The following is a 57671-nucleotide window of genomic DNA, read 5'->3' as shown; positions in this document are numbered from 1 at the left end:
CGCCTCCTCGCTGATGCGCTTGCGGTCGCTGATATCCCGGAACACCACCACACTGCCCACCGTCTTGAGCTGCCCGTCCCTGATCGGGGTACTGGAATACTCCACCGGAAAACTGCTGCCATCCTTTTTCCAAAACACGTCGTCCTCGACAAAGCGGGGGACCTGGTCACTGTTGGTGGCGTAGACCGGACACTGGTCGGCCGGGTGCTGCGACCCGTCGGCGCGGGTATGGTGCAGGATCTGATGCTGATTGCGGCCGATCAGGTCACTGTCCGCCCAGCCGGTGATCTGGGTCATGGCCCGGTTGGCAAAGGTGGTATTGCCGTTCAGGTCGACCCCGATAATGCCGTCGGCCACCGAGTTCAGGATCAGCTCGTACTGCCGTTCCAGGTGCTGCTTGGCCTTCTTCAACTCGCGGTTGAGGCGCACCACCCAGGTGGTCATCAGCAACATGAAGAGCAGGAACGCCAAGGCCACCAGTAGCCAGTACCAGTACTTTTTGATCGCATCGGACAGGGTGAAGCGCCCTGTGTACTCATAGGGGGGCAGCTGCAGCTCCCTGAACAGCTCATGCACCGGCTGGTAATCCAGCGGGATCGTCCAGCTCTCGTAATTACCGGCACGGGCGGCCGGATGGGATCTCGGCATGTTCAGCAGCGCCACGGCGACCTGCTGCGCCAGCTCGTTGGAGGTGTGCAGCACCTTGCTGAACGGCCACTCGGGATAGAGCCGGGTACTGCGGCTCAACAGGAAACCGGGATTGACCTTGCGGTTGATAATCTTGAAGTCGGCCATATCGATCTGACCCGCCTTGGCCATGCGCTCCAGAATGTCGGTACGTACCGTGCCGACATCGACCCGGCCATCCCTGACCGACCTGACCACCCGGTCATGAATACCGCCAAAAGTGATGGAATGCATATCCCGATACGGGTTCAAACCCCGGGTGTTCATCTCCCGCCAGGCCATCTGAAAGCCGCCCAGGGAATAGACGTCCACCGCCATCAGGCTTTTTCCCTTGAGATCATCCAGGGTATTGATATCGTCCCGATCACGCCGGGTGAAGATCACGCCGCCAAATACGTTTTTTGCCGTCCCGCCCGCCAGGTTGTTGAGCGTGGCAATACGCGAGATACGATGACGCACCTCCAGATTCACGTACATCCCCGGGTTGGTCAGGATGAAATCCACCTGACCGAACTTGACCGCCGGATCCACATCGGAAAAATCGAGCGGGACAATTTCAAAGGTATAGTCGGGAATCACCCGACTCAGGTAGATCGCGGTGGGCGACCAGGCGTCATACGTAGCCTGGTTGCCGCGATGGCTCAGCACCCCGACCCGGATCAACTGATCCTCGGCCGGAAGCGACGCGGAAACCAGCGGCAGCAACAGAAATAACAACAGCGCCCGACGCCACATGCAACATTCCTTCAAGGGTATTGAGCCGAGACTACGGAATATTCCCGGTACAGGCAAGCCCGGGCCGGGCTACGGTGCCGACCACCCGCATGGGTAACTACTCACCCGAGGGATCCGCCTGAGGCACACCCATGCACCACGGAGGCACAGAGGACACAGAGGTGAAACCGGGCGATGTAACTGAACGGATCGTTGGAGCAACCATTACACTTAAGGTAACTACTCACCCAGTCTGTAAGTGACTGGCCTGCCTTGCCGGCCTCACACGATGGCTGGACCAAGATCGGCCAACAAGGCACGCCAATCACCCCGTGAGTAGTTACCACCTAAGGACCCAAGGACGGAACCCACGGGAGAATCATATGAATTCTCCGTTCTCTCTGTGTCTCTGTGTCTCTGTGTCTCTGTGTCTCTGTGGTTCAGATAGAAGCAAGCAGTTACCCCCAGGGGAGCATATGTCTGGAAAAAAAAGCCTGCGCGCACCATAATGGGTACAGCAGAGCGCAGGAGAAAAGCGAATGGCCAATTATCAACACATCCTGGTGGCGGTGGATTTTTCCAAAGAGTCTGAAGCGGTCATGGCCAAGGCCATGGAACTGCAGAAGCTGTACAACGCGCGCCTCACCCTGGTCCATGTAGTGGAGTACACGGGCGCCATGTATACCGGGGAGATCCCGCTCCCGGAAGACCTCGATCTGGACCAGCGACTGGCCAAGCAGGCGGAGACCAAACTGCAGGCACTGATTGATCAGCACAGCCTGGCGAATGCCGGATTCCAGGTGGAGATAGGCACACCGAAGCGCGAAATCGTCCGCGTGGCCGCCGAGCAGAAGGCCGAACTGATCGTGCTCGGCAGTCACGGTCGTCACGGCCTGCAGCTGTTGCTGGGCTCAACCGCCAACGGTGTGCTCCACCAGGCCGCCTGCGATGTCCTGGCGGTGCGAGTGGAGAACGCCTGAATTCCATCCCGGGTTGAACAGGTTTCGTAGCGTGGGTTAGCGGCGCACAGGTACGACACTTTCATTCTAAAACAACGCCCGGCATTCTATAACAATGCCCGGGCAGACCACGACTCTATCCAGGCGCCGCGTAACCTACCGAGTCCTCGATCACCAAACGGTGGGTTACGACGCGCGTACGCTGCAATACCAACGGCCACCTCCTGAGCGGGGCGCGTCTAACCCACCCTACAAACTGCCCCTTGTTCTTCCTTGATCCAGGACCGCGCGGTGGGGGGTAATGGCGGCTCCAACCTGGGCGCTAGCCGAACCAGCCCGACTGGATCGCCCCCATATAGAACAAGGTACCGGAGAAGATGCTGAGCAGGGCATTGCCGCGCCACAGGTGCAGTGCTGTGGTCAACAGCAGGGCCAGCAGTTCATTGACCCCGTAGGGCGCCTGGGTCAGGTCCAGCGATTTCAGGCTGTACAACACCAGCAGGGTCATGATGGCCGGCGGCATGTAGCGGCCCAGATAGAGCAGCAGCGGGTGATCCCCCTTCTCGCGAAACGCCACGAACGGGATCAGCCGGGTGATGAAGGTGGCCACGGTCATCACCAGGCACACCAGCAGCAGATAACCGGTTGCACTCACGAGGCCACCTGCCGGGTACGGGTACGCAATAACAGCAGGGCGATCGACAGGCCGATGGAGACCAGCAACATCTGCTCGCGGAACAGCCACAGCGCCGTCAGGCCGCACAGCAGGGCCACGGCAAACGGATAGGGTTCGCGCAGTTTCTTCCACTGCTCCAGCATCAGCACCATGAACAGGGCGGTCAGGACAAAATCCATCCCGCGGGTATCAAACTCCACACCGGCCCCGAACAGGGCGCCCAGGGCACACCCGGCCACCCAGTACCCCTGATTCAGCGCGGTCAGCGCCAGGTAATAATTCTGCTCATCGTGGCCGTCCGGCGGATGGGTACTGGTGATCAGGGAGTAGGTCTCGTCGGTCAGGCCGAAGATGAGATAGAGCTTCCTCAGCCCGCGGGCACGGTAGCGGGCGAGCAGCGACACACCGAAGAACATGTGCCGGGAGTTGAGGATGAAGGTGGAGATCGCCACCTCGACCAGGGACGCCTGGGCCGCCAGCAACCCCACCGCCATGAACTGGGCAGCGCCGGCGTACACGGTCAGTCCCATCAACGGGGCGAAGTACCAGGCATAGCCGAGATCCTGGAACAGGATGCCGAACGCCATGCCCAGGGGAATATAGCCGAACATCACCGGCACCGAGGCACGAAACGCCGCCGCCAGGGTGGACATCAGGCGCTCCGCGACAATCGGTCCGCTCTATCCCAGCCAGACACGCGCATTGCGGAACAGCCGCAGCCAGGGCCCCGCCTCAACCCAGCCGTCGGGATGCCAGGAGTTCTGCACCGTGCGCACCACCCGCTCAGGATGGGGCATCATGATGGTGACCCGGCCATCCCGGCTGGTGAGGCCGGTTATGCCCTCGGGCGAACCGTTGGGATTGGCCGGATAACGGCCGGCCACCTCCCCGCTGTTCTCCACGTACTGCATGACCACCTGCGCTTGGGCGGCGGCCAGGTGGGCCGCGTCACGGAATTCGGCCCGCCCCTCACCGTGGGCCACCGCGATCGGCAGCACCGATCCGGCCATGCCCTGCAGCAGGATGGAGGCGGACGCCTTCACCTCCACCGAGACGAAGCGTGCCTCGAACTGCTCCGAGCGGTTGCGCACGAAGTGCGGCCAGTGCTCCGCGCCGGGGATCAGCTCGTGCAGGTTGGAGAGCATCTGGCAGCCGTTGCAGACCCCCAGGGAAAAGTTGTCGTCGCGTTCGAAGTAGGCCTGGAACTGGTCCCGTGCCCGGGGGTTGAACAGCACCGACTTGGCCCAGCCCTCGCCGGCCCCGAGCACGTCGCCGTAGGAGAAACCGCCACAGGCCACCAGCCCCTGGAAGCGCTCCAGCGAGACCCGGCCGGAGAGGATATCCGACATGTGCACATCGATACTGTCGAAGCCGGCCTTGTGGAAGGCGTTGGCCATCTCCAGTTGGCCGTTGACCCCCTGCTCACGCAGCACGGCGATCTCCGGGCGCACGCCGGTATTGATCATCGGCGCCGCCACGTCCTCGGCCGGGTCGAAGCCCAGCTTTACCTGAATGCCGGGATCGTTGGCATCGGCGATGCGTTCGAACTCCTCGCGGGCGCAGTCCGGATTGTCGCGCAACTGCTGCATCGCCAGGGTGGTCTCCGACCAGGCCTGCTGCAGCGCCACCCGCGGCATCGCCAGCAGGGTCTGTTTGCCGCGCACAATCTCCACCCGGTCGCCGCCGTTGAGGGTGCCGATCAGGTGGCTATAGTGGCTGAGCCCGGCATCATGCAGCTGCTTGAGCACCGCATCGGTGTCGCTGTGGCGTACCTGGATCACCGCCCCCAGCTCCTCGTTGAACAGCACCGCCAGGTCATCCTCCGCCAGGTCATCCAGCGTTACCGTCACGCCGGTGTGGCCGGCGAAGGCCATCTCGCACAGGGTGGCGAAGAGACCGCCGTCGGAGCGATCATGGTAGGCCAGCAGCAGGCCGTCGCGGTTGAGATCCTGGATGGTGGCGAAGAACTGCATCAGGACGTGGGCGTCATTGAGGTCCGCCCCCTGGTGTCCCACCTGGCGATACACCTGGGCCAGGGCGGAAGCCCCCAGACGGTTGGCCCCCTTGCCCAGGTCGATCAGGATCAGGTCGCTGTCCCCCTGGTCGTGGCGCAGTTGCGGCGTCAGGGTGCGGCGCACATCGCTGACCGGCGCGAAGCCGCTGATGATCAGCGACAGCGGCGCGGTCATGGCGCGCGCCTCGCCCGCCTCCTGCCACACCGTCTTCATGGACATGGAGTCCTTGCCCACCGGGATGGCGATACCCAGGGCCGGGCACAGCTCCATGCCCACCGCCTTCACCGTGGCGTAGAGGCTGGCATCCTCGCCGGTGTGCCCGGCGGCCGCCATCCAGTTGGCGGAGAGTTTGATATCGCTGATGCTGTCTATAGCGGTGGCCGCCAGGTTGGTGATCGCCTCGCCAATGGCCATGCGTCCGGAGGCCGGGGCATCGATCAGCGCCAGCGGCGTACGCTCGCCGATCGCCATCGCCTCGCCGCTATAGCCCACGTAATCGGACAGGGTCACCGCCAGATCCGCCACCGGCACCTGCCAGGGGCCCACCATCTGGTCGCGCGCCACCTGGCCGGTGATGGAACGGTCGCCGATACTGATCAGGAAGGTCTTGTTGGCCACGCTCGGCAGGCGCAGCACACGCAGCGCTGCCTCTTCCAGCCCGACACCGGCAAAATCCAGCTCCGGCTTGCGGAACGGCCGATGTTTCACATCCCGCAGCATGCGCGGCGGCTTGCCGAACAGCAGCGGCATGGAGATATCGATGGGATTGTTCTCGAAGTGGGCATCCCCCAGCAGCAGATGCTCCTCGTCGGTGGCCTCGCCGACGATGGCGTAGGGGCAGCGCTCGCGCTCGCAGATCGCCTTGAACTCCTCCAGGCGCTCGCTGTCGATCGCCATCACGTAACGCTCCTGGGCCTCATTGCACCAGATTTCCATGGGCGACATGCCGGGCTCGTCGTTGGGAACGGTGCGCAGCTCGAAGCGGCCGCCGCGGCCGGCGTCGTGCACCAGCTCGGGCAGGGCGTTGGAGATGCCGCCGGCGCCCACATCGTGAATGAACAGGATCGGGTTCTCCGCGCCGCGCCCCCAGCAGCGGTCGATCACCTCCTGGCAGCGCCGCTCCATCTCGGGATTGGAACGCTGCACCGAGGCGAAATCGAGATCCTCCGCCGAGGTGCCGCTGGCCATGGAGGAGGCGGCGCCGCCGCCCAGGCCGATCAGCATCGCCGGCCCGCCCAATACCACCAGCGGTGAACCGGCCGGAAAATCGTGCTTCTCGATATGCTCCTCGCGGATATTACCCAGACCGCCGGCGAGCATGATCGGCTTGTGATAACCGCGCAGCTCCGGCCCCTCCGGCCCCATCACCCGCTCCTCGAAGGTACGGAAGTAGCCGCACAGGTTGGGGCGGCCGAATTCGTTATTGAAGGAGGCGCCGCCGATCGGTCCCTCGAGCATGATATCCAGGGCGGAGACGATGCGCTCGGGCTTGCCGAAGTCCTGTTCCCACGGCTGTTCGGCCCCGGGGATGCGCAGGTTGGAGACGGAGAAGCCGGTGAGCCCGGCCTTCGGCTTGGAGCCCTTGCCGGTGGCCCCCTCGTCGCGGATCTCACCACCCGAGCCGGTGGCCGCGCCGGGATCGGGGGAGATCGCCGTCGGGTGGTTATGGGTCTCGACCTTCATCAGGATATGGATCGGCTCGGCGCTGTAGACATAGCGGTGGCTGCCAGCCTCGGTCAGGAAGCGCTGTCCCGGGTGGCCGCTCATCACCGCGGCGTTGTCCTTGTAGGCCGAGAGCACATGCTCCGGGGAGTGCTCCGTGGTGTTGCGGATCATCTTGAACAGAGAGCGCTCCTGGCGCTCGCCATCGATAATCCAGTCGGCATTGAAAATCTTGTGCCGGCAATGCTCCGAGTTCGCCTGGGCGAACATCATCAATTCCACATCGGTGGGATTGCGTCCCAGACCCTGGAAACTCTCCACCAGGTAGTCGATCTCGTCCGCCGACAGGGCCAGCCCCAGCTCGCCGTTGGCCACTTCCAGCGCCGGTATGCCGCCGCCCATCACGTCGACCGTGGTGCAGGGGCGGGGTTCGGCCCTGGCAAACAGGCAGACCGCCTCCTCCAAGTCGTCGAACACCACCTCGGTCATGCGGTCATGCAGTACCGAACGGGCCGCCTGCAGCTCATGTTCGCTGATGGCCGCGCCCGCGCCGCCGGTTCCCCCACTTTCGACCAAGTAGTAGGCGGTGCCCCGCTCCAGCCGCTCGACCTTCTCCAGACCGCAGTTGTGGGCGATATCGGTCGCCTTGGTCGACCAGGGCGAAATGGTGCCGGGCCGCGGCACCACCAGCAACAGTTGTCCCGCCGGTTCATGCTCCGCCAGATGGGGGCCGTAGCGCAGCAGCCGATCCAGGATCGCCCGCTCATCGCCGTCCAGGGTCTGACTCAATTCGGCAAAGTGGATGAACTCGGCATATAGCCCCAACGGACGGCCGACGGCCTCGCCAAGGCGCCGTTCAAGTTTGTTCTGACGGAAATCGGAGAGTGCTGGAGCACCGCGAAGAGTGAGCATGGGGTACCTTGTTGCTGGGCGGAAAACCAAATCGGTAATGATACTCCAAGCCGCCGGAAAATGCCGCATCGGGCCCGCGCTTGTCAGGGCAAATCTGTTCTCACGCCAATCGAAATGCATTCCCACGTGGAGCGCGGGAACGAGCGGTAGGGGACGAGGGCGCAGAGTGTGGGAATGCGGGGTGAGGTGGTATGCATTCCCACGCGGAGAGACTGTGAAAGTATTCAGGCTGATCAACGCGGCAAAAAAATTGACCGCCTGAGAAGCCCGTAGAGAGGCGATCGCCATCTCGGGAAGGGTTTGGGTACCTCCCTTTTCGCGTCATTTGGCAATTCTTTCACAGTCTCGGAGCGTGGGAACGAGGACGCGGAGCGTGGGAATGAGGAAAAGTGATTGGCCTGCCTTGTTGGCCGATCTTGATGGCGCCTCGAATCCGGCCCCTTTTTCAGATTCAAGCCTGCCCTTGTTTGAGCGAAGCGAGTTTTGTCCAGGGAAGGACTTATGCCGCGAAGGCCAGGGATGGCCGGGAGCGGCTTGGGCAGGCGCTGAAAAAGGGGCCGGATTCGAGGAAACAAGCCATCACGTGAGGCCGGCAAGGTAGGCCAATCACCCCGTGAGTAGTTACCTTTAACAATTATTTGCACGTTTAGATGACGTGGTCCTGATCGCGTACAACGGACGGCCTTTTCAAACTTCACCCTTCAAACTTTATCAATTTGACTCCGACCCCTGTCGATGCAGATCCCCCGACTCGATCCGGCGCCGGTGATAGAGGGAGTAGTAGCGCACCTGGGCGGTGGCGTGGGCAATCCAGCCGGACAGGAGGATGATGAGGATAAACAGCTCCGCCCGCAGTTGCGGGAAGGGGATCATCAGGGCCAGCAGCACCAGCTTGAGAAACACCACCTGACCGCGTAGCTGGATCAGCCAGATGCCGTTGGAGTAGATGGAGATCAGGGAGAGGCCGATACCCGAGACCAGGGTGATCTGCAGATAGAGTTGCCAGCTGTCGTCCGCGGCCGGATAGAGAAACCCGGCCCCCAGACCACCCAGCCCCACCAGGTGCAGGGTGCGGAACAGCACGTTGAGCCAGCGCTGGCCGGGCAGATACCGGGATTCCGCTGGAAACAGTTGCGCTTTCAGACTCATGACTCACACCTCAAACCAGGGACTCACCCGTGACTGACAGGTCAGGGTAAGGCGTGGTGCCAGTTGTGGCAACCGGGTAAGGATCACATCCCGCACCCGTTCCGGGTGATTGTTCTGTTCGCTGACGTGGGCCACCACCAGGTGTCGCAGCCCGGCATGCTCCAGCTCCGCCAGCAGCGCCACCGCCTGTTCGTTATTCAAGTGTCCCAGCCGGCCGCCGACGCGACGTTGCAGGGCCGGCGGATAGGGGCCGTCGGCCAGCATCCGCCGGTCGTGATTGAACTCCAGCAGCAGGGCGTGACAGCCGCTCAGCACCTGCTGGATATGCGGCGTGATGCTGCCGCTGTCGGTCAATACCCCCAGGCGGGACTCCTCGCTGCTGAAGATGTATTGCGCCGGTTCCCGCGCATCATGGGGTACCGGATAGGGTTGCACCGTGATGTCACCGATCCGGAACGGCGCCTGGTGGCTGTGGATCAGTTGCACCGCGGGGAGCTCGCCGCAGCGGTTCTGCCGGTAGGTGCCGTGGGTGATCCACACCGGCAACCGGTAGCGCCGCGCCAACGGCCCGACCCCCTTGATGTGATCCTGATGCTCGTGGGTCACCAGGATGGCGGCCAGGCTCTGCGGCGCCACCCCGAGCAGGTCGAGACGGCGTTCGGTCTCCCGGGCGGCGAAGCCGCAGTCCAGCAGCAGCCGGGTCGTTCCACTCTCGATCAGGGTGGCGTTGCCGCGACTGCCGCTACCCAGGGAGGCAAAGCGCACCGGAGGTACCCGCGCCCGGCCGGGGCGTTACTGGATCTGCTCATGCAACAGGGTGAGAATGCGCAACGCGGTTTCGGAGTTGTCCTGAACCCCCTCCTTGTTCCGAACCACCACCCGGGTGCCGCGGGTGTCGGCATCCAGCCCCACCTGGTACTGACTCTCCTTGTCGATGTTGCGGTCATTGTCACGCCAGAATGCGAGCTTGCTGAGCAGGCCCGGCTCATCGACCTCCTTGAGCGGATCGTTATAGCGGACGTAGTAGACTCGATTGGTGCGGTCCCGGTCTTCCACCGCGAATCCGACCCGGTCCAGCGCCACACCGGTGAGACGCCAGGCACGGTTGACCTCCTCATCCATCAGCAACAGCACCTCGTCGCCATTGCGCACCAGCCGCGAACGCGCCTGGGCCGCCCCGCCCTGCGCCAGGGAGCGACGGGATTGCTGATCGGCCACGCCCATGTAGTTCATCAGTCGGCGCAGCATCTCGGCCTCCAGGCCGTGATCGGTGGGCCGCGGATTCCATACCGTACGCTCCGGATCGCCGCCGCCATCCAGGATATACTTCTCCTCCATGCCGCGATGGGTCAGATAGAGTTCGGTGAACCCCGGATTGGCGCCCTGTTCAATACGCAACCGGTACTGGTCGCGGGTCGCCGCCGCGTAGGCGCCTTCAAACACCGAACGGATCTTGTCGGTAATGAAATCCCGCTTGATATCCGCCCGGTTCTCCAGCCAATCGGTCACCATCACGCCCACGGTGGGATCCTGCTGCGCCAGCAGGATGCCGTTCTCCTGCCAGAAGGCGACCGTCTTGTACCAGACATCCTCCGGGGTGCCCTGGATACGCAGCCAGCGCTGATTGCCGTCGCGCATCACCTCGATCTGCTCGATCGTCGGCAGCACGCTGGTACGGGTGGCGACCCGCCCCTGAATGCGCTCCCGCTCCAGCTGACCCGACAGGGTGGTCGCCTCGGCCCCGGAAGAGCCGGGGATCACCAGTTGATCATTGATGGTGCTCTTGGTCAGATCCGGCGGGATCTCCAGATTGGTACCGGCATCCTTGGCCTTCTTGTATTCGACCTTGCGGTCGGGCAGCACCTTATCCATGCTCGGCAGGGCGCCGCACCCGCTCAGCAGGGCGGCAACCAGGAGAGAGATCAGGGTATTGGGATTCGTAAAAGCCATAGTTGTAAAGAACCTTGTTGCCGGCAATCCGGCGTATTTAGGGCCTGGAAAGAAATAACTGTAACATATTGCGCCGGATTTTCGTTTGCCTTCAAGGCACGGCAAGGCGCGCATAGTCGTTCTATGTAAGTCTTGCCGTAACGCCGAAGGCGGACGAAAAGACCAGCAAGATGTAACAGTTATTTATTGACAGGTCCTTAGACGAGACCCGCGTTGACCATCGACTGGCGCAACTGCTCCCGGTAGGGCGCGGCGAACCAGGTCAGCGGCAGGCGGATCCCCTTGGGAATGCGGCCCATCTCGGCCAGCGCCCATTTTACCGGGATCGGATTGGACTCCAGGAACAGATCCCGGTGCAGATCGGCCAGCGGTGCGTCGATGCGTGCCGCCTCGGCCGCATCGCCTCGGCGCGCTGCCGCGATCATCCGCTGCATGGCGGCCGGGGCTATATTGGCGGTCACGGAGATGGTTCCGACACCGCCGGCCAGAATAAATTCACGCGAACTGGCGTCATCGCCGGTGATCAGGGCGAACTCCTCGCCACAAAGCTCGCGCAGCAGCGCCACCCGGCTCAGATCACCGGTCGCCTCCTTGATGCCGACGATATTGGCGATGGCGGCGAGCCGACCCACCGTCTCCGGCAACATGTCGCAGGCCGTCCGGCCCGGCACATTGTACAGCAGCTGGGGGATATCCACCGCTTCCGCCACCGCCTTGAAATGCCGATAAAGCCCTTCCTGGGTCGGCTTGTTGTAATAAGGGGTGACCAGCAGGCAGCCGTCGGCCCCCGCCTGTTTGGCGCAGCGGGTGAGCTGGATCGCCTCGGTGGTGGAGTTGGCCCCGGTGCCGGCGATCACCGGCAGCCGTTTGGCGGCAAATTCAACCACCTGCCGGATCACTTCACAATGTTCCCGCTCATCCAGGGTGGCGGACTCACCCGTGGTGCCCACGGCGACAATGGCATCGGTACCCTGATCCACGTGCCAATCCACCAGGTTGCGCAGGCTGTTTTCATCGACGCTGCCGTCTTCCCGCATCGGGGTGACCAGCGCTACCATACTGCCTTGAAACATGTGAAAAAACTCCCAATTACCGGCTCAATCACGCATTCTAAAACGGCGGCTTGGACGCTGACAAGGAAGATGGCCGATAATACGGTAATTCCGATTCGTTTCCGTCTGAATACCACCCCTTTTCCCCCGGCTTGACCGGCCCCGATTCCATAGAGCGCAAGACAAGCGGGCCTTCAGGAAGCTACACTCAGGGGAAAAGTCACAGGAGCAAAATTTATCTATGTCCGCACAGAACTATTTGGTGATCTCCGCACTGGGCAAGGACCGTCCCGGCATTGTCGACGAACTCTCCAAGGCAATCCTGGATATCGGCTGCAATATCGCCGACAGCCGCATGACCGTCCTCGGGGGCGAGTTTGCCATCCTGCTGATGGTGGAGGGCAACTGGAGCAGCCTCGCCAGGATGGAGGAGGCGATGCCCGCACTGGAGCGCCAGCTCGACCTGACCATCATCGTCAAACGCACCGAAGGCCGTGACCGGTCCACCCCCTCCCTGCCCTATGTGGTGGATGTGGTATCCCTGGACCACCCGGGCATCGTGCACCAACTGGCCAACTTCTTCTCCACCCGGCGGATCAATATCGAGGACATGGCCACCACCAGCTATGCCGCCGCGCACACCGGAACCATCATGTTTTCGGTGCACATGACCGTGGGCATTCCCGCCGACATCCACATCGCCTCGCTGCGGGAAGATTTCATGGAATTCTGCGATGCCATCAACCTGGACGCCATAATCGAACCGGCCCAGCGTTGAGACACCGGCGTTGAAGCAGAAGCGCCACCCAGCAACCCATTCGTAATTCTATGCAGGAAAAACCGCCGATGAATGACCCGGAGAAGCGTCGCCTGTTTGTGCTCGATACCAACGTGCTGATGCACGACCCCACCTCCATATTCCGCTTCCAGGAGCACGATATCTTCCTGCCCATGGTGGTCCTGGAGGAGCTGGACAAGGGCAAGAAGGGCGTGTCCGAGGTGGCGCGCAACGTGCGCCAGGCCTCCCGTTTTCTCGATGAGCTGATGTCCGGCGCCAGCAAGCAGCAGATCGACGCCGGCCTGCCGCTGCCGGCACCGGGCAACGGCAAGAGCGCCAATGCCGCGCCGGCCGGCCGGCTCTTCTTCCAGACCACCGCGCTGGCCAAGGACCTGCCGGCCAGCCTGCCGGGCAACACCCCGGACAACAACATACTCAGCACCGCCCTCACCCTGCAGCAGGCCCACCCGGAGATGCTGGTGGTGCTGATCTCCAAGGATATCAACCTGCGCATCAAGGCGGCGGTGCTGGGGGTACCGGCGGAGGATTACTACAACGACCAGGTGCTGGACGACGTCAACCTGCTGTACAGCGGCGAAGCGGAACTGCAGAGCGACTTCTGGGAGAGCCACAGCAAGAACCTCGACTCCTGGCAGGAGCAGGGGCGCACCTATTACCGGGTCAAGGGCGAGGATACCCGGAACTGGTATCCCAACCAGTGCCTGTTCATGGATGACGACTCCAACTTCGAGGCCATCGTGCGGCGCCGCGACGGCGACGATGCGATCATCGAGATGGCGACCGATTTCCGTAGCGCCAACCACTCGGTCTGGGGCATCCGGGCACGCAACCGGGAGCAGAATTTCGCCATCAACATGCTGATGGATCCGGAAGTCGACTTCGTCTCACTGCTCGGTACCGCCGGCACCGGCAAGACCCTGCTGGCCCTGGCGGCCGGACTCACCCAGACCCTGGACATGAATATCTACCGCGAGATCATCATGACCCGGGTGACGGTGCCGGTGGGCGAGGATATCGGCTTCCTGCCCGGTACCGAGGAGGAGAAGATGACCCCGTGGATGGGCGCCCTGATGGATAACCTGGAGGTGCTGACCCAGACCGATGGCGGCGAGTGGGGCCGCGCCGCCACCGATGAACTGCTGCGTTCGCGCATCCGTATCCATTCGCTCAACTTCATGCGCGGCCGTACCTTCCTGAAGAAGTACATTATCCTGGACGAGGCGCAGAACCTCACCTCCAAGCAGATGAAGACCCTGATCACCCGAGCCGGTCCCGGCACCAAGATCGTCTGCCTGGGCAACGTGGCGCAGATCGACACCCCCTACCTGACCGAGACCACCTCCGGCCTCACCTACGTGGTCGACCGTTTCAAGGACTGGGGGCACAGCGGACACATCACCCTGCTGCGCGGCGAGCGCTCGCGGCTGGCGGATTACGCCTCCGATACGCTATGACCGGAGGACGGCGCCCACGGGGCGCCCTATGGCTGAGGGAGTACCACGGATGAACCAGGGGGCGTTATTGCCGTACGTAACACATTGAATACAGGAAGTTTTCTCGCCAAGACGCCAAGCACACCAAGAAAAATGATGGTTTTCTGTAACTACTCACCCGGTCTGCAAGTGATTGGCCTGCCTTGTTGGCCTCACACGATGGCTTGTCTCCTCGAATCCGGCCCCATTTTCAGCGCTTGCCCAAACTCGCTTCGCTCAAACAAGGGCAGGCTTGAATCTGAAAAGGGGGCCGGATTCGAGGCGCCATCAAGATCGGCCAACAAGGCAGGCCAATCACCCCGTGAGTAGTTACGGTTTTCTTTCAATTTCAAGCAGCCTCGTAGGGTGGGTTAGCGGCGCACCACCACTGCACGTCCAGACCGCGACGACGCCTGGGCGCCGCGTAACCCACCGATACCTCCAACTGTTTGATGGGTTATGTCGTTCCTCCTCCACCCATCCTACGTTTCTGTGACCGGAGGACGGCGCCAATGGGCCGCACCGTCACGCCTGATTCAGTAGTCTGAGGATCGCATTCCGGTTGGTCCAGGAGCTGGCCTTGCACGCCGCCTGGTAAGCGGGCAACCAGCGCAGTTCGCCATGCTCACGGGGATTGAGCCGGATCAGCCGGTGCCCGGGCAGGCGGAAATAGAACAGATGCTCCCGGTTATAGTGGGCCGAGGCGGCGAAGCGGCCGCGCCAGGCCGGCAGGATGGGGAAACGCTCCGTATAACGGGCATCCAGCAGCCGGCCGTGATGGCGCAGCCCGGTCTCCTCGAACAGCTCGCGCTCGGCCGCCTGGCGGGGTGTTTCGCCCCACTTCAGACTGCCGGTGACGGACTGCCAGAAGCCCCTGGGGTGGGTCCGGTTCAGCATCAACACCTCGCCCTGGTCGGTATGGATCACCACCAGGACCGATTCGGGGCGTTTGCAGGATGACTTCACCGTTCCACCTGGTCGCTGCATGTCACAGCCGATGATTGTTCGCTCGACGACAGGCCGACAATAGGCAACCACCGGGTCACGCCCGACAGCTAATCCAATTGAGGCCGACAAGAATGGACCGGATCAGCGTAACCTGATCCGGCAATGTCACCAATCAGCTCTTCTCTTCTTCCACCTGGGGCTTGCGCACCCGAATCGACAGCTCGCGCAGCTGTGCCGGGTTCACCTCGGACGGTGCCGAGGTGAGCATGCAGGCGGCGGTCTGGGTCTTGGGGAAGGCCATGACGTCGCGAATCGAGCGGGCGCCCGCCAGCAGCATTACCAGTCGGTCCAGGCCGAAGGCGAGACCGCCGTGGGGCGGACAGCCGTACCGGAGCGCCGACAGCAGGAAGCCGAACTTCTCCTCGGCCTCCGCTTCGCCGATGCCGAGCAGCCGGAACACCTTCTCCTGCACCGCGCCGGTGTGGATACGGATGGAGCCGCCGCCTACCTCGGTGCCGTTCAGCACCATGTCATAGGCGCGCGACAGGCAGGCGCCGGGGTCGCTCTCCAGCAGCTCGATCTGATCCTCCTTGGGGGCGGTGAACGGATGGTGCAGGGCGTTCCAGCGGGCGCCGCCGTCATCCCATTCGAACATCGGGAAATCGACCACCCAGACCGGGTGCCAGCCGGGCTGCATCAGCCCACGGTCCTCGCCCAACTTGACCCGCAGGGCACCCAGCGCCTCATTCACTACCGTCGCCTTGTCGGCGCCGAAGAAGATCAGGTCGCCGTCCTGGGCGCCGGTGCGCTGCATAATGCCGTCGACCGCCGCGTCCGGCAGGAACTTGAGGATCGGTGACTGCAGGCCATCGCGCCCCTGACCGGTCCAGTCATTGACCTTGATGTAGGCCAGGCCGCGGGCGCCGTATATGCCGACGTACTTGGTGTACTCGTCGATCTCCTTGCGGGTCAGTTCGCAGCCCTTGGGCAGGCAGAGGGCGGCGACGCGCCCCTTGGGATCCTTGGCGGGACCGGAGAACACCTTAAAATCGACCCCGTTCATCAGGTCGGCCACATCCACCAGCTCCAGCGCACAGCGCAGGTCGGGGCGATCGGAGCCGAAACGGCGCATCGCCTCCTGATAGGTCATGTGCGGGAACGGATCGGGCAGATCCACGTCCATCACCTGTTTCACCACACCACGGATCATCTCCTCCATGGAGTCCATGATCTCGGCCTCGCTCATGAACGATGTCTCGATATCAAGCTGGGTGAATTCGGGCTGCCGGTCGGCGCGCAGGTCCTCGTCGCGGAAGCAGCGCACGATCTGGTAATAGCGGTCCATGCCCGACATCATCAGCAGCTGCTTGAACAGCTGGGGCGACTGGGGCAGGGCGAAGAACTGGCCCGGATGGGTGCGTGACGGCACCAGGTAATCGCGCGCCCCCTCGGGGGTCGCCTTGGTCAGCATCGGCGTCTCGATATCCAGGAAACCGTTGTCGTCCAGATAGCGGCGCAGCGCCCGGGTGACCGCGGCGCGCAGCTTGATGCGCTTCTGCATCTCCGGACGGCGCAGGTCCATGTAGCGGTAGCGCAGCCGCACCTCTTCGGAGACGCGCTCGTGCTCATCCAACTGAAACGGCGGGGTATCGGCGCGGTTCAACACCTCCAGACCCAGGCCCAGGATCTCGATCTCACCGGTCGCCATCTCGGGATTGACCGTGCCCTCGGGACGGGCGCGCACGCGCCCCCGCACCTTCAGCACATACTCGTTGCGCACATGTTCGGCGGTGGCGAAGATCTCCGCCAGATCCGGATCATAGACCACCTGGACCAGCCCCTCGCGATCCCGCAGATCGATGAAGATCACCCCGCCATGATCGCGTCGCCGGTGAACCCAACCGCAGATTTCGACCTCCTGGTCGATATGTGAGGCGTTTATATGACCGCAATAGTGGGTGCGCATGCTCGATATTACCGTTACTGACTGAATTTCGGGCGAGAAATTCGCCCGACGAGAAAACCGGAAATTTTAAGGTTTGGGCCCTGCAGGCGCAAGCACTGAGTCGATTTAATTCGTGTTGAACGAATCAGGCCCCGGAGTCCACCGGCTCCGCCAGCGGGGCCGGTTTCCGCCCAACGGGCACCACCGCACCCATGGACATGAGCATTTTCAGACCGTCATCCACGCTCATCTCCAGCTCCACCACGTCCTCCCGCGGCACCATGACGAAGTAGCCGCCGGTCGGATTGGGGGTGGTGGGGACGTAGACATTGATCACATCCCGCCCGGTCTTGCGCTGCGCCTCTCCCAGATCGGTGCCGGTCTGAAACGCCAGGGTCCAGAGCCCCTTGCGCGGAAATTCGATCAGCAGCACCTTGCGGAACGACTGCCCCGCCTCGCTGAACAGGGTCTCCGCCAGCTGCTTGGCACCGGAGTAGATCGACCGGACCAGGGGAATGCGCGCCAGCAGGCGCTCCCACACAGAGACCAGGGAGCGGCCGAACAGATTGGCCGCCAGCACGCCGGTGACGAATACGATCAGCACCGAGACCACCACCCCCAATCCCGGAATGGAGAATCCCAGCAGGTGCTCCGGCCGGTACGCCTCCGGTATCAGCAGCAGGGTCCCATCCAGCCAGTGTACCAGCAGGCGTACCACCAGCAGGGTGATCCCGAGCGGCACCCAGACCAGCAGACCCGCCACCAGGTAGCGGCGGATGAATTTCATGCTAGTGCTCCGTCAACGTAATAATTGCGAGTTCAGTGAGTTTGTCAGCGCTCATGGCAAGGCGCGCCTCGCCGGCAATGGCCAGCTCCCTTGGCAAGAGGCGCAACGCCGTCCATGGGCGCTGACAAGCTCACCCTTCGGGCGTCCCTGTGGCGCCCCGCAGCCGCGTTGCAGCGCTTGACAAGGGAACCCGCCATTGCCTGCGCGCCGCGCCTTGCTGCGCAACACCACAGGGACGCTGAATCCGTAATTATTACGTTGACGGAGCACTTGAGGGTCAGGCATCACAGCCGCCGCAACCGCCAGCGGCACAGGCCGGGGCCGGTTTGGCCTCCGCCTTTTCCGCGTTGTGCAGGTTCTTCTGTTTCCCGCTCTTGAAGTCGGTCTCGTACCAACCCTGCCCCTTGAGACGGAAACCGGCGGCCGAAATCATCTTTTTCAGTGCCGGCTTGGCACACGCCGGACAATCGGTCAGCGCCGCGTCGCTCATCTTCTGAATCGCCTCCAGCTCATGGCCGCAGGCATCACAACGGTACTCATAAATCGGCATGTATTACTCCTGAAATTCAACCGCCCCGCCTCACCGGGGGCACCAAATCGCTGTGGATATTAGCACAGTTGTCTTCCGCTCAAAGGTTTTCATGCCGGTCCGGTGCCAGTACGCCCGCCCTGCCTGGTAGGCACCCGACACCGGACAAGGAATATATCCCCTATACCGGTGCCGCGGCGATTCACGCCGCGGCAACAGCCGTGCCAGAATCCTGGTCAGGGAGGAAGATGGGGTGGTTGACCGTCAATTCAAGGTCCGTTGCCCCCGTGAACAGGGGGGCGGGGTGAATCCAGACAGGTCGCGATCGGCTGGGCAGATCGCCTATTTCAGGCTCTTGAGAAACTCGATCAGGAAATCCTGCTCGGTGACATCGGTAATGGAGACGTGACGCATGCGGGTATTGGGGACCAGTTTCTCATTGTCGGCGATCCACTTGCGGATATTCTCCTCGCTCCAGACCAAACCGGATTCGAGCATGGCCTTGGAGTAGGCGAAGCGCGGCAGGCTGCCGGCCGGCCGGTCGATCACGCCCCGCAGGGAGGGACCGAAGGCGTTCTTGGCCGAATCGAGCGAGTGACACGCCATGCAGCGATGCTGAAACGCGGCTTCGCCGGCCGCCACCATGGCGTCCCGGGCGGTCCCCTCACTCATGGCGAATACGGTGTTTACCGAGGCGACCAGGAGGGTGCTGATCGCCACAAAAAGAGACAACGGTTTTTTCATTTTCGGGCGTCCTGTAGTGATGGATTTAGCGATATTTATAGGCGTTCCGCCCGGTTCGGCTCAATAAGACTTAAGTATGAACGGCCCGTGCGGCGGCCAGCCAGGGTGAAGTGGCTTAGGGCTCGCGGTGGTAACTACTCACGGGGTGATTGGCCTGCCTTGCCGGCCTCACACGATGACTTGTCTCCTCGAATCCGGCCCAATTTTCAGCGCCTGCCCAAACTCGCTTCGCTCAAACAAGGGCAGGCTTTAATCTGAAAAAGGGGCCGGATTCGAGGCGCCATCAAGATCGGCCAACAAGGCAGGCCAATCACTTACAGACCGGGCGAGCCCTTAGGAGTCAATTGCGCTGGAAACGCCACACCGCCAGGGTGAGGAACAGTGCCAGCGACGCGCTGACCACCACCACCGAGAGGCCGTCCAGCTTCAGGTGCAGACTGAAGCGGATGAATTCCACCACATAGGTGAAGGGGTTGAGGCGGCAGATCTGTTCCAGCAGCGGGCTGGCCTCGCCGATCTTCCAGATGGGGTAGAGTGCCGAGGAGAGGAAAAACATGGGAAAGATCACGAAGTTCATGATACCGGCGAAATTTTCCAGCTGGCGGATGGCCGATGAGAGCAGCATGCCCAGGGAGCCGAGCATCACCCCCGACAGCATCAGCGCCGGCAATACGGCGACATAGCCCAGGAGCGGCAGGCGGATATCGGCAAACCAGGCGATGACCAGGAACAGATAGACCTGCAGCACCGAGACCACGGCGCCGGCCAGCAGCTTGCTTAACAGCAGAAACCAGCGCGGTGTCGGCGCCAGCATCAGGATGCGCATACTGCCGAGCTCCCGGTCGACGATCAACGACAGCGAGCTCTGCATACCGTTGAACAGCTGCACCATGGCCACCAGGCCGGGCACGATATAGGTCTCGTAGGTGATGTAGGTTTCATAGGGCGGGATAATGGAGACACCGAGCGCGGCACGAAAACCGGCGGCAAACACAAACAGCCACACCAGCGGCCGCACCAGTGCCGCCAGAAACCGTTCGTGCTGCTGCAGGAAGCGCAGGCACTCGCGCACCACAATGCCGCGGAACGGGGTCCAGTAGGCGTGCCGGCCGTTCACAGGGCGACCTCCCGGGCGACGTAATCCCGCGCTGCCAGTTGGGCGAACAGCTGTTTGAGATCCGCCGCCTTGCGCTCCTGCAGCAACTGGCGACAAGTGCCCTGGGCGACTACCCGCCCCCGATCCAGCAGCGACACGGCATCCCCCGGGTACACCTCATCGATCAGGTGGGTGGTCCACAGCACGGCGATATTCTTCTCGTCGGCGAGCCGATGGACATGATCGACAATCTGCTGCCGGGTGGGCACGTCCAGTCCCACGGTCGCCTCGTCGAACAGCAGCAAGCGGGGCTCATGCAACAGGGCGCGGGCAATCTCGACCCGGCGCCGATGGCCCCCGTTCAACTGACGTATCCGCTCGCGGCGGCGTGGCGTCAGATCGAAGCGCGCCAGCTCCTCGGCGATGCGCCGCCTGGCCTGTTTCGCGCCAAGCCCGTTGAGGGCGGCAAAGTAGCGCAGATTCTGCTCCACCGTCAGGTCCAGATCCAGGGTCGGCTGCTGGAACACCACGCCCATGCGCGAGAGCGCCGTGAGGCGCTGGCGCTCGATATCCGCCCCGGCGATGGAGACGCCCCCCTGCTGGAGAGCGCTGAGACCGGTGATCAGGGAAAACAGGGTGGTCTTGCCGGCCCCGTTCGGGCCCAGCAGGGCGTGAAAGCCGCCCCCCTCGATGCGCAGGTTGATATCGATCAACGCCGCGTGGGCCGCGCCCCGATAGCGGTAGCCGAGCGCGGAGACATCCAGGAGATGGGGGACCGGGTCGGGCATTGCAGCTCCTAGGGACGCACCGTGATACCCCAGGGGTAACGCCCCACCTTGATCGACTTGATCGCCTTCAGCTCGGCCAGATCGATCACGGTGACATCGCCGCTCACCCCGTTGGTGGTCATCAGATAGCGGTCGCCGGGGGTGAACGCCATGTGCCAGACGCGCCGCCCCACCAGAATATACTTGACCACTTCATAACTTTTACGGTCCACCACGGCCACGTGGTTGGCCGGGCCGAGCGCGACATAGGCATAACGCCCGTCCGCCCCCAGCTTGATACCCACCGGCTGCACCCGGTCCGGGTGGATCCCCTTGATCGAGAAGTTGATCTTGTGCCTGACCAGCTTGCTGTCGGTATCGATAATGGAGACGGTTCCGCCGATCTCGGAGGAGGCCCACAGGGTCTTGCTATCGGGCTCGAACTCCACGTGCCGGGGACGTTGATCGACCAGGGTGTTATCCACCAGCTCAAAGGTTTTCGCATCGATCCAGTGCACCATGTTGGTGGTCTCGGAGGTGTTGACCGCCCAGCGTCCATCAGGGCTGACCGCCATGCCTTCCGGCTCCACCCCGACATCGATCTGCGCCACCACGTCGCGCTTCTCCACATCCACCACCGTCACCAGGTTGTCATCCTCGTTGGAGATATAGAGATAGCGGTTGTCGGGATGCAGGGCGAACTGCTCCGGGTCGGCCCCGGAGGGCAGTTCACCGACAAATTTCTGTTGTTCGATATCGTAAATCTGCACCGTGTCGTCGTCCGAGGCGCAGATATAGAGGGTTTTCATGTCGTGGCTGAGAATGATGCCGCGCGGCCGCTGCCCTACCTCGATGGTGCCGGTCACCTCCATGCGCTCGGTGTCGATCAGGGTGACGGTGTTGTCCTTCTCATTGGAGACGTAGGCGGTGGCCGCCTGGGCCGACGATACAGTACCTGCAGCCAACCAGAACAGGGCAATTACCCAGTGACGAAATAGCATGCTAACTCCTCTTGCATTGAATCTCGGGCCGATCGAAACCGAGCGTATCCAGTTCACTCTCCCGGTGCAGAAAGCCCTCCTGGGGCGACTGGGTCACCAGCGAGCGGGCGGCGCTTAGGGCGATGGGCTGGCGCAGCTGACCCGACCAGGGCCGATAGGAGAGTTTGCGCCCCTTGTAGGCGGCCAGTTCAAACTCGGGGCTTTGAATATAGGCGCCGATCATGGCCGGCTCCGCCGAGCCGCCGCGGATCGCCGCCTCGCTGATCGAGCGCAGCGCGGCCCAGGCGGCATAATCCCGGGCGCCCATCGGCCGCCCGGCGGCCTTGCCGAAGCGCGCCTGCAATTGGCTCGCCCCCCACTGTTCGATGGTTCGGTACCAGGCGGTGGCGAACAGCCCCTGGGTACCGGCCACCGGGCGCGGCTCCCAGGTGCGGTACATCAGGTACTCCCCGAAGTCGCCCCACTCATCGGCCACGATCAGGACATCGTATTCAACCCCCTGGGTCAGCCGCGGCACCTCCGCTTGCGCGGTGCGCCGGGCATCCCGCGCGCCGTCCCAGACCTTGTGCCCGACAATCTTCGCGCCGAACTTGGCGGCCGAGCGGCGTATGGCATCGGCAAACAGCTTGTCCCCCGCCAACGAACCCTCGATCAGCAACCATCGGGTCCAGCGTTTTTTCACCAGATACTGACTCAGGGCATCGGCCAGCATGGCGCGACTGGGCAGGGTATGGAGCAGGTCATTGCGGCAGAGTTCGGTACGGAAACGGTCATCCGGCGCCGCGACATTGAACAGCAGACGCTTACCACCCGGATCCGCCCGCAGCAGCGCCTCCAGGGTGGCGGCCGGCAGATCGAGAATCACAAAATGTTCTTCCGCGGCTTGCAGCTGGCCGATGATCTCCCCCGGGTCCGCCGCCGCCTCGAAGGCCAGTTCGCGCAGGGAGAACTGCTGCCCGGTAAAACGCCCCGTGGTATTGCTGTCCTTGACGGCCAGTCGCGCGCCGGCCAGCCCCTCATCCGCGGGAATGTCGTCAAGATTGGAGAGTACCGGCGGCCGCTCGACCTGCTGTTTGATATAGAGCACCGGGACCTGTACGGTGCCGGCCGGCCAGGCCCGGGTCGCCACCATGAGACAGGCAAGGCAGCCAATGACAAGTGTCCGGAACATCCGCGCTCCCATGGTCTGAATCAATCTGTGCGAAGCAGTTTAGCCCGCCCGCCCCAGGAACGCTCAATGCGACAAAAGTCGCATTGAGGAGAGACCACAGGAGCGTGAGACTCTCTCTACCCGGCCACCGCACGATGGACTAATGATATGAAAAAACTGCTACCGGCACTCGCGCTGTTCGCCTCGCTCATTCCCCTGGCAGGCCATACCGCGGGCTACCTGGCCACCAAGCCGCAGGCGCTGCCGGACCTGGTATTCGGTATCGATGAAGCTGGCTACCAGGTATCGCAACCCCGCTACGAGCTGGAGACCGGGAAGTCATACAGCCTGAAGATCGTCAGTAGCGGGCGCAAGGAGTATGCGGTACGCGCTCCGGAGTTTTTCACCTTCATCTGGCTGCGCAAGGTCGAGGCCGGGGGTATGGAGATCAAGGCCAGCGCCCTCTATGAGCTGGAGTTCGAGGAGGAGGGCGAGGCGGAGATCTTTTTCGTGCCGATCAAGCCCGGCACCTATAGCATCAGCGCGGCCGGACTGGAGCACAAAGGAGCCGAAGCGCAGATCAAGGTGAAATAGTGCGCCACCTTCCGATAATTTTGATACTGACCCTGTCTCTTGCCGGTGCCGGGTCGACTCAGGCCGCGGAGCAGCCGTGGCTGCTGTTCGAAAATGTGTCGGCGCATGACGTCAAGGTGGTCGGACCGGCGCGTGCCTTCATCCTCAAAGCCGGCGCACCGGCTGAACGGGTAACCTTTGAGTCAGACGACAGCCTGGGCGTTGTTCTCAACATCTGGTGGAAAAACAATCCCCGTGAGCTGTGCCAAATCTCAACCCCCTGGTCACGTCGGGTACGCATCGCCGGTCGGCACACCATCGTCTGTCTGTCCAATGACCCGTCGTAGTCACTCCGGGCAAGATCATGAAGCGAGGTAAAACCATGTCGTCAATCAAAGCCTGCCTGGCCGGCGCGCCGGCCCTCCTCCCGCGACTGCTCTTACTGATCGCATTCGCTGCCACCACACCCGCCGCCCTGGCACTCTCCTACGACGAGATTCAGGACAAGGAGGAGATCACCATCGCGGTGTATCGCGACTACCCGCCCTTCTCCTACCGTCAGAATGGAGCCCTGGTCGGTATTGATATTGATATCGCCAACCACCTTGCACAACAGCTGAAGGTACGGCTCAAGCTGATCGAACAGACGGCCGATGAGAATGTCGATGACGACCTGCGCAATGCGATCTGGAAAGGCTCAATGCTCAGTGGCGAGGTGGCCGACCTCATGCTGCACATCCCCTATGATCGCGAGCTCGCGCTGCGCAATGAGCTGGTGGTGCTGTTCGGTCCCTACATGAAGGAAGAGATTGTCGCCGCGCGCAATATTGAAAAACTGGGCCGGGATGCCACCCTCGCCCTGTTTCGATATGAAAATATCGCCGTTGAACTGGACTCCCTGGCCGACCTCTACCTGTCCGGTGCCTTCGGCGGAACCATCCGCGACAACCTGCTGCATTTCAAGACCACCGAAGAGGCGGGGCAAGCCACCTTGCGCGGCGAGGCCGCCGGCCTGATGGGGCCGCGCTCGCAAGTACAATACAGCCTGCTGGGCGGGATCGAGGACTTCGATCTGGGCAAGGTCCCCACCCCCGGCCTGGTCAAGGCCGACTGGCTCATCGGTGCCGCGGTCAAGAATACCTACCGGCAACTGGGCTATGCGGTGGAGGACATTCTCGCCAGTATGGTTCGCGATGGCGACATGGCGACGATATTCAAGCGGCACGGGATTGACTATTTCCCGCCAAGTCTCGACTACCTTGCCGGCGCCGGCCAACGATAACAACACCTGGCGCGCACAAATACAGTTCAGGATAGCACCCGCCATGAGGGGCTTGCCGGACATAGGGCGGGCCGTGCCCGCCGAACGGCGTCCACGGGGCGCCCTATACCCAACGCATCAGCCCGTAGGTTGGGGTGAGGAACGAACCCCAACATCATGGCGCATACCCAGGCACCACCGTTGGGGTTCGCAGGCTCACCCCAACCTACGGCCTGACCATCAAGTCCACCCGTGCATTCCTGCCCGGTAGGGTGGGCACGCTTATTGTACCCACGAGGAAGGTGCGGCACGGGGCAAAAAGGTGGGCACAAACAACGTGCCCATCCTACGCGACTTCAAACTTCAAACTTCACCCTTCAAACTTCCTCAGTCACCGGTATTCGACTTTCGGCCAATCTACTTTTGGTCATTCAACTTTTTGTCAATCTACTTTCTATCAATCAACTTTTCGCCAATCTACCTTTTTCCAATAGCAGACAACACCCCGCTCCACTGAAAATTACCGCGCAGCAAAATACTGTGGAGGGTGCGTCCTGCGGCGTCGCTCTCATAACAGAAAACCGGATGGGCACTTGGGGAAGCAGATCAAAAAGACCTGAACGGTTTCTCACTATAAATCCAGAGGAGTACAACCTAAATGAAACTATCCAAACTCGTAGCGGCCATGTTGGGGGGAGCCTGTGTGGCGGGCGCCGGCAGTATCCAGGCCGCTTCCTGGCAGGCCGGCGACTGGACCCTGGGTCTGGGCGGCAACATCAATGCGTTTTACACCGTCACCTCCTGCGACGCCGGCGACCTGAATTCCGGCGGGACGACCCTGGCCGGACTGGCGTGCGGAACCGCCGGTGACAGCCACTCGGTCTCCAATGGCCTGTTGCCCGCCTCGCTGAACTTCAGCGCGACAACCCACCAGGAAGGTTACGACATTGGCGCCAACATCAATGTCTACTATGGCCTGGCCTCATCAGATAACAGCAATACTGGCAGCAACGGCGACGCCTTGGCGTTCTCCTCCGTGGATGCGCGCCAGGTCTATCTCACCTTCGGCAACGCCAACATGGGCACCATCACCATGGGGCGTAACTTCGGCCTGTTCGCCCTCGACGCCATCCTCAACGATATCAGCCTGGTCGGTGCCGGCCCCTCCTTTTCCGCGTCCGACCCGGGCCACACCACCCTGGGCGGCCTCGGTTACGGTTACCCCTATACCGACCGCCTGGCCCAGATCAACTGGACCCTGCCCACCTCGGGCGGTTTCTCCGCCACCGTCGGTGTGTTCAATCCGCTGGACGGTGTCGAAGTGGGCGGCGGGCCGCTGGCACGCACCAAGGCGGCGGGACACGCCAACCCTGGCTTCCACGGCAAGGTGGGTTATGCCTGGCAGGGCAGCACACCCGGCCTGATCTCCGCCACCTACCTGATGCAGGATGTGGACCTGACCACCGGTGCCTCCAGCCAGATCGAGGGCTGGGATATCTTCGGCAAGGTGAGCGTCAGCGACTTTGACCTGGCCGGTTATTACTTCCAGGGTGACGGCATGAGCACGCTGGCACTGGGCGGCCTGGTGTTCCCCGGCTTCGACCAGACCACCGGACAAGCCGAGGAGTCCAACGGTTATTACCTGCAGGGCAGTTACAAGTTCGGCAAGACCAAAGTGGGTATCAACTGGGGCGAAAGCGAACAGAAAAAGATCTCACCGGTGGAGAACACCCGCGTTACCCTGGGTGTTTATCATAACCTGACCTCTTCCCTGACGCTGATGGCCGAATACTCGGATATGGAGAGCAAGACTTCGGTCGGCTCGGATGAAACCAACGCCTTCAATCTGGGCGCTATCCTGTTCTTCTGATCCACTGTGCGAAGCAGTTATATCCGCACCTGATTCCCTGCGGATAGTTATGCATTACGGCCGGGCTTTGCCCGGCCTTTTTTTGTCCATGGATGGCTGGGAGCGGCATTGTAAATGGTGGATGTGCCTACCGGCTTATCCACCCTACGAATATAGTTGAATGCAGGGTGGACAAGCGCCAGCGCATCCACCTATTGGGTCGCGGTTTCAGGGTAGGATGTGGTGAGTAACACGCACCGCATTATTCACGCTAGACACGTGTTGCCACGTTCCGCACATCCCACAGGACTTGAAACCGACAACCACATTACCAGATAAAATGTAGTGTATTTTTACGTTCCTTATTCCAGCGGGAGGATCGTCTTGTACCTTTGTAGGAGTCGACTTCGCAGACTGCATTGCGGGCATTCGACTTTTTTCCAATAGAGGCCTGTGCGGGTATCAACTACAACTGTACAGGCTGTATATACCATGAGGGACACCACCTGGCACTACCCTCATGTCAGATAACCAAATGGATAACCATGGGGGAGTAGAATGAAACAAGTATCACTAGCACTGGCCATTTCGCTGGCCATTTCTGTCACTGCGCAAACCGCCAGCGCCACCGTCACCGATCAGGACATTCTGAACGATCACACCATTACCAGCCAAGTCGTCACCAACGGCATGGGTCTTCAGGGGCAGCGTTTCAGCCCGCTTAAACAGATCAATCAGGGTAACGTGAAAAAACTGCTGCCTGTCTGGTCATTCTCCTTTGGCGGAGAAAAACAGCGCGGACAGGAGGCACAGCCGATTGTCCATGATGGCGTGATGTACGTCACCGGATCTTATTCCCGGGTATTTGCCATCGATATCAAAAGCGGCGAAGAGCTCTGGCAGTACGATGCCCGCCTGCCGGACGGCATCATGCCCTGCTGCGATGTCATCAACCGCGGTGCAGCCATTTATGGCGACCTACTCTACTTCGGCACCCTGGATGCCAAACTGGTCGCCCTCGACCGTATGACGGGCAAGGTCAAGTGGGCGAAAAAGATCGGTGATTACAAGGCCGGTTACTCGATCACCGCCGCGCCCACGATCGTTGAGGGCAAGGTGATCACCGGCGTCTCCGGTGGCGAGTTCGGCATCATCGGAAAAATCGAGGCCCGCGATGCCAAGACCGGCGAACTGGTCTGGTCACGCCCCACCATCGAGGGCCACATGGGCATGCTCAATGGCAAAGAGAGCACCATGACCGGCACCAAGAACGCCACCTGGCCCGGCGATATGTGGAAGTTTGGCGGCGGCGCCACCTGGCTGGGCGGCACCTACGATCCGGAGACCCGTAGCATTTTCTACGGTACCGGCAACCCCGCGCCCTGGAACTCCCATCTGCGTCCGGGTGACAACCTCTATTCCACATCGCGCATCGCCATCAATCCGGATAACGGCGAGATCAAATGGCACTACCAGACCACACCGAATGACGGTTGGGATTATGACGGCGTGAATGAGGTGGTTTCATTCAACCAGGGCGGCAAGAAACTGGCCGCCACGGCGGATCGAAACGGTTTCTTCTATGTCTTTAATCGTGAGGAAGGCAAGCTGGTCAATGCCACGCCCTTCGTCCGCGATATCACCTGGGCCAAAAGCATCGACCTGAAGACCGGTCGTCCGGTCTATGACGACGCCAACCGTCCGGGCAACCCGACAGCCTCCGAAGATGGCAAGAAAGGTAAATCGGTGTTCGCCGTGCCCTCATTCCTCGGTGGCAAGAACTGGATGCCCATGGCCTACAGCCAGGAGACCGAACTCTTTTATGTCCCGTCCAACGAATGGGGCATGGAGATCTGGAACGAGCCGGTGAACTACAAAAAAGGCGCGGCCTATCTGGGTGCGGGTTTCACCATCAAGCCGCTGTTCGAGGAGTATATCGGCTCCCTCAAGGCGATCGACCCGAAGAGCGGCAAGATTGTCTGGGAATACAAAAACAACGCGCCACTCTGGGGTGGTGTGATGACCACCGCCGGCGGCCTGGTATTCACCGGGACTCCCGAGGGTTATCTGAAGGCCTTCGACTCGAAAACGGGTAAGGAGCTGTGGAAATTCCAGACCGGTTCCGGCATCGTCGGCTCCCCGATCACCTGGGAACAGGATGGCGAGCAGTATGTGTCGGTGGTCTCCGGCTGGGGTGGCGCCGTGCCGCTCTGGGGTGGCGAGGTGGCCAAGCGGGTCAAGGAGCTGAATCAGGGCGGCAGCGTCTGGACATTCAAGATCCCCAACTGATTCACTCCGGCAACCCATCGGCCGACCCGGTAGCTCATTGGCCCCGGTAGCGCATTAGAGAAGCGACGACGACGCCTCTCTTCTGCGCCACCGGACGACCACCAGGGAGCGGGAAGGCTGATAACCAAGGCAGTGGGATCTTAAGATCCCACTGCCTTCATCCGTTGTGGCAACGGCTACCGGAGGACACGACCCTAACAGGAAACCGCCGGCCGACGCGCAGCGGGCTATCCAAGAGCGCGGCGATCTGAGAGAATCGGCCGAACCGTCCCATGCTGTTGAGTTATCGGTTTTTTATTGAGCCGGGTCATCTATCAACAGGGTGATATAATTAATAAAACAGACGAATCACCAGTCACTGTTCAGCTAAAGAGCCTTGAAACATGCCCAAGTTCCTTGTAGCAGATGATCACCCCTTGTTCCGTGACGCCCTGCGACAGGTCATCGAAGAGTATTTCGATGATGTCGAAATCATTGAGGTCTCCACCCTCGAGGAAGCGGTCAAGCGGGCCAGCGAGGATTTCGATCTCGATCTGATACTGCTCGATCTGCGCATGCCGGGTTCGGAAGGATTCTCGGGCCTGGTCTCCATCCGCAACGCGGCACCCACCATCCCGGTGGCCATTGTGTCGGCCTCCGAGGATCCGGATGCAATCCGCCGCGGACTCACCTGTGGCGCCTTCGGCTTCATTACCAAATCGAGCCCCAAGGCTCGGATTGCCGAGGCGATACAGACGGTGCTGGCCGGCGGGACCTACGTGCCGGACGAGCTGGAAAACGCCGATCTGGTAACTGGACCACGCTCCACCCTCGACCATGAATTCCAGAAAAAGTTTGCCCTCCTGACCCCGGCGGAACTCAGCGTACTGCACCACCTGACCGAGGGTAAACCGAACAAGATCATCGCCTGCGAACTGGACATCAAGGAGTCGACGGTCAAGGCGCACATCTCGTCGGTATTGCGCAAGCTCGGTGTCAACAGCCGCACCCAGGCCGTGCTGGCGGCACAGAAGCTGGGCAAGGCGTAACCGGCCGCGCCCCATACCAAAGGGTGAAGTTTGAAGGGTGAAGTTTGAAATACGTGTGCGGCATGATGTTGGGGTGCGTTCCTCACCCAAATCCACAGGCTAGTTAAATTTACCCGATTATTGCAAAAATCAACCTGGAGCGGCGCCTCGCCGCGAAATCGGCCCAGTGACGGGCCTCCAACAGGGTGCAATGCTGGACTCCACCAGCGGTGCATTCCAGGAACCATGCTACCTATCTATTTCATCCAGCGGATAACGGGGTGAAACAAATCATTGGGTCATGGTAACTACTCACCCGGTCTGTAAGTGATTGGCCTGCCTTGTTGGCCGATCTTGGTGGCGCCTCGAATCCGGTCCCTTTTTCAGATTCAAGCCTGCCCTTGTTTGAGCGAAGCGAGTTTGGGCAGGCGCTGAAAATGGGGCCGGATTCGAGGGGGCAAGCCATCGTGTGAGGCCGGCAAGGCAGGCCAATCACCCCGCGGGTAGTTACGGGTCATGATTAAGCAACTATTGGGTTTGCAGAATGCCGGTAGGGTACGAACCGTATCACCACAAGCGATGCGGTTCGCAAGCTCACCAGCATCCTACGGGTTGCATGCGACGTTACCCCTGGGAGCTGCACTCCTGCGACTTCATGCTGTGCGCCATCCAGGCGCGCAACCGATGGGGCTTGAGGGGTTTATGCAGCACCCGATAGCCTGCCTTGGTTACCTGATGGCGCATTTCATCACTGCGATCGGCCGTCACCACGATGGAGGGAGCGCGTATCTCATATTCACGCTCCAGATAGAGCAGGATATCCACGCCAGTGATCCGGTTGTCCAGATGATAATCGACGATCAGGAAATCCGGCTGGAGGTTTCCGCTCTCCACCAACCGGCGCACCTCGTCCAGGTCAGCGGCGGTAAACACGTCGCAGCCCCATGAGGTCAGCAGGTGATACATGCCCTCGCGGATCGATGCCTCATTGTCGATCACCAGCACCGAGGCCCCGTGCAGCGGCATCTCCAGGCTGGGCACGAGCCGCCGCGATGGTGGGCTGGACTGGACCTTCCGGTTGGATATGGGAATCTCCACGGCGAAGGTTGAACCGCGTCCCAGGCGGGAATTGACGACCACAGGTACATTCAGCATCTCGGCAATCCGCTTGACAATGGCCAGCCCCAGACCGACCCCGGGCGCCCCATTGTCCCCGGACTGTTTCAGCTGGTGAAACTCGTCGAAGATGGTATCCAGGTCCTTGTCGCTGATGCCGAGGCCGGTATCGCTCACCTGGACGAGCAGCTTATCCTTGCGGCGCCGGCAGCCGATAAGGATTTTTCCGTTATAAGTGTATCTGACCGCATTGGAGAGAAAGTTGCGTAAAATGCGCTCCAGCAATTTGCGATCGCTGTTGACCGTCACCGAAGAGTCGATCATGCGCAGATTCAGCCCCGCGTCACTGATCACGGGTTGATACTCCTCGGCCAGCCGCTTCAGGACATCCGAAATCGGGAAGTCGCGCAGCTTGGTCGGCACCGCTCCGGCATCCAGCTTGGAGATCTCCAACAGGGTGCTCAGCAGATTCTCCACGCCCTGCAACGCCAGATCGGTCCGTTCCACCAGACGCTCCGTCTTCTCCGCCAGACGCTGCTCCTGCAGGGTGGAGATGAACAGGCGCGCGGCATTCAGCGGCTGCAGCAGATCGTGGCTGGCGGCGGCCAGGAAGCGCGTCTTGCTGAGATTGGCCTCCTCGGCGGCCTTGGTGGCCAGGCGCAGCTCCTCCTCCACATCGAGGCGCTCGGCAATCTCCTGGCGCAACTGTTCATTGAGCGTGGAGAGCGCGGCGGTCCGCTCCCGCACCCGCTCTTCCAGATGCTCCTTGGCCTCGCTCAACTGCACGGCGGCCTGGCGTCTGGCGGTAATGTCGGTATAGGTGGTGACGAAACCGCCATTGGGCATGGGGTTGCGACGCACCTCAAGGACCCGCCCGGTGGGCCGCACGTACTCGAAAAAGAAGGAGCTGGATGCGATAGCCTGTTCCAGCCGCTCCCTGACCGAACGTTCCATGTCAGTCGCGTACTCCTCGCGGTTGGCATTGAACTGGAGATATTCCTGAAACGGCATCCCCAGACGAACCAGTCCGTCGGGCAGATCCAGCAGGTCAACGAAACGCTGATTCCAGGCAACCAGCTTGAGCTCGCTGCTGTATACCGCCACACCCTGGCTCAGGTTGTCGATGGAGGCCTGCAGCAGCACCGACTTTTCGGCCAGCTCTTTCTGGCGACGCAGCTCTTCCTGTTTCTTGATCTCGGTGATGTCGGTATAGATACCAACCACGCCGCCATCGCCGGTGCGCCGCTCGGTCACCTTGAGCCAGCGCCCGTCGAACATGCGCATGACAAAGGCGCCATCGGGGTTCTTGTGGCGCTGAAAGCGGTCCTCCAGCCACTGCTGGCGATCCTGCAGCGCCAGCGGCACCCGACAGTTGTCGATCAGGCCCTGGGACAGCACCTGGAAGGAGCTGCCATAAGGGATATCATTCTCGTCCATCCCCCAGTATTCACGAAATTTCGAATTGCAGAGAATCAGGCTGTCCGTTTCATCAAACAGCGCAAATCCCTCGGAGACGCTCTCCACCGCCTCGACCAGCCGCAGCCGCGCGGTGTGCGCCTCCGCATTGGCGGTATTCAGATCGTCGTTGGTCTCCTCAAGGCGCTTCATTGCCGCTTCGAGTTCACCGGTACGGCCACGCACCTTGTCGTCGAGCAGGATTGCCGTCTGGAACAGCGAGAAGGCCCCACCCTGGACATCCATGGTGCGTTCCACCTGATTCATCAGGGCGGTGACGATCTTGCGCAGGCGCTGCACCTCGTCGGTGGAACCCTGCTGGATATCCAGATAGGCGACCATCAGTCCGTCCCTTCCGATTGCGGGGCACCAATCGCCACACCGGTAAAGGTCTGGTTGACATGCATCCCGCCGAACTGCTCACCATAGGTATTGAAACCGATGACCCGATTGGCCTGGAACAGCCCTTCGACCCGTTTCGCCACTTCGGGGTCCTGCATATATTCCAGGCGGCGAAACACACAGTCACAGCCGATCACCAGTTGCGGTTCCCCCACATGGTCACGGATCTCCGCGAATGTCTGGGACAGGTTCTCCACCAGATCGACCCCTTCGGCCACGGTCAGGACAATCCCCTCACCAATGGCGCAAAAGAATGTCAGGCTGTCATCTTCGGCCAGTTGCCGTATCGAACGGACATAATAGGCACCGCCGACACGCACCATGACCGGATGGGAGGCGAAGGTCATGGGGTCGAGGCGGTCATACTGGATGCCCACCAACCGCGCATACTCCATCCCCGCCGAAACCCCGTTGATTTCGCTGACATTGCGGGTCGCTATATCCGCCTCCGTAATCACCATCTTGCGTTCGCCGGCGACAAAATGCTGGGTGCGGAACACCTTGAAGGGACAGGTGGTATTGATCATGCACAGCACCGCCACATCCTCTCGGGTCTGGCCGTTGTAATAAATCAGGGTCTTGCTGAAGCGCAGATCATCAGCGGCCGAGCCGCCGAACAGGGGAATATCGCCAATCTCGCCGTGCACCGCGCTAAGCACGATCTCTTCCACCCCGCTCAATCCATCCACCAGCAGCAAGGCGAATGTATGTCCGGTCACCGGCGCCACCCCCCGCACGGCGAGGTCGGTGTGCAGCTCGGTCACCAGGCCGCGCGCCAGCTTCATATCAAAGCGGGAGAGATCCGGCAGGAGGGTCGAAGCGAGGCTGAAGCTGTCGCCCGGCAGGGCAAATCCGCACAGGCTCCGGTCCAGGCAACCAAGGGCGTTGATCTCGCCGGCGGTGGTACAGCCGATGACCTGGGCCTGTGGATAGCGCTGGGACAGGACCGCACCCACCCGTGCGATGTCGTAGTGGCTGGAGCAGAAGAACAGGACCGCTTCCGGCACCATATCGCCAAAACAGTGAATTAGTTCTGCCACCGCCTGCTCGGCATCGTCTTTTACCGATACCCCGGATGCAATCTGTTGTTCCTGTCCTGTCACTTGATTCACTTCACCCTGGGGGCCTGTCGGGATTGACCGGTGGTAGCGAGGGAAAGCCGGCTTGCTCAGTATATCCCTGCGTTCACCCCTTCGGGGTTTACAGGGTCACACCAGCGGCCGGTTCAATCCTCCGCCATCGAATCGATATAGGTGCGTATGGCCCACAGCCCTTCCTGGGGAATGGTGCCAGAAAATTTCGGCATATACACCTTGCCATCGCGCACGGCACCGTTGATGACCCGCTCCTTGAACCAGTCGTCGCCATCAAAATCCTCTTCCAGATAGCGCAGGTCGGGAGCAATGCCGCCCGAGATCACTTCCAGGCCGTGGCAGCGGGCACAATTCTGGTTGTAGGCGGATTTTCCGATCTCGATGGCCACCGGCTTCAGTTCACCATCCTCGCGAAACGGGTTGGTATCTACCCACTCATCCCCCAACTGCGGCAATCCGGCGGTGTCCACCGCCTGAGGCGTGACATCCCCATGGGCAAAAAGCTGTGATGGCAGGCCAAGCGACAGGGTCAGTCCAATGATAAAAAGCGGACGATAGGTAAGCATTAGCGGTCTCCTCCTATGGCAGGCATCGATCCCGCCATAGCACACGATTTAAGTCTCACCCTGGGGGTGTGAATGTTGTTTGGTAATGTCGCTGACAACCCGGATCATCATCTCGTCCTGCTTCCTGTGTTGCTCCCTGTGTAGCTCAGGGGAAGTGGGGGAAGTGAAGTGGCATCCCGGGTCATCCAGCGCTGGATCGGTCAGTTTCAACCGGAACCCGACATCGCGGATTCAGGATATTTATAAACCATGCCGAGAGCCGCGACTCTTCAACTTTGGTTGAATCGGCGGCGGCCGGTCGGCGACACTGACGCACCCGTCAATGGCGAGCGATACGGTTCGTTTCACTCACCACATCCAGCCCTGTTGGCATTGAGAGGAGCTTAAACCCGTAGGTTGGGTGAGGTACGAACCCCAACATCATGGCGCACACGCATGCAACCCCGTTGGGGTTCGCAGGCTCACCCCAACCTACGAACTTTGGTTGAATCGGCCCGCGACGTAGGATGCCGGTGAGCTTGCGAACCGCATCATTCGCGGTAAGGCGTTGATGCGGTTCGTACCTCACCGGCATCCTACCCGGGCATCGTGGTTTTTAGCTTGGTAGGGTGGGCCCGCTTTTTGTGCCCACGCGGAAGGTGCAGCACGGGGCAAAAAGGTGGGCACAGACCAAGTGCCCACCCTACGCGACTGACAATATGCACTTCGGATATTAACGGTTTGACTCCACCCCCACCGGACCGGCGAGGGGGAGTTCAGGGAGCAGCAGCGGGTAGAATTACCGCTGTGCGCAGGCGAGGTAGGCATCCATGATCAGGTGCGGATTTTTCTTCAGCCGCTCCTTCCACGGACCCAGCGCAACCCGGCCTTCAATCAGCCCGCGGATGACACCGACATGGTTGGTGCGGCCGACGCATTGCGCGCCGACCAAACGCTCACCATCGAATTCCAGGCGCATATACCGATAGCCCTGCTGATCCTGCAGGACCGCCTGATCACCCCCCGGTACGCCGTCCCACTCACCAAACGAGACCGAGACGAGGCCCAGCGTATCCAGCACGTTCATCTGCATGGATCCCCGGTAGGGGGTTGGTATTCCCGCCATGTTGAGTGCCGCGATCCGGCCATGATCCGTCGCCGTCGGCTGGATGGCGTGTACCACCCGGTCGCCGTTTTCAAAATCCGGACCCTGGGCGACATCCCCCACGGCATAGATGTGTGGATCGCTGGTGCGCAGGAATTCATTGACCAGAATCCCCTGGTCCACCGCCAAGCCGGCATCCTGCAGATAGTCGAGGTTTGACTTCACCCCGGCGGCGACCACCACCAGGTGGGCCGGTATCTGCTGTCCGTTATCCAAATCGACCAGCAGGGTATCCTCGCTGTTGCCCGAATTGGGCTCCACCCGGGTGATCCGGGTCGAGGTATGCACAGCCACGCCTCGCTCCTGGCACCAGTGTTTGAGCAGGGTACCCGCCACCGGGTCGAGCATGCGCGGCACCATGCGGTCCCCCATCTCCACCACGGTCAGGTTGACGCCACGCAGGGCCAGCGCCTCGAGGATGATACAGCCGATGAAGCCGGCCCCCATCAGCACCACGTTGGCGCCTTCATGGGCCAGTTCGATAATGTGACGGGCATCCTTCAGGGTCCAGCAGTGGTGCACCCGTTTCTGATCCAGTCCGGGAACCGGCGGACGGATTGGCAGGGCCCCGGTAGCCAGACAGAGCTGTTCATATTGAACCCCGCCGCCATCGCTCAGGGCGACCCGCCTGGCCGCTGCATCGATGCCGGTGACCCGGGCATTCCGCAACTGGATATCGAGGGCCTGATAATGGTTCTCCTGTTGCCGCAGGTGGGTACCCGTCTCCCCCACCTTACCGACCAGCAGATAGGGAATCGCCATACGCGAATACGGGGGTTCCGGCTCGTCACCCAGCAGCAGAATGGAACCTTCCGGATCGTTCCGGCGCAGATTCTCGACCACCGACACACCGGCCGGTCCGGCGCCGACGACCACATAGCGATAGACGGCATCCGCTGCGACGGAACCGGTATCGGTGACCTCTTGTGCCTGACCCTTGTTGTTGCCAAACACTCGCTTCAGTAAGCCAATCAATTTTCGGTCTCCTCTATGATGAGAGAATTATGCGCGAATTCGTCCCCATACCTCCAAGTGATGCGGTACGCAGGCCCACCGCATCCCACATCCGAAAGCGATTTGGGCACTGGGCCGGATCTCGCCATCGGGGGTAAGGGCTCTCGCAAGAATAATTTCGTAGTACCGAGGGCGTCACTGGGTCACGCCGACAAGGCACGCTTTGCAGGCAATGGCCGCTCCCTTGCCAAAAAGCGTAACGCCGGCGGCGGGGTCCAGTGGCGACCGAATACCGGAACTTATTCTTGCGTGAGCCCTAAGATGCGGCGAGTCACGAACCGCATCAATCGGGTTGTTGGCGGCGCCAGACCGGTTACCGGCATTGAGTTTGAATACTCACAGGCCGTGCGATCCGACGCCGCGGTTACACCAGACTCAGGCCAGGCCGAGACGCCCCAGGGTGTCACCCGTCGGCACGCCTTCCGCAGTCCAGCCACGCAGCTGATAATATTCCGGCAGCATCTTGCCCAGCTCATTCACCTTGCCCTTGGCCGGCCCGGTCTTGGCCGCATCCTTGAGGATACGCTTGGGCAGGGTGTCGTCCGCACCTGTGAAACCGGCCGCCAGGTTGAACTGACGCTCCATATTCCAGATCCGCTCACCCATTTCGAGCATCGACTCAACGGTCCAGTCACCCTCACAGGCACCGTTCACCTGAGGCGCGATATCCTCCATGCTCCAGGCAAAAGTGGTGAAGATGCACAGCCCGCTGGCATCCACCGCGGCGGTCGCATCCTGGAATGCCTTCACCAGCCCGGCCTTGCCGGTGGTCTCCAGCGGATCGGTTTTTTCCGGAATGCCCAGCACCTCGGAAGCCACGGTATAGGAGCGCAGATGGCAGGCGCCACGGTTCGAGGTGGCATAGGTCAGACCCATACCCTGAATACCGCGACTGTCATAGGCCGGGAACTCCTGTCCCTTGACACCCATGTGCAGGTCGCTACGGCCATATTTCTCGCACAGCCGCTTCGAACCCAGCCCGATTTCACGCCCGAAACCTTCGCCCTTCGCCGTCAGCTCAGCGATCTGCACCAGCGCCTCGGCATTGCCGAAACGCAGTTCGATACCGCCGGTCTCCTTGGTGGTGATGGCACCGGCCTCGAACATCTCCATGGCCGCCGAGATGGTCGTGCCCAGGGTGATCGGGTCCATGCCCTGCTCATTGCAGATAAAGTTGGCAAAGGTGATGGCTTCGAGATCGTTGACCCCGGTATTGGCACCCAGGGCCCAGGCGTTCTCGTATTCCAGGCCACCCGACGCCACCTGATACTGCGGGCGATCCTTGACCGTGAAGTGTGAACGCTCAATCTTGGAGACCCGCTGACAGGCGATGGTACAGCCGAAGCAGGCGGCATTGGTAACCAGGTTCTTGGTACCGTCCTTGCGCACCGCGTGCATCGCTTCACCGGAGATGTCGTTGGCCCGGGCGAACTGCACATCCTGGTGATTATTGGTCGGCAGGGCGCCGATTTCGTTAATCACATTCATCAGTACCTGGGTACCGTAGGTGGGCAGCCCCACGCCGGTCACCGGATTGCCGGCCAGGACCGCTTTACCCGCCTTGACCGCCTCCAGGAACTGCTCCACGTTATCCACCTTCACACCCAGGTTGCCGCGAATCGCCACCGCCTTCAGGTTCTTCGAACCCATCACGGTGCCGACGCCGGAGCGTCCGGCGGCGCGGTCCATGTCATTGACGATACAGGCGAACTTGCAACCCTGTTCACCCGCCTTGCCGATGGAGGCGACGCGGATCAGCGGATCCTGATGTTTCGTCTTGATACCCTCTTCGGTATCCCAGACCGACTGGCCCCAGAATTCCGCGGCATCGATCAGTTGCGCCTGCTCGTTTTGCAGCAGCAGATAGACCGGCTTCGGGGATTTGCCCTCGAAGATGATCATGTCCCAACCGGCGTTCTTCATCTCGTTGCCGAAGAATCCGCCCGAATTGGAGCAGGCGATCGCGCCGGTCAGTTCGCCCTTGGTGGTGACGGTATAGCGTCCGGCGGTGGAGGCCGAGGTGCCGGTCAACGGACCGGTGGCCATGATCAGCTTGTTCTCCGGCGCGAGCGGGTCGACCTTGGGGTCGATCTCCTCCACCAGGTACTTCGCGGCAAGTCCGCGTGAGCCAAGGAACTGGTGCGCCCATTCCATATTGAGCGCTTCGGTGGTGCAGGTGCCGGCCGTCAGGTTGACACGCAGAAGCTTTCTTGCCCATCCCATAAAATTAACTCCCGATTGCTGTGGTTATGCGGTGGCCGATGCGCCAGTGTCTGTCTTGGCTGCCCAGGCACGCATCTTCTCGAACCCGGTCGCTTCCGCATCGATAAACTGAATGGCCCCTGTAGGACAGGCCTTGGCGCAGGCCGGATCGCCGCCGCAGAGATCGCATTTCGCCACCTTGCCGCTCTCCGGAACGTAATTGATGGTGCCGAAAGGACAGGCAATGGTGCACACCTTGCACCCCACGCAGGCCGACGCCAGCACCTCCTTTGCCCCGGTCCGCGCATTGATATCGATCGCACCGGTGGGACAGGCCCGCTGGCACCAGGCCTCGGCACACTGGGTACAGGTATAGGGTACAAAGCGTCCCTCATCGTGAAACTTGAATACTCTGATCCGAGATTTGCTGGGGCTGAAAATACCCTCGTGTTCCATCGAACAGGCGATTTCACACTGGGTACAGCCGGTGCATTTCTCGGGAATGATGTGCAGCGATTTTTGCATTATCTCCTCCCCGGAAGTTTAACCATCGCCAGCCGCGCATCGACTGATGCCGCTGGGTTCAAGGCGTAAAATGGTGAATAAAATCCACTCCTAGGCGAGTGTACCCAGGCATTCAAATCTCACAATTGAACTAAAGGCTTATGCTTTCCAAGACATAACGTTACTGCCGTAGAACAGCCCCACGATGCGCCGACCCGCAATGGCTCGAGAAGCAGGCCGCCCGCCAAACCTCGACCAAAGTCGAATACTCCCAATTGACAGTGATCAAGTCACAATCCGCCATCCGCGCTGAAAATAGGCGCTCCCTGATTCATACCGATTTATCGAGGCAAGAGAGTTGACACTGCTTGGACACAATTCGGCCGACCTGACGGTCAGCATCAAAGTACGCGCCTTCAATTCCATGACCCGGTTCTGCGATCCGGAGCGGCTGGAGCGCGAAATCAGTTATCCAGTCGGGGCCACCATCGGCGACATCGTCAGGGACTTCAATATCCCGCTCGCCGAGCTGTTCCTGATCCTGGTCAACGGCCGCGATGTGGCCCCGGGATGCGTGGGCGACATACGCTTGGCCCATCAGCTCGAAGACGGCGATGTCATCGCCCTCTCCGGCCCGGTGCCCTACAGTTTCGGTTACGGTGCCCCGGTGGTTTGAGCGCCGCCGCGAGCCCTTAGGGTTCGCGCAAGAATAATTCCGTAGTACCGAGGGCGTTCCTGGGCCACGCTGGCAAGGCACGCTTTGCAGGCAATGGCCGCTCCCTTGCCAAAAAGCGTAACGCCGCCAGCGGGGTCCAGGGGCGTCCGAATACAGGAACTTATTCTTGCGCGAGCCCTTAGACTTAGGTTGAATGGAGCGTCCCCTGCCGATCGGCTAGCTTCGATTCCCTATGGATGTCATGTCGGGGGGGATGAACGTTGCTACGTCTGCTGGGTGCCTTACTGTTATGGGGAGCGTTTTTCGGCTGCTCGTCGGCAAGCCCAACCTCCCTGACCGCCGACCAGCTCTCCCGCTTTGTGGTCCCGCCGCTGGCACTCGGGTCAAAGGATGCGCAACTGCCCGTCTGGCAGTTGCTGAACAGCGGTGGAGCCCTGGCCGGCTATATTTTCGAATCCCGGGAGCTGGCCCCGATTCCGGGCTTTTCCGGTACCCCGATGAATCTGCTGGTCAGCATCGACACCGACGGCAACTTCCTCGACATCAAGGTCCTGGACCAGAATGAACCGGTCTTTGTCAGTGGCCTGGGGCCGCGCCCTTTCCATGAGTTTGTCTACCAGTATCGCGGCAAGTCCCTGGCCGACAACATCCAGGTGCTGCCCGCCGGGGCCAGCAAGCCGGCCGACGCGGCCGCCGGCGCCAACAGCTATATCGACGGCGTCACCAAGGCCACCGCCTCGGTGCGGATCGCCAATGAAACCATTCTCGCCGCGGCGCTGAGCGTCGCCCGGGAGAAACTCGCCCATATCGCACCCAAACCGGCCGGCCATCCCCGCCAGGATCTGTTCGAGCCGATGAGCTGGGCGCAGCTGGCGGACAGCAGTCTGATGGAGCACCTGCGGATCGGCAACCGGGATCTGCAGCAGGCCTTTGCCGCTACCCCGTTTGCCGATGACGACAGTGAAGCCACCGGGGATCCGGATGGGCTCTATCTGGATCTGTGGATTGCCGACCTGAATCTGCCGAGCGTGGCGGGCAATATTCTGGACCCGGCAGCCCTCGCCACCCTGAGGCGGCAATTGGAGCCGTCCGAAGAGCCGATACTGGTACTGGCCAACGGCCGGCACCGGCTGGTGGCGGAGGATTTTGTGCGCAACTCGGCGCCGGACCGCATGTCCATCCGCCAGCAGGGCTTTCCCATCAGCCTGCGGGATGCCGATGCCGAAATGGCATTTTTGCCCGGGGTGCTGGCGTTCGACCAGGCGATGATCCTGCGGGTCGATACCCGTTTCGGTTTTGATCCCGCCTCCCGCTGGGATTTCATTATCAAGGTGCTGCGCCAGCACGGCTCATTCCGGCCGACCATCGGCAGCCGGGACTTTGCGCTCACCTACAACCCGGACCCGCGCTACTTCATCCAGCCAGCGCCGGACACGGGACAACAGCCGGCCTGGCTGGCGTCCTGGCGCGACAAGGCATGGGACCTGCTGCTGCTGACGCTGTTCCTCGGCCTGCTGAGCTACCTCCTCTTCAATCACCGGCGCAGCGTCACCGGCCCGCAGCGTCTCGCTATGCTGCGCCCGCTGTTGCTGCTGATCACCCTCTTCTTCGTCGGCTGGTGGGAGCAGGGCCAGCTCAGCATCGTCACCCTGATCGGCCTGGTACGGGCGATCTTCCAGACGCACAATTTTGCCTTCCTGCTGTATGACCCGATTTCGCTGCTGCTATGGATCTTCACCCTGATCACGCTGGTCATCTGGGGCCGGGGTACCTTCTGCGGCTGGCTCTGCCCGTTCGGTGCCCTGCAGGAGTTCGCCCACACCCTGGGCCAAAAACTGGGGGTCAGGGAGCTGCGGCTGTCGGCGGCGGTGACGGAAAAACTGGGCTGGATCAAGTTCGTCATTCTGGCGGCACTGCTCGGCAGCCTGCTCTTCTCCGCCTCGCTGGGTGACCGGCTGGTCGAGGTGGAGCCGTTCAAGACGGCCATCACCCTGAGCTTCCAGCGCGCCTGGCCCTACGTGCTCTATGCCCTTGCCTGCATCCTGGTCTCGATGGTCATCTTCAAGGGTTACTGCCGCTTTCTCTGCCCCCTGGGGGCCGCCCTGGTCCTCGGCGGCCGGTTACGGCGCTGGGACTGGCTGGTGCGGCGCCGCGAGTGCGGCACCCCCTGCAAACTCTGCGCGGTCACCTGCCGCTACGAGGCCATCGAACGCCACAGCGGCGCGATCCGCTACGATGACTGCTTCCAGTGTCTGGAGTGCGTGGAGATCCATGACGACGCCACGCGCTGCGTGCCGCTGGTGCAGCTCAACCGCCAGCGGGTGCGCTCACCTAATGCCGGCGAGACATCTATAACTTAATGACATAGTAACGTAGGGTGGATAAGCGATAGCGCATCCACCAATGCTGTGGTGAGGAGTGGTACAGGGATGTACCGTTTACGGACCTGAGGATGGCATGCGCCTACCGGCTTATCCACCCTACGAGACCACGGTGCTTGCCGGCAATGTAGGATGCCGGTGAGGCACGAACCGCATCAATTTGTACCGTATTTGATGCGGTTCGCGAGCTCACCAGCATCCTACCCCGGCATTGGGGTTTGTAGCTCGCGCAGCCTGCATCAAAAGGGACTGGGCGCTCGGCCCTCGGCAAAAAATGCCTGGGCCCGTTGCGCCAGCCCGCCGGCCGACGCCTCGAACAGCGCCCGCCCCTGTTCCGGGGTGGCCAGGTCGGGCCAGGAGCCGATCCGGCCATCCGGGTATTTCGCGCGGAAATCGTCCGCCCCCTGCACCTCGCCCTGCAGTGGCCCGGGCGGCGGCAGGGACCCGGCCTGGATCAGATCCTGCCGAAGATACTGGATCACCGCGATCTCGCTCGGCGTGGCGTGGCGCCCCTCCCGGTCGCCGTAGTACTGTTTGCGCAGACCCACCACCGCCGTCACCTCGTACCAGTTGGTCAGGGTGCAGCGTAACGCAAGCCCGGCTCCCTCGCCCCGCTGTTCGGCGTGGATCTCACTGAAGGCCGCCTTGAGGGTGGCGATATTGCCGCCGTGGCCGTTGATAAAAAAGAACTGGCGAAACCCGTGCTGGGCCAGGGAGTGGATATAATCCCGCACCAGGGCGATCAGGGTGGCGGGGCGGAGCGACAGGGTTCCCGGAAAGGCCATGTGATGTTCGGCGGCCCCGATACTGATCACCGGACCGACCAGCAGGTCCGCGCGCCGCCCCGTCTCCCGCGCGATCGCCTCGGCCACCATGGCGTCGGTGCCGATGACACCGCTGGGGCCGTGCTGTTCAGTGGAGCCGATCGGAATGATCACGCCGTCACTGCGCTGTCGGTAGGCCTCGACTTCCGGCCAGGTTAGATCATGAAGCTGCATGCTCACTCCTCTCCCACGGGGATATACCCCGATGCGTTGTACGCTGGTACCGGGTTCTCGGGAAGAACCACGGATGGACACGGATACACACGGATGCGTGCGAATAATAAACCCAAGTTTCGGAGTTCAAAAGGCATCGTTCAGGGCGGGCTACCCCCTTTCCGGGACCGTCGGAGGCAGGGATGCCGACGCCGAGCGTACAGGGACGTATTCACAGCGTGTCCCGGAAAGGGGGTGGCCCGCCCAGCGTCTGGAACTGAACCCCGAAACTAGGGTAATAAAGATGAAAACTATCTGTGTCCATCTGTGTCAGTCCGTGGTTCAAATAAACAAATCCTCGCCACACAAGGGCGACAGCGTCTTAGTAGTGGGTTAGCTGCGAGCGGGCAACATGAAAGACTTTGTATTCCCCAGACGCCGCAACCGCTCGGCAAGCCGCGGATGGGAATGATAGACCAGGCTGAACCAGGGGTCCGAATCTTCCGCCGCACCGTTGTGGCGGGTCAGCTTGACCAGGGCGCAGGCCAGGGCATCCGCGTAGCCGCAGGCCCCGGCGAAGGCATCGGCCTGGTGTTCAAAACCGCGGATCATGCAGGAGAACAGCGGCTTGACTAGCAGGGCCGCGTTCGGGGTCAGCAGCCAGAGCAGGGCCAGCCCCGTACCCGGCGCCAGTTCCGCCGTCCCGGCGGCCAGGCTGAACAGGCCGATCCATAAAGTCGAGACCAGCAACGAACAGAACTGAAAGAGCGGCATGTGCCGGGCCCGCAGATGGCCGGCCTCATGGCCTACCACCGCCGCAATCTCCCCGGTGTCAAGGATCCCGCTGAGGGTATCCAGCAGCACCACCCGCCGCGATCCGGCCGTCCCGGTGACATGGGCATTGCCATGCGATGAACGGCGCGAGCCATCCATCACCAGCAGCGGCCCCAGGTCAATACCGGCCTGCCGCCCGATCGCCCCCACCCGGCACACCAGGTCCGGGTCATCGACCGGGCGGTAGCGGTTGAACAGGGGTGCTATCAACGCCGGATAGAGCCAGGAGCGTACCCAGACAAAACCACCCCAGAGCAGCGCCAGCGACCACCAGCCCGCCGGCCAGCCCGCCTCCAGCAGGCGCGTGGCACCAGCCGCCAGGCCGCTGCCGACGATCAACAGCAGGCCGGCCTTGACCAGCGTGTCGCGGAAAAACCCGCCGAGGCGCTGCCGGGAATAGCCGAAACGGCGTTCGACGCACCAGACACGCAGCAGGGTGATGGCCCGCTGCACGGCCGCCAGCAACAGCAGCACCGAGAGCAGCAGGGCCCACTGGAGCGCCCAGCCGGAGAGACCGGCCGCCAGCCACAGCCGCTGCAGCAGCTCCAGCCCGGCCGCCAGCATCAGCAGCACAAACAGCGCTTCGAATACCAGTCCCAGCGCCGCGAACCGCAGCCGCTGGCGGCTGTAGTCGCTGCTCCGAGCCCCGGCCTGTGCCGATTGTCGTTGTTGATAGCGGAGCTCCCGCCCGTGCAGCCAGAGCTGCAGCAGCAGGCCCGTGATGACCAGGGCAGCCAACAGCGACGGGGTCATCAGGCAGTCTCCCCTTGTAGATCGGTATGTAGATCGGGGTGTTGATCGGGGGGTGAACCGGGGCGTGGATCAGGCTGTGGATCGGGATGCAGTTGTTCCAGCCACCGCCCGGGAAGGGCCGGACCCTGCCCGAGTACCGCACTGAACAGCTGTACCGCCGCCGCCCCGGCCCGTAGCCGGCCGGCCACCTGGGCCGCATCGGCAATCCCCCCCACCGAAATCAGCGCCATCTCCCCGATCAGATCCTTGACCTGGCGCAGGCACTGGCAGACCGCCGCCTCCGGCTGACCCGGGGCCGCCACCAGCAGGACCCCGTCCAGACCGGCGCGCCGGCACGACAGCAGCGCCTGCTGCTGATGCCGCGACACCTGGGGCGCCAGCGCCACCTTGATCGCCAGCGGCACCCGCCCGCCCCCGTTGCGGTGGTATTGGTCGCGCGCCTCGACGGCCCGGGTCAGCAGCGACTCCAGCCAGACGGGATCGGCCGCCCAGCCGCGGCGGGCGAAAGGTGAGCTCAGGTTGAGCACCAGATAATCCGCCACCGGCAGCAGGCGACGCAGGCAGTGCAGGTAGTCGTCGATCATCCGCTCGGCGCTGGCACCCGTGGCGGGACGGATATTCACCCCTCGCGGCATGGCCTGTCCCGGTGACCGGCGCCGGCCCAGCCGGCGCACGCTGGCCGCCAGCGACTGCGGGGTCACCGACCCCACTTCGCTGAAACCGTACCCGGCCCGACTGGCGCCGCGTAACAGGCGGCCACTGCGGTCGATACCGGCCGCCAGGCCGATCGGGTTGGCGATGTCGAGCCCCATCAGCCGGGTGGCATGCGGGTGCTCCCGTAAGGCGTGGCGGGGCGCTTCCGGCAGGTCCCCCAGGCCCAGGAGCCAGAGCCGCAACGCCGCCCGCAACAGCCGCCAGTTGCGCGCGTAGAACCGCGCACGGCCGGTCCAGGCGCGACGCCCACGCTCAGGTAACGCCGGCATGACGCAGGGCAAAATCCCGCATGAAGCTCACCAGTGCCGCCACCGCCGCCTCGCTCACGGCGTTGTACAGGCTCGCGCGCAGCCCGGTCGCGGTCGCGTGTCCTTTCAGATTGTGCAGTCGCCGTTCCCGGGCCTCGGCGAGAAACGCCCGTTCCAGCTGCGGCGTGGGCAGTTCGAAGCAGACGTTGACCGGCGAGCGCGCGGCTTCGGCCGCCCGGCAGTGGTAAAAACCGCTCTCATCGATGGTCCGGTAGAGCCATCCGGCATGGCGGCGATTACGTACCGCCATCTCGCCGAGGCCGCCCTCGGCCTGAATCCATTTGAACACCAGCCCGGCCATATAGATGGCCCAGACCGGTGGTGTGTTGACCCGGGAGTTGCTTGCCGCCAGCAACTCGTAGTTGAACACCGTGGGGGTGATGGGCAGGGCCCGTCCCAGCAGCGCCTGTTTGATGATCACCACCGTCAGGCCGGCAATGCCGGCATTCTTCTGCGCCGACGCATAGACCAGGCCGAAGCGGCGGATATCCAGCGGCGCCATCAGGAAGTCCGAGGTGATGTCGGCCACCAGCGGTACCCGGCCGGTCTCCGGCAGTTCGCGGAACTGCACCCCGCTGGCGGTCTCGTTGGTGGTGATATGGCAGTAGGCCGCGGCGGGGTCGAGCGACCAGGCCGACCAGTCCGGGATAGCGGTATAGCCGCTGCTCGCGCCGTCGGCGGCGATATTCACCCGGCAGTAGCGCTTCGCCTCGTTGGCCGCCCGCTGGGACCAGTGGCCGGTCACCGCATAGTCCGCGCGCTCGCGGCCGCGCAGCAGGTTCATCGGTAGCAGGGAGAACTGCCCGTAGGCGCCGCCCTGCAGAAACAACACATGATAATCGGCCGGGATATCCAGCAGGTTGCGCAGGGTCGCCACCGCCTCGTCATGGATGCGGGCAAACGCCTCTCCGGTAAACGGGATCTCCATCACCGACTGACCGCTGCCGGCCTGGCGTTCAAGTGCTTCCCGGGCCTCCGCCAGTACCGCCTCGGGAAGTACCGAGGGTCCGGCGGAGAAACTGTAACCGGTCATCGCCACCGGCCCATCAGATGAACAGCGCCGCGCCGTGGGAACCGGCGATCATGAAGAACAGGGCGGAGAAGGAGAGGATGGTGTTGCTACGGGAAGAGAGGAAGGTGATCCGCGAGCAGCGGACCCGCTCGGCATGGCTGGCCGGGACGAAACCGATCACCTTTTTCTGGTGCGGCCAGAGCACCAGCCAGAGATTCAGGGCCATGGCAATGCCGACCCAGACGCCGATACCCAGTACCGCCAGCCCACCCTGCAGGGTCAGCACATCGAGCAGGATGCCGCGGTGCCAGAGCATGAAGAACCCGCTGCCGAGTACCACCAGCGAGGTGTAGCGGAAAATCCCGTGTTCGCGCTGCAGGGCCGCCTCGAACTGCTTGCCCAGCACCTCCAGCGGTGCCTCGGGGCTGGCCGGCCGGTAGCTCGGGTTGACCACCACGTTGGCATAGTTGTGGCCGATCCAGACCAGGATCCCCAACAGATGCAGCCAACGGGCCGCCACGTCGAGCAGTTCGAGGGTCATTATCGGCTCACCCTCCCACCAGCCACAGGGCCACCAGGGAGAGCAGCCCCACCAGCGCCAGACCGGCGGACAGCGTCCCGCCGAGGGTTTCGTGGGGCAGTCTCATGGACGGATCAACCGCATCTTGCCGTTGATCGCCCCGCGCGAGCGCATCACCAGCGGCATCTGCGGTCCGCTGGTGATGCGTGCCGCCGCCACCGCGGACTGAATGATGTCGAAGTGCCGGGATTTGGAACAGGCCGGGTCGGTATTGGTGGCGTCACCGGTGAGCAGGTAGGCTTGGCAGCGACAACCGCCGAAGTCCTTCTCCTTCTCGTCACAGTCGACGCAGGGCTTTTTCATCCAGGCGTCGCCGCGATACATTTCGAAGGCCGGCGACTCGCGCCAGATCCACCCCAGGTCGTTATCCCGGACATTGGGGAAATCCACCCCCTCCATTACCTGCGCCTCCTGACAGGGCAGCGCCGAGCCGTCCGGGGCGATGGTCAGGTGAATCGCACCCCAACCGTTCATGCACGCCTTGGGGCGACCGTCGAAATAGTCCGGCACCACGAAGTAGATGGTCGGCTTGTTGCCGAGCCGTTTGCGCGCCTCATTGACCCGCGCCTCGGCGTATTCGATCTGCTCCCGGGTGGGCAGCAGCGCGGCACGGTTCAGCAGGGCCCAGTTGTAATACTGGATGTTGGCGAATTCGATATATTCCACCCCGGTGCGCGCCGCCATGTCGATGATGTCGTCCACCGCCTCGATGTTGTAGCGTGACAGCGGGACATTGAGCACCACCGGGAAGCCCTGCGCCTTGATCTCCTCGATCACCGCCATCTTTTCGTCGTGGGACTGCACCCCGACCATGATGTCGTTCTTCTCCCGGTTGCTGTGCTGCAGACTCAACTGGATCTGTTTCAGGCCACAGCGCTTGAGTTCGCTCAGCCGGTCCTTGCTCAGGCCCATGCCGGAGGTGATCAGATTGGTGTAGTAACCCAGCCGGTTACCCTCATCCACCAGCTCCTCCAGATCCGGCCGCAACATCGGCTCGCCGCCGGAAAATCCGAGTTGCAGGCTGCCGATCGCGCGGGCATCGCGCAAAACTTTCTTCCACTCTTCGGTGGTCAGCTCATTTTTCAGCTCATCGAAATCGAGCGGATTGTTGCACCAGGGGCACTTCAGCGGACAGCGGTAGGTGAGTTCCAATACCAGCCACAGCGGCTTGCCGTTACCATCAATCTTCAGCTTTGATCCAGCCTTTGCCACGGGCCACCTCCATAAAATTGTAGATGTCACCATCGATATCGTCAGCGCCAAACAACACTTTCAGTTCCGCGATAATCGACTCCATGGTGCGCTCCCCATCACACAGATTGAGGATGTTGCCGGCGGAATCGTTCAGTTTGATAATGCCTTCCGGATAGAGCAGCAGGTAGGCCTGCTCCTGCTCTTCCCAACGGAACAGAAACAGCGGATTGATCGCCGGCCGGTCAAGCGGATTGAAAGGGGTATTCGATAGCGTCACGAGCAACTCTCCATTCGACGGGCTTTGCGCTGACGGAGGCTGGCATCCTTGCTACTCCACACCGAAGCCGGTCATCATTAACAGCAGACCAGAACGGAGTTGGGGAGTCTTCATTGCGAAAACCCCCCAATCCATCACGGCTTAACGGGTATAAACGTAGGCCGTTACTTCGAAGCCCATACGGAGCTCACAAAAATCCGGAGTTTCCCACTTCATAACATTCTCCTCTAATTGGATTTATAAACCATCCTGGGACCCGGTGAACCTGAGGCGGTAACCCGGTTGCAGTTGGAAAAGCGCCGGTATCACCCAAGTATCAAGACTCAGGAACACTCTAGTAGCTGGTCCACAGGCGAACAATTAGCCAAAAGTCGAAGGGATGAATGCCGGTCCAACCATTCTAAACGCACATAATAACCGCTCCCCTACATCGGCGATGTACGAGAGAACCATAGGGCGGGCCGTGCCCGCCGCCGGCGCCCACGGGGCACCCTATGACTGGCCTTTGGCGTGGATGTGGACAAAGCCGCTCCCGGCCATCCCTGGTCAAAAAAACGCCGCTACATACGGGATGCAGCGGCGGGAGGACAACGCGTGATACTACGGAGGTTACTACTCGGGAACGAAGGCTCCGGGCGGGATCATGCCGGGTGCCACGTAGGCGAAATAGAGCGCATCCAGCTGCGCCCATAGTACATCGGTCTTGAAACGCAGGGCATTCAGCACCGCCTGCTGCTGCGGCACGGTCACCGCCTGCTGCCGGACGTAGGAGAGGGCGAACTCCACGTCGCGCGGCGCCTGACTCAGCCGCTCACGGAAATAGCCGACCATGGAGTCATCGACGAAGTCATAGTGCTCCAGCATACCGGCGATGCGCTCCTCGTGGATGGCCGGGGCAAACAGTTCGGTAAGCGAGGAGGCGATCCCCTCCAGCAGCGGCTTGTCGCGGACAAAATGGATATAGGCATCCACGGCATGCCGCGTGGCCGGGAGTATCCCCCGGGTGGAGGTCACGTAGTCGCGATCCAGCCCCAGGGCGCCGGTCAACCGCAGCCAGCGCTCGATGCCACCCTCATCTTCACCCAGTCCGTCGTGATCGAAATAGCGTTGCCGCCATTCGATACGCATCGACTTCTGTTCCATGTTCGCCATCAGCGAACAGTCCTTGCGCGGGATACCGCACTGGTAGTAGTAGCGGTTGAGCGCCCAGGCCTGCACTTGGCCGCGACTGCACTGCCCGGAATGGAGCAACTTATGGAACGGGTGCAGATTGTGATAACGCTCCGCGCCGATCGCCCGCAGTGCGTCTTCCAGTTGATCCGGAGTGAGTGGTGTGTTCATAGTTTGATCTCCATTCCGTCATAGCCGATCTCCCAGCCCGCCTGTTCGGCTTCGCGCCGTTGCGGACTGTCGTCGAGCAGGACCGGGTTGGTGTTGTTGATGTGGATAAATACACGGCGGCCGACAGGGATGCCGGCAAAGGCCTGGAGGCTGCCCTCCGCGCCGGACATGGACATATGGCCCATGCGTTGGCCGGTCTTGTGGCCGACGCCGGTGGTGAGCATCTCGTCATCGGTCCAGGTGGTGCCGTCGAAAAACAGCAGCTGGGCGTCACCGATGCGTGCTTGCAATGACGCCGGCAGGGCGGCGCAGCCCGGCAGGTAATAGGCCACCCGGTCGCCGCAGCTGATGCGCAGGCCCACGGTATCCTCCGCCACGGTGCCGAAGTTCTCCCCGGCCGTGGCATCCTCGAGATAGAGGGCGACTTTTCCCGGCACGGGAAAGGCGGTGACGACCAGGCCGGAGGGAGTACCGTCGGCATGGCGCAGTTCAACGGGCGCTTCAATCGGCAGGCCGATGCGTTCGACAAACTCCGGGTTGAGGATGTTGAACAGACTGTTGTCACGCAGCACACCCTGCACGCGGCGGGTGGCATAGATATTCAGTGGCTGACTCTCGCGCAGGGTGAGCAAGCCGCCGACGTGATCCACATCGGCATTGGTCAGTACCGCGCCCTGGATCGGGCTGTGCCGCTTGCCGCGGCGGGGATGCAGTGCCCGGTTGCCGGCAATCTGGTCACGCAGATCGGGGGAGGCATTGAGCAGAAACCAGTGCTCGCCATCCGCACTCACCGCCAGCGACGATTGGGTGCGGGGGGTGGCAGCCGGATCCCCGGCACGGGCGCGCTGACAGTTGCCGCAGTTGCAGTTCCATTGAGGAAAACCGCCACCGGCCGCCGAGCCAAGAACTAGAAATCGCATGTTACACCCCGTCACTCAGGAATTGATTCGTTCTAAAAATGTTAGTGAGCCGGCGCCATCCCTCACAATGCGACAAAAGTTCAATGGGATACGACAAAAGGCGAATTGCCAAGCAACACGGGCCTTGGCATTTTTAGCCACAGGTTTTTAATGGTGGGGATCCCATGACCCGTCACAACCGACTTATATCAATTCAGGAGAAGATCAATGGGTAAGATCGCGGCAATAACCGTTGCATCGGCGCTTGCGTCCGGCCTGGTGCTGTTTGCCGGCCCGGCTTCGGCTTCCGGAGAAGAATCGGCATTCCAGATATGCGCGTCCTGCCACACCACCAACCCGAGTGACGCCCCCAAATTCGGTCCGCACCTGAGCGGCGTGCTGGGACGCCAGTGTGGCAGCGTGGCGGGTTATGAGTATTCCAAGGGTTATGCCGCTGCCTGTAGCAGTTCCAACATCACCTGGACGGAAGAGGAGATCCACGCCTACCTGGACAACCCGACCAAATATCTCAAGTCGAAGGGTGGTGGCAGATCTAAAATGAGTTTTATGCTCAAGGACGAGGCGCAACGAAAGGCGGTGATCGAATTTCTCAAGAGAATCTGATCATTCCATGGCAGACGAGGCGTGCCCTTAACCCGCCTCTGTTTGTACTTGATTCCCGGCAGGAGTAGACGGCATGCGGCAATTCGGCCTGATCTGGATCCTGGCACTCCTCTGCGCCTTGCAGCCGGCCGTTGCGGCTACCCCGACCCTGCGCGCCGGGGTACTCAAGTTCGGCACGGTGAACTGGGAGCTGCAGACCATCAAGCAGCATCGCCTGGATGAGGCGGAAGGCTTCCACCTGGAGGTGACCCCCTATGCCGGCAAACTGGCCACCACCACCGCCCTGCACGGCGGCGCGGTGGATGTGATCGTCAATGACTGGCTCTGGGTCTCGCGCCAGCGCAGTGCCGGACGCGGTTACGGCTTTATTCCCTACTCGCGGATGAACGGCGCCCTCATGGTGGCGGCCGACAGCGGCATCGCCTCCCTGGCCGAGCTGCAGGGAAAAAAGGTCGGCATCGCCGGGGGACCGGTGGACAAGAGCTGGCTGCTGATCCAGGCCCTCGCCCGGCAGCAGCACCACATCGACCTGAAGCAGCGGATCGATGCGGTCTACGGCGCACCGCCGCTGCTGGCCAAGAAACTGCAAAGCGGTGAACTGGATGCGGTCATCACCTTCTGGCACTACGCCGCCCGGCTGGAGGCCGCCGGTTTCAGGCGCCTGGTCGACATCGGCGACGCCCTGGAACAGCTCGGCATGCCGCCCGACGTACCGATGGTCGGTTATGTCTTCAGCCCCGCGCTCAGCGACAACCCGGGCGACCTGGTTCAGGCCTTCGACCGGGCGGCACGCCGGGCCAAGGCGATCCTGGCCACCCAGCCCGACGCCTGGCTGACCCTCGAGCCGTTGATGAATGCCGACAGCGCGGCCAGTCTTCAAACCCTGAAAGCGGGCTACAAGGCGGGCATACCGACCCATTGGGGAGAGGTGGAACGCCGCCAGGCGGCCAACCTGTTCAGTCTGCTGGCGGAGCTGGGCGGGGAGCCACTGGTCGGTAAGGCCACCGCACTGGCCCCGGGGACCTTCATCGAGGCGGTGCGCTATTAACCCGGAATCATCAGTCGAGCGCCCGGTTGAGCCCTCAACCGAACGCGGCATCCTAGCGATGTTGAAGCTCCCAGCGTCGCTCGGCCGGCCACTGCGCCGGACCGGCCTGCAGATCGCCTCCCTGTTGCTACTGCTGGGACTCTGGATGCTGGCCACCCTGTTCACCGAGGCCGATATCCTGCCGCCCCCCTGGCAGGTGTTCCAGCGTATCGGCAGTGAACTCAGCCAGGGCGAATTGCTCTCCCACGTCCTGATCACCCTGGGTCGCGTCTTCGCCGCCTTTATCCTGGCCATGGCCATCGGCTGCGCCATCGGCCTGTTCATGGGGCTGCATAAAACGGCCGGGCGTTTTTTCGATCCCTGGCTGCTGCTCATGCTCAATCTGCCGGCCCTGGTGGTGATCATCCTCTGCTACCTGTGGATCGGCCTGAACGAGGTGGCGGCCATCCTGGCCGTGGCCATCAACAAGATCCCCAACGTCGCCGTCACTATGCGCGAGGGGGCCAAGGCACTCGACCGGGAGCTGCTGGAGATGGCACGCTGCTACCGCCTCTCCCGGAGCGTAACGCTGAAAGAGGTGATCTGGCCGCAACTGACCCCCTTCATCGCGGCGGCCGCCCGCTCCGGTCTGGCGCTGGTGTGGAAGATCGTACTGGTGGTCGAGCTGCTGGGGCGCAGCAACGGCGTCGGATTTCAGCTGCATCTCTATTTCCAGATGTTTGATGTGGCCGGAATACTGGCCTATTCACTGGCCTTTATCGTCATCATCTGGGGCATCGAATACGGCCTGATCCGCCCCTGGGAAAGTCGCGTCAACCGCTGGCGGGTGGCCTGATGCAGGTTGCCATCCGGCACAAGGCCTTCCGCCGCAAACCCGTCCTGGGGAATATCCGCTTTGCGCTGCGGCGCGGCGAGACCACCGCCCTGCTCGGCCCCTCCGGTTGCGGCAAGACTACCCTGCTGCGTATCCTCGCCGGTCTCGACACGGACTTCGCGGGCGAGGTGGACCACCAAAACGCACGGCTCGGCTTTGTGTTTCAGGAGCCGCGCCTGCTGCCGTGGCGCAGCGTCTACGACAACATCGCCCTGGTCGCGCCCGACCGGCGGGAAAAAATCCACCAACTGCTGGACGAGGTCGGCCTGCGGGAGGTCGCCGAGTTGGAGGCCTCCCGGCTCTCCCTGGGGATGGCGCGCCGGGTCTCCCTGGCCCGCGCCCTGGTAGTGGAGCCGGAAGTCCTGATCCTGGATGAGCCGTTCAACTCGCTGGACCGGGCACGCGCCGCGCAACTGCGCCTGCTGCTGCTGGACATTATCGAACGCCATGACCTCAAGGTGCTGCTGGTGACCCACGATCCCCACGAGGCGGTGCAGCTGGCCCAGCGGCTGTTCATCCTGGGTGGCCAACCGACCGAAATCCAGCAGGAGATTCCGCTTGATCTGAGCGCCGGCGAGCGCCGTGATGTTGCCCTCATCGCACTGCGGGTGAGTCAGTTGTTTGACGATTGAGGGGATTTAGCTGCAGCAGGGTCGCCCTCCCCCCTTTTTTTCTTTTTTCCCAGAGAAAAGGGTGTGGGGATACCTACACGTTGGCGCAGAGTCCCGTAGACTCCAAATAAGAAAGAAACAGGTTCCTTCCTATATTAATCTTTGGTAATGTCTTGAGTTATCGAGCGATCCCGCGCGTCAAAGCAAAAACCGAGTCCAAGTTTTTGCTGCCTACCATAGTGATCGTTATGTGCGAGGAAAATAGATGAGTCCTACAGTATTCAGAGAGAAGGGATACAGATTCTTCTTTTTCTCGCGCGAGGAATCGCGGATACACGTACATGTGGTGTCTGGCGACGGCGAAGCGAAGTTCTGGCTTGAGCCTGAATTACAGCTTGCGAACACCTATCGTTACAATCGGCAGCAATTGAAGGATATCGAGTCACTGATTGAGGGTCACTATCATGAGCTTATCAGCGCGTGGAAACACTACTTCGGCGGTTGAAGTAACCAATATCTCTAGCCACGGAATCTGGCTGTTGACTCACGACCAAGAGCTGTTCATGCCATACGATGAATTTCCGTGGTTCAAGGATCTGCCAGTAAAAGTAATTGTTAACGTTGAGGAGCCGTCGCCAGGACACTTTTATTGGCCGGAAATCGATGTCGATCTCACCCAAGAAATCATTGAGCATCCAGAGCGGTTTCCAAATAAAGCGGGATATTTGGGGGCGAAGTAAAAACGCGAAGTTGTATCAGCAAATCAACACATCAAGGATAAGGAATTACCTCCGGTGATCCAATCTATCGAGTCTGACTCCACAGGCCCTAGAGATCTGTGCAGGGGGCATCGGGTAACCGAACCTCTTACTGCGACGGCGTCTTGAGCATGACTACATCAATCTGGCAATACAGGAGCTATACGCAATCGGCACCACTACTGACGACTGTGTTTCGCAACAGCACTTGCCCCTGCTGTGCAAATAGTTCGAACCTTACCGTCTCTGATCGCGAGGATGAATCAGACGGTAGCCGCTACTCCGAATACGTCAAGGTGATGTGTTGTGATCTATGCGGCTGGTGGTTTGTATCCAGAGATACTTGGGATAGTTCGTGCGGTTCCGTGCCTGACCGCGCACTTCGAACCATCACTGCTACAGGGGCGGCACTAAGAACTTTCTCCGCAGGGCCGGATGACAGCCAGTTAGCCTTACTTGAGAGTGAAATTGAATCCCATTTGCTTGGTCACGGAACATCCGGGGCATGGGCTGCACTTGAGGACGTAACTAAGGGCGTCTTCCGCGAGTTTGGTTACGATTCGCGTGTGACGGCCAGGTCAAAGGACGGCGGGATCGATGTCATCGTGGATCATGAAGAGTTTGGTGACGTCTATGCACAGGTCAAGCACACCAAAAACAAAGTCGGTGTGCGAGTACTTCGGGAACTTATCGGTACAATGGCAATTAACGGCGCCACGAATTCATTACTTGTCACGTCATCTAGCTTTACACGTGGGGTAAAAAAGGAGCAAGTTCTCGCCGCGCAGAGGGGTTTCGCAGTGGAGCTTGTGGACGGTAGCCGCCTGCTTGCTTCACTCAATCTAACCTACCGGCGCACGCCCCCCTCACTCTCAGAAGTTTTGGGTGTCGCTAAGCCAAATGTTCAACTGATCTGGGAAGAAGTAGAGCTATGACCGCAAGACGCCCGACACGGTGGTCAACCAAGCCTGCGCGAAAGACCGCGCTGGCCGCTAAGATGGCTCAAGTAGCAATTATGGACACCCACAAATTGATAAGGAGTCATTTCTGCAACGGTCATTCGGTCGGGTAGTTCACCCATTGAGATCGCTTGGGCGAGGTTAACAGCAGGGTTGTTTGAGGTGTGTTGGCGCTATTGAATGAGAGTTCAGGGGACACAATACTTAACTCCTGCAATGAAGTATCGTGTCCCCAGAATTGTCGAAAAGGAATTTTTATCATGCGGATAATATTATTTTCGGTTCTATGGGCGGTTTCCCTGGTGTCGATGGCGGCGGGTATCCATAAATGGGTGGATCCCGATGGCGGCGTGCACTATGGGGACCGGCCGCCCTCCTCCGTGGAGGCGGAGCGGGTGACGGTGGGCCGTGTCAACGCGATAGATTCTGGTGTGGATCAGTCTGCATTGGTGGACAGGGTGGATAAGACGGTGGGTGTTAACCAACGCAAGCGCCGGATCATCCTGCTGAATGTGAAGATAGACGGGCTGAAGAGCAGGCGGGACAAGGAGATTGCCCGGTTGCGCTACTCCATGCGTTTCAGCGCCAACAACCTGGGCGGGGCGATTCGTGACCAGCAACTCGCGCAACAGATGCAGGTGGTGAATGATCGGTACCGGAGCGAGATCCAGGATGTGCAGATTGATATCAATCAGCTTCAGCGGGAGATTCGGGAGATAGGTCAGTAGCAAACAAAGAGGCGGTTATTCTCTGGAGAAAAACAACTGGAACACTCAGTTGGCCGGCAGCCATGGTGGCATTAAAAACCGGGTCTACGCGGATTAGTGTGGGTCATTTTTGGTGGATTTCAGTAACAGTGGGAGGAATGCGGCGATGATTTTCGGCTTCAGATACTCCTCATCGCGATAGCCGTAGGCCCGCCGCTGCAGGACACGGATCTTGTTGTTAAGGCCCTCAACTAAACTGAGGAATCAAGCTTATGAACAAACGAATTGTGCAGCTTGCTTTACTATTAACGTTAATCCCTGTTTCTGGTGTATGTGATATTTATAAATGCAAGAGCGAAAGCGGAATAACTGAATTTCAACCAACGCCATGCAATAATGATGCCGATGCCAGCCCAGAGTATTACACCAACTTAGATAAGAATGTTAAAAATTATATCGGACAACGACTATCTGTAAATTACGATAGTATTAATGCGCATGCAGCATTTCAGTTACTAGCGGATTTTTCAGGTAATTCGCTTAAAATGGATAGCAGCATAAGAAAAATAATTTCCATTCGCAGAGAAAATATGCCTTGGGACCAGATGCTAGAAGAAATAGCAAAAATGGCTAATCTTAATGCCTATGTATCTA

General features: G+C 61.4%; 52 protein-coding genes and 2 pseudogenes (1 of these 54 running past the window's edge). 20 read left to right on the top strand and 34 right to left on the bottom strand.

The annotated features are described in order from the left end of the window. A protein-coding gene (locus NPX02_RS05135) for a PhnD/SsuA/transferrin family substrate-binding protein (protein ID WP_260292363.1) crosses the window boundary here: on the bottom strand, nucleotides 1-1422 show its 5' portion. 720 nt of this gene lie to the left of the window's left edge; the window shows 1422 of its 2142 coding nt (coding positions 1-1422); its start codon is at nucleotides 1420-1422; the stop codon falls past the left edge of the window. A gap of 518 nt (nucleotides 1423-1940) precedes the next feature. On the opposite strand from NPX02_RS05135, the gene NPX02_RS05130 reads away from it, so the two are divergent. Continuing rightward, nucleotides 1941-2381 carry a universal stress protein gene (locus tag NPX02_RS05130; RefSeq protein WP_260292362.1) on the top strand — a complete coding sequence of 147 codons (441 nt, stop codon included), beginning with the start codon at nucleotides 1941-1943 and terminating at the stop codon, nucleotides 2379-2381. Between the two features lie 301 nt (nucleotides 2382-2682). Here the strand turns inward: NPX02_RS05130 and NPX02_RS05125 are convergent, their stop codons facing one another. The 7 genes from NPX02_RS05125 to dapA all read right to left on the bottom strand — a co-directional run bounded on the left by NPX02_RS05125 (nucleotide 2683) and on the right by dapA (nucleotide 11797). Next, entirely contained in the window at nucleotides 2683-3015 is a 333-nt protein-coding gene (locus tag NPX02_RS05125; RefSeq protein WP_260292361.1) for a branched-chain amino acid transporter permease, read from the bottom strand. Continuing rightward, nucleotides 3012-3689, bottom strand: coding sequence for an AzlC family ABC transporter permease (locus tag NPX02_RS05120; protein WP_260292360.1), 678 nt, complete (start codon nucleotides 3687-3689; stop codon nucleotides 3012-3014). The genes NPX02_RS05125 and NPX02_RS05120 overlap by 4 nt, the downstream gene beginning before the upstream one ends. Nucleotides 3690-3716: 27 nt before the next feature. Next, nucleotides 3717-7625, bottom strand: coding sequence for a phosphoribosylformylglycinamidine synthase (gene purL / locus NPX02_RS05115; protein WP_260292359.1), 3909 nt, complete (start codon nucleotides 7623-7625; stop codon nucleotides 3717-3719). 711 nt (nucleotides 7626-8336) lie between these two features. After that, entirely contained in the window at nucleotides 8337-8774 is a 438-nt protein-coding gene (locus NPX02_RS05110; protein ID WP_260292358.1) for a hypothetical protein, read from the bottom strand. Nucleotides 8775-8777: 3 nt separating this feature from the next. Then, nucleotides 8778-9539, bottom strand: a complete 762-nt coding sequence (locus NPX02_RS05105; protein WP_260292357.1) for an MBL fold metallo-hydrolase — start codon at nucleotides 9537-9539, stop codon at nucleotides 8778-8780. Nucleotides 9540-9566: 27 nt separating this feature from the next. Then, nucleotides 9567-10724 carry an outer membrane protein assembly factor BamC gene (bamC, locus tag NPX02_RS05100; protein ID WP_260292356.1) on the bottom strand — a complete coding sequence of 386 codons (1158 nt, stop codon included), beginning with the start codon at nucleotides 10722-10724 and terminating at the stop codon, nucleotides 9567-9569. Between the two features lie 197 nt (nucleotides 10725-10921). After that, the gene (dapA, locus tag NPX02_RS05095) at nucleotides 10922-11797 is read right to left on the bottom strand and encodes a 4-hydroxy-tetrahydrodipicolinate synthase (protein ID WP_260292355.1); all 876 of its coding nucleotides are present in this window, start codon (nucleotides 11795-11797) and stop codon (nucleotides 10922-10924) included. Between the two features lie 220 nt (nucleotides 11798-12017). On the opposite strand from dapA, the gene NPX02_RS05090 reads away from it, so the two are divergent. Beyond that, the gene (locus NPX02_RS05090) at nucleotides 12018-12554 is read left to right on the top strand and encodes a glycine cleavage system transcriptional repressor (RefSeq protein ID WP_260292354.1); all 537 of its coding nucleotides are present in this window, start codon (nucleotides 12018-12020) and stop codon (nucleotides 12552-12554) included. Between the two features lie 68 nt (nucleotides 12555-12622). Continuing rightward, nucleotides 12623-14029 (top strand): PhoH family protein, encoded by a 1407-nt coding sequence (locus NPX02_RS05085; RefSeq protein ID WP_260292353.1) that lies wholly within the window; start codon nucleotides 12623-12625, stop codon nucleotides 14027-14029. A gap of 543 nt (nucleotides 14030-14572) precedes the next feature. On the opposite strand, the gene nudB is transcribed toward NPX02_RS05085, so the two are convergent. The 9 genes from nudB to NPX02_RS05040 form a co-directional block, all read right to left on the bottom strand. After that, on the bottom strand, nucleotides 14573-15013 hold the full coding sequence (nudB, locus tag NPX02_RS05080; RefSeq protein WP_260292352.1) for a dihydroneopterin triphosphate diphosphatase: 441 nt from the start codon (nucleotides 15011-15013) through the stop codon (nucleotides 14573-14575). A 154-nt stretch (nucleotides 15014-15167) separates the two neighbouring features. Then, a complete protein-coding gene (gene aspS, locus NPX02_RS05075) occupies nucleotides 15168-16961 on the bottom strand; it encodes an aspartate--tRNA ligase (protein ID WP_260292350.1) in 1794 nt (597 codons plus the stop codon). A 124-nt stretch (nucleotides 16962-17085) separates the two neighbouring features. Continuing rightward, the gene (locus NPX02_RS05070) at nucleotides 17086-17727 is read right to left on the bottom strand and encodes a DUF502 domain-containing protein (protein WP_260292348.1); all 642 of its coding nucleotides are present in this window, start codon (nucleotides 17725-17727) and stop codon (nucleotides 17086-17088) included. A 277-nt stretch (nucleotides 17728-18004) separates the two neighbouring features. Further along, complete coding sequence (locus NPX02_RS05065; protein ID WP_260292347.1) at nucleotides 18005-18277, bottom strand: FmdB family zinc ribbon protein; 273 nt, start codon at nucleotides 18275-18277, stop codon at nucleotides 18005-18007. 321 nt (nucleotides 18278-18598) lie between these two features. Further along, entirely contained in the window at nucleotides 18599-19000 is a 402-nt protein-coding gene (locus tag NPX02_RS05060) for a c-type cytochrome (RefSeq protein WP_260292346.1), read from the bottom strand. Nucleotides 19001-19340: 340 nt separating this feature from the next. Next, nucleotides 19341-20117, bottom strand: coding sequence for an ABC transporter permease (locus NPX02_RS05055; protein ID WP_260292345.1), 777 nt, complete (start codon nucleotides 20115-20117; stop codon nucleotides 19341-19343). Then, complete coding sequence (locus tag NPX02_RS05050; RefSeq protein WP_260292344.1) at nucleotides 20114-20884, bottom strand: ATP-binding cassette domain-containing protein; 771 nt, start codon at nucleotides 20882-20884, stop codon at nucleotides 20114-20116. Before NPX02_RS05050 ends, NPX02_RS05055 begins: the two co-directional genes overlap by 4 nt. A gap of 8 nt (nucleotides 20885-20892) precedes the next feature. Next, a complete protein-coding gene (locus NPX02_RS05045) occupies nucleotides 20893-21864 on the bottom strand; it encodes a YVTN family beta-propeller repeat protein (RefSeq protein WP_260292342.1) in 972 nt (323 codons plus the stop codon). Nucleotide 21865: 1 nt separating this feature from the next. Continuing rightward, complete coding sequence (locus NPX02_RS05040) at nucleotides 21866-23035, bottom strand: ABC transporter substrate-binding protein (protein WP_260292341.1); 1170 nt, start codon at nucleotides 23033-23035, stop codon at nucleotides 21866-21868. A 147-nt stretch (nucleotides 23036-23182) separates the two neighbouring features. Here NPX02_RS05040 and NPX02_RS05035 point away from each other — a divergent pair, with 147 nt between their 5' ends. From NPX02_RS05035 to NPX02_RS05010, 6 genes are all read left to right on the top strand, one after another. Beyond that, complete coding sequence (locus NPX02_RS05035) at nucleotides 23183-23608, top strand: cupredoxin domain-containing protein (protein WP_260292340.1); 426 nt, start codon at nucleotides 23183-23185, stop codon at nucleotides 23606-23608. Beyond that, nucleotides 23608-23934 (top strand): hypothetical protein, encoded by a 327-nt coding sequence (locus NPX02_RS05030; protein WP_260292339.1) that lies wholly within the window; start codon nucleotides 23608-23610, stop codon nucleotides 23932-23934. The genes NPX02_RS05035 and NPX02_RS05030 overlap by 1 nt, the downstream gene beginning before the upstream one ends. Nucleotides 23935-23969: 35 nt before the next feature. Continuing rightward, a complete protein-coding gene (locus NPX02_RS05025; RefSeq protein WP_260292338.1) occupies nucleotides 23970-24869 on the top strand; it encodes a substrate-binding periplasmic protein in 900 nt (299 codons plus the stop codon). 637 nt (nucleotides 24870-25506) lie between these two features. Then, the gene (locus NPX02_RS05020; RefSeq protein WP_260292337.1) at nucleotides 25507-26718 is read left to right on the top strand and encodes a porin; all 1212 of its coding nucleotides are present in this window, start codon (nucleotides 25507-25509) and stop codon (nucleotides 26716-26718) included. A gap of 537 nt (nucleotides 26719-27255) precedes the next feature. Beyond that, the gene (locus NPX02_RS05015; protein WP_260292336.1) at nucleotides 27256-28986 is read left to right on the top strand and encodes a PQQ-dependent methanol/ethanol family dehydrogenase; all 1731 of its coding nucleotides are present in this window, start codon (nucleotides 27256-27258) and stop codon (nucleotides 28984-28986) included. Nucleotides 28987-29369: 383 nt separating this feature from the next. Beyond that, on the top strand, nucleotides 29370-30014 hold the full coding sequence (locus NPX02_RS05010) for a response regulator (protein WP_260292335.1): 645 nt from the start codon (nucleotides 29370-29372) through the stop codon (nucleotides 30012-30014). A 603-nt stretch (nucleotides 30015-30617) separates the two neighbouring features. Here NPX02_RS05010 and NPX02_RS05005 read toward each other — a convergent pair. From NPX02_RS05005 to NPX02_RS04980, 6 genes are all read right to left on the bottom strand, one after another. After that, on the bottom strand, nucleotides 30618-32906 hold the full coding sequence (locus NPX02_RS05005) for a NahK/ErcS family hybrid sensor histidine kinase/response regulator (protein WP_260292334.1): 2289 nt from the start codon (nucleotides 32904-32906) through the stop codon (nucleotides 30618-30620). After that, complete coding sequence (nosP, locus tag NPX02_RS05000; protein WP_260292333.1) at nucleotides 32906-34069, bottom strand: nitric oxide-sensing protein NosP; 1164 nt, start codon at nucleotides 34067-34069, stop codon at nucleotides 32906-32908. The genes NPX02_RS05005 and nosP overlap by 1 nt, the downstream gene beginning before the upstream one ends. A gap of 122 nt (nucleotides 34070-34191) precedes the next feature. Then, nucleotides 34192-34626 (bottom strand): cytochrome c-550 PedF, encoded by a 435-nt coding sequence (gene pedF / locus NPX02_RS04995; RefSeq protein WP_260292332.1) that lies wholly within the window; start codon nucleotides 34624-34626, stop codon nucleotides 34192-34194. Nucleotides 34627-35404: 778 nt separating this feature from the next. After that, nucleotides 35405-36745 carry an NAD(P)/FAD-dependent oxidoreductase gene (locus tag NPX02_RS04990; protein ID WP_260292331.1) on the bottom strand — a complete coding sequence of 447 codons (1341 nt, stop codon included), beginning with the start codon at nucleotides 36743-36745 and terminating at the stop codon, nucleotides 35405-35407. Between the two features lie 414 nt (nucleotides 36746-37159). Next, nucleotides 37160-39007 (bottom strand): aldehyde ferredoxin oxidoreductase family protein, encoded by a 1848-nt coding sequence (locus NPX02_RS04985; RefSeq protein WP_260292330.1) that lies wholly within the window; start codon nucleotides 39005-39007, stop codon nucleotides 37160-37162. A gap of 24 nt (nucleotides 39008-39031) precedes the next feature. After that, a complete protein-coding gene (locus NPX02_RS04980; protein WP_260292329.1) occupies nucleotides 39032-39511 on the bottom strand; it encodes a 4Fe-4S dicluster domain-containing protein in 480 nt (159 codons plus the stop codon). 337 nt (nucleotides 39512-39848) lie between these two features. Here NPX02_RS04980 and NPX02_RS04975 point away from each other — a divergent pair, with 337 nt between their 5' ends. Both NPX02_RS04975 and NPX02_RS04970 read left to right on the top strand, forming a co-directional pair. After that, complete coding sequence (locus tag NPX02_RS04975) at nucleotides 39849-40166, top strand: ubiquitin family protein (RefSeq protein ID WP_260292328.1); 318 nt, start codon at nucleotides 39849-39851, stop codon at nucleotides 40164-40166. Nucleotides 40167-40426: 260 nt separating this feature from the next. Then, the gene (locus NPX02_RS04970) at nucleotides 40427-42526 is read left to right on the top strand and encodes a 4Fe-4S binding protein (protein ID WP_260292327.1); all 2100 of its coding nucleotides are present in this window, start codon (nucleotides 40427-40429) and stop codon (nucleotides 42524-42526) included. Between the two features lie 260 nt (nucleotides 42527-42786). Here the strand turns inward: NPX02_RS04970 and NPX02_RS04965 are convergent, their stop codons facing one another. From NPX02_RS04965 to pqqB, 10 genes are all read right to left on the bottom strand, one after another. Further along, nucleotides 42787-43545 (bottom strand): creatininase family protein, encoded by a 759-nt coding sequence (locus tag NPX02_RS04965; RefSeq protein ID WP_260292326.1) that lies wholly within the window; start codon nucleotides 43543-43545, stop codon nucleotides 42787-42789. 372 nt (nucleotides 43546-43917) lie between these two features. Next, a complete protein-coding gene (locus NPX02_RS04960) occupies nucleotides 43918-45111 on the bottom strand; it encodes a M48 family metalloprotease (RefSeq protein WP_260292324.1) in 1194 nt (397 codons plus the stop codon). Further along, nucleotides 45111-46094 carry a beta/alpha barrel domain-containing protein gene (locus NPX02_RS04955; protein WP_260292323.1) on the bottom strand — a complete coding sequence of 328 codons (984 nt, stop codon included), beginning with the start codon at nucleotides 46092-46094 and terminating at the stop codon, nucleotides 45111-45113. Before NPX02_RS04955 ends, NPX02_RS04960 begins: the two co-directional genes overlap by 1 nt. Beyond that, the gene (gene serC, locus NPX02_RS04950; RefSeq protein WP_260292322.1) at nucleotides 46078-47166 is read right to left on the bottom strand and encodes a 3-phosphoserine/phosphohydroxythreonine transaminase; all 1089 of its coding nucleotides are present in this window, start codon (nucleotides 47164-47166) and stop codon (nucleotides 46078-46080) included. The genes NPX02_RS04955 and serC overlap by 17 nt, the downstream gene beginning before the upstream one ends. Before the next feature lie 13 nt (nucleotides 47167-47179). Beyond that, nucleotides 47180-47686: a hypothetical protein gene (locus NPX02_RS04945; protein ID WP_260292320.1), complete on the bottom strand. Its 507-nt coding sequence runs from the start codon at nucleotides 47684-47686 to the stop codon at nucleotides 47180-47182. Nucleotides 47687-47788: 102 nt separating this feature from the next. Further along, nucleotides 47789-48937 carry a pyrroloquinoline quinone biosynthesis protein PqqE gene (gene pqqE, locus NPX02_RS04940; RefSeq protein ID WP_260292318.1) on the bottom strand — a complete coding sequence of 383 codons (1149 nt, stop codon included), beginning with the start codon at nucleotides 48935-48937 and terminating at the stop codon, nucleotides 47789-47791. Continuing rightward, nucleotides 48906-49196, bottom strand: coding sequence for a pyrroloquinoline quinone biosynthesis peptide chaperone PqqD (gene pqqD, locus NPX02_RS04935; RefSeq protein WP_260292316.1), 291 nt, complete (start codon nucleotides 49194-49196; stop codon nucleotides 48906-48908). The genes pqqE and pqqD overlap by 32 nt, the downstream gene beginning before the upstream one ends. 141 nt (nucleotides 49197-49337) lie before the next feature. Then, a complete protein-coding gene (gene pqqA, locus NPX02_RS21565) occupies nucleotides 49338-49412 on the bottom strand; it encodes a pyrroloquinoline quinone precursor peptide PqqA (protein ID WP_260292450.1) in 75 nt (24 codons plus the stop codon). Nucleotides 49413-49808: 396 nt separating this feature from the next. Continuing rightward, the gene (gene pqqC / locus NPX02_RS04925; RefSeq protein ID WP_260292314.1) at nucleotides 49809-50537 is read right to left on the bottom strand and encodes a pyrroloquinoline-quinone synthase PqqC; all 729 of its coding nucleotides are present in this window, start codon (nucleotides 50535-50537) and stop codon (nucleotides 49809-49811) included. Then, on the bottom strand, nucleotides 50534-51457 hold the full coding sequence (gene pqqB / locus NPX02_RS04920; protein ID WP_260292313.1) for a pyrroloquinoline quinone biosynthesis protein PqqB: 924 nt from the start codon (nucleotides 51455-51457) through the stop codon (nucleotides 50534-50536). Before pqqB ends, pqqC begins: the two co-directional genes overlap by 4 nt. A gap of 207 nt (nucleotides 51458-51664) precedes the next feature. On the opposite strand from pqqB, the gene NPX02_RS04915 reads away from it, so the two are divergent. The 8 genes from NPX02_RS04915 to NPX02_RS04880 all read left to right on the top strand — a co-directional run bounded on the left by NPX02_RS04915 (nucleotide 51665) and on the right by NPX02_RS04880 (nucleotide 57038). Next, the gene (locus tag NPX02_RS04915) at nucleotides 51665-52060 is read left to right on the top strand and encodes a c-type cytochrome (RefSeq protein WP_260292310.1); all 396 of its coding nucleotides are present in this window, start codon (nucleotides 51665-51667) and stop codon (nucleotides 52058-52060) included. A gap of 73 nt (nucleotides 52061-52133) precedes the next feature. Further along, entirely contained in the window at nucleotides 52134-53108 is a 975-nt protein-coding gene (locus NPX02_RS04910; RefSeq protein WP_260292308.1) for an ABC transporter substrate-binding protein, read from the top strand. Between the two features lie 58 nt (nucleotides 53109-53166). Beyond that, nucleotides 53167-53943: an ABC transporter permease gene (locus NPX02_RS04905; RefSeq protein ID WP_260292307.1), complete on the top strand. Its 777-nt coding sequence runs from the start codon at nucleotides 53167-53169 to the stop codon at nucleotides 53941-53943. Further along, on the top strand, nucleotides 53943-54614 hold the full coding sequence (locus NPX02_RS04900; RefSeq protein ID WP_260292306.1) for an ABC transporter ATP-binding protein: 672 nt from the start codon (nucleotides 53943-53945) through the stop codon (nucleotides 54612-54614). The genes NPX02_RS04905 and NPX02_RS04900 overlap by 1 nt, the downstream gene beginning before the upstream one ends. A 244-nt stretch (nucleotides 54615-54858) precedes the next feature. Next, entirely contained in the window at nucleotides 54859-55098 is a 240-nt protein-coding gene (locus NPX02_RS04895) for a DUF4160 domain-containing protein (RefSeq protein ID WP_260292305.1), read from the top strand. Continuing rightward, nucleotides 55058-55333, top strand: coding sequence for a DUF2442 domain-containing protein (locus NPX02_RS04890; RefSeq protein ID WP_260292303.1), 276 nt, complete (start codon nucleotides 55058-55060; stop codon nucleotides 55331-55333). The genes NPX02_RS04895 and NPX02_RS04890 overlap by 41 nt, the downstream gene beginning before the upstream one ends. Before the next feature lie 149 nt (nucleotides 55334-55482). Further along, nucleotides 55483-56286 (top strand): restriction endonuclease, encoded by an 804-nt coding sequence (locus NPX02_RS04885; RefSeq protein ID WP_260292302.1) that lies wholly within the window; start codon nucleotides 55483-55485, stop codon nucleotides 56284-56286. Nucleotides 56287-56570: 284 nt separating this feature from the next. Next, the gene (locus tag NPX02_RS04880) at nucleotides 56571-57038 is read left to right on the top strand and encodes a DUF4124 domain-containing protein (RefSeq protein ID WP_260292300.1); all 468 of its coding nucleotides are present in this window, start codon (nucleotides 56571-56573) and stop codon (nucleotides 57036-57038) included. 93 nt (nucleotides 57039-57131) lie between these two features. Here NPX02_RS04880 and NPX02_RS04875 read toward each other — a convergent pair. Further along, a pseudogene (locus NPX02_RS04875) lies at nucleotides 57132-57275 on the bottom strand (transposase); the annotation flags it as partial. Between the two features lie 14 nt (nucleotides 57276-57289). Here NPX02_RS04875 and NPX02_RS04870 point away from each other — a divergent pair. Next, a pseudogene (locus NPX02_RS04870) lies at nucleotides 57290-57671 on the top strand (hypothetical protein); the annotation flags it as partial.

Origin of the sequence: Sedimenticola hydrogenitrophicus, from assembly GCF_025175675.1 — a bacterium.
Lineage (GTDB): Bacteria > Pseudomonadota > Gammaproteobacteria > Chromatiales > Chromatiaceae > Sedimenticola > Sedimenticola hydrogenitrophicus.
Note: the sequence above shows the minus strand (reverse complement) of the source record. Positions and strands in the feature narration are given on the sequence as shown.

Excerpts from the sequence above, each read along its gene's own strand:
- NPX02_RS05025 (WP_260292338.1), top strand. The coding sequence starts at position 23,970 with ATGTCGTCAATCAAAGCCTGCCTGGCCGGCGCGCCGGCCCTCCTCCCG.
- NPX02_RS05045 (WP_260292342.1), bottom strand. The coding sequence starts at position 21,864 with ATGCTATTTCGTCACTGGGTAATTGCCCTGTTCTGGTTGGCTGCAGGT.
- NPX02_RS04880 (WP_260292300.1), top strand. The coding sequence starts at position 56,571 with ATGCGGATAATATTATTTTCGGTTCTATGGGCGGTTTCCCTGGTGTCG.
- NPX02_RS05060 (WP_260292346.1), bottom strand. The coding sequence starts at position 19,000 with ATGAAAAAACCGTTGTCTCTTTTTGTGGCGATCAGCACCCTCCTGGTC.
- pqqB (WP_260292313.1), bottom strand. The coding sequence starts at position 51,457 with ATGCGATTTCTAGTTCTTGGCTCGGCGGCCGGTGGCGGTTTTCCTCAA.
- NPX02_RS05090 (WP_260292354.1), top strand. The coding sequence starts at position 12,018 with ATGTCCGCACAGAACTATTTGGTGATCTCCGCACTGGGCAAGGACCGT.
- NPX02_RS05035 (WP_260292340.1), top strand. The coding sequence starts at position 23,183 with ATGAAAAAACTGCTACCGGCACTCGCGCTGTTCGCCTCGCTCATTCCC.
- NPX02_RS04965 (WP_260292326.1), bottom strand. The coding sequence starts at position 43,545 with ATGCAGCTTCATGATCTAACCTGGCCGGAAGTCGAGGCCTACCGACAG.
- NPX02_RS04890 (WP_260292303.1), top strand. The coding sequence starts at position 55,058 with ATGAGCTTATCAGCGCGTGGAAACACTACTTCGGCGGTTGAAGTAACC.
- dapA (WP_260292355.1), bottom strand. The coding sequence starts at position 11,797 with ATGTTTCAAGGCAGTATGGTAGCGCTGGTCACCCCGATGCGGGAAGAC.
- NPX02_RS05050 (WP_260292344.1), bottom strand. The coding sequence starts at position 20,884 with ATGCCCGACCCGGTCCCCCATCTCCTGGATGTCTCCGCGCTCGGCTAC.
- NPX02_RS05015 (WP_260292336.1), top strand. The coding sequence starts at position 27,256 with ATGAAACAAGTATCACTAGCACTGGCCATTTCGCTGGCCATTTCTGTC.
- purL (WP_260292359.1), bottom strand. The coding sequence starts at position 7,625 with ATGCTCACTCTTCGCGGTGCTCCAGCACTCTCCGATTTCCGTCAGAAC.
- NPX02_RS04895 (WP_260292305.1), top strand. The coding sequence starts at position 54,859 with ATGAGTCCTACAGTATTCAGAGAGAAGGGATACAGATTCTTCTTTTTC.
- NPX02_RS05070 (WP_260292348.1), bottom strand. The coding sequence starts at position 17,727 with ATGAAATTCATCCGCCGCTACCTGGTGGCGGGTCTGCTGGTCTGGGTG.
- NPX02_RS04960 (WP_260292324.1), bottom strand. The coding sequence starts at position 45,111 with ATGACCCCGTCGCTGTTGGCTGCCCTGGTCATCACGGGCCTGCTGCTG.
- NPX02_RS05065 (WP_260292347.1), bottom strand. The coding sequence starts at position 18,277 with ATGCCGATTTATGAGTACCGTTGTGATGCCTGCGGCCATGAGCTGGAG.
- NPX02_RS05130 (WP_260292362.1), top strand. The coding sequence starts at position 1,941 with ATGGCCAATTATCAACACATCCTGGTGGCGGTGGATTTTTCCAAAGAG.
- NPX02_RS04980 (WP_260292329.1), bottom strand. The coding sequence starts at position 39,511 with ATGCAAAAATCGCTGCACATCATTCCCGAGAAATGCACCGGCTGTACC.
- aspS (WP_260292350.1), bottom strand. The coding sequence starts at position 16,961 with ATGCGCACCCACTATTGCGGTCATATAAACGCCTCACATATCGACCAG.
- NPX02_RS05110 (WP_260292358.1), bottom strand. The coding sequence starts at position 8,774 with ATGAGTCTGAAAGCGCAACTGTTTCCAGCGGAATCCCGGTATCTGCCC.
- NPX02_RS05085 (WP_260292353.1), top strand. The coding sequence starts at position 12,623 with ATGAATGACCCGGAGAAGCGTCGCCTGTTTGTGCTCGATACCAACGTG.
- NPX02_RS04955 (WP_260292323.1), bottom strand. The coding sequence starts at position 46,094 with ATGCCGGCGTTACCTGAGCGTGGGCGTCGCGCCTGGACCGGCCGTGCG.
- pqqC (WP_260292314.1), bottom strand. The coding sequence starts at position 50,537 with ATGAACACACCACTCACTCCGGATCAACTGGAAGACGCACTGCGGGCG.
- NPX02_RS04900 (WP_260292306.1), top strand. The coding sequence starts at position 53,943 with ATGCAGGTTGCCATCCGGCACAAGGCCTTCCGCCGCAAACCCGTCCTG.
- NPX02_RS04905 (WP_260292307.1), top strand. The coding sequence starts at position 53,167 with ATGTTGAAGCTCCCAGCGTCGCTCGGCCGGCCACTGCGCCGGACCGGC.
- NPX02_RS05005 (WP_260292334.1), bottom strand. The coding sequence starts at position 32,906 with ATGGTCGCCTATCTGGATATCCAGCAGGGTTCCACCGACGAGGTGCAG.
- bamC (WP_260292356.1), bottom strand. The coding sequence starts at position 10,724 with ATGGCTTTTACGAATCCCAATACCCTGATCTCTCTCCTGGTTGCCGCC.
- NPX02_RS04985 (WP_260292330.1), bottom strand. The coding sequence starts at position 39,007 with ATGGGATGGGCAAGAAAGCTTCTGCGTGTCAACCTGACGGCCGGCACC.
- NPX02_RS04915 (WP_260292310.1), top strand. The coding sequence starts at position 51,665 with ATGGGTAAGATCGCGGCAATAACCGTTGCATCGGCGCTTGCGTCCGGC.
- NPX02_RS04885 (WP_260292302.1), top strand. The coding sequence starts at position 55,483 with ATGACTACATCAATCTGGCAATACAGGAGCTATACGCAATCGGCACCA.
- NPX02_RS05120 (WP_260292360.1), bottom strand. The coding sequence starts at position 3,689 with ATGTCCACCCTGGCGGCGGCGTTTCGTGCCTCGGTGCCGGTGATGTTC.
- NPX02_RS04910 (WP_260292308.1), top strand. The coding sequence starts at position 52,134 with ATGCGGCAATTCGGCCTGATCTGGATCCTGGCACTCCTCTGCGCCTTG.
- NPX02_RS05010 (WP_260292335.1), top strand. The coding sequence starts at position 29,370 with ATGCCCAAGTTCCTTGTAGCAGATGATCACCCCTTGTTCCGTGACGCC.
- serC (WP_260292322.1), bottom strand. The coding sequence starts at position 47,166 with ATGACCGGTTACAGTTTCTCCGCCGGACCCTCGGTACTTCCCGAGGCG.
- pedF (WP_260292332.1), bottom strand. The coding sequence starts at position 34,626 with ATGCTTACCTATCGTCCGCTTTTTATCATTGGACTGACCCTGTCGCTT.
- NPX02_RS04945 (WP_260292320.1), bottom strand. The coding sequence starts at position 47,686 with ATGACCCTCGAACTGCTCGACGTGGCGGCCCGTTGGCTGCATCTGTTG.
- NPX02_RS05020 (WP_260292337.1), top strand. The coding sequence starts at position 25,507 with ATGAAACTATCCAAACTCGTAGCGGCCATGTTGGGGGGAGCCTGTGTG.
- NPX02_RS05040 (WP_260292341.1), bottom strand. The coding sequence starts at position 23,035 with ATGTTCCGGACACTTGTCATTGGCTGCCTTGCCTGTCTCATGGTGGCG.